Raw genomic sequence first — 52,501 nt, forward strand, 5'->3', positions numbered from 1 at the left:
TCTTAGAGTGACCACCCTCTATACCGGAGCTCCGCTGCTTCACGTCTCAGACACGCCCTTGACGAACCACCGAACCACCTAACTGAACGGCGTTGAGGCTAGAGCCCGGCGCGGGGCGGGCACGGGCCGGTCGGCCGTTTCGCGTCGCCGGCGCGAGGACGCCTGCAAAAGGCGCGTCGCCGGCGCGAGGACGTCCGTGAAGGGGAAAGGCATCGCACCTGGTCGGCGCAGATGGCTTGGATTCGCTCCCGGTCAGTGCCGGCAGCTTCGGGTGTCAGCGCGAGTGGGCTCCGCGCCAGTCGGGCTTCGGGTGCCAGCGTGAGCGGGGCGGCATCGAGAGCCTTGGGGCCTGCCGAGATCCAGGGCGGCGCGGTGCGGGACCTCCGGGGGTGAAACAGAGCGGGCGCCACGTCCCTGGGCCGCTGGTCGCGGTGCCGCTGCGGCCATCCGTGGTTGCCAACGCGGCTCCCGCGAAGGGGGCGAAAACGCTGCGCACTCGCGGCCAAATTTGCGGTGCCGGCGTGGCGATGTCCGTGGCGAGGGCGGGGGACGCCGTGTGCTCGCGCCGTTGGTCGCGGCGCCCGGGGCTAGGGCGGCTGTGAAGGGGAAAGACGTCGTGGCCGCTGTTGCGGTGCCGGGGTGAGGCGTCCGTGAAAGGGGCAAAACGTCGCGGGCCGTTGTTTGTGGTGCCGCGGTGGGGCGTCCGTGAAGGGGCAAGACGTCGCGGCCGCTGTTGCGGTGCCGGGGTGGGGGGTCCGTGACGACGGCGGAACGCCGCGTCCTCGAAGCCGCTGGTTACGGCGCTGGCGCTAGAGCGGCCGTGAAGAGGGCAACCCGGTCAGCGCGAGCGGGCCCCGGGAACAGCCAGGCTCCGGGAGAGGCGTCCTCCGGGGGTCAGCCGGGGCTTCAGGAGATCAGTCGGGCTGGGGGAAGATCGGTCGGTCTCCTGGAGGGGTCAGCGTGAGCGGGCGCCGGGGGTGAGGCGGACCAGGGCGTCGTCTGCGGACAGGACGCCCAGGGCTGATGCGTACGCCATCTCGCGGCCCCAGGAAGCGACGTCGGCCGGGGCCAGGTCGGCCACGCCCTCGACGGTTGTCAGGTGTTCGCGCAGGCCGAGCCAGCTCTCCGTCGCGGCCACGCCCTCGGGGGTGGTCTGGTCGGCCCAGTTGAAGTCGACCACGAAGTACTGCGCCAGGTAGACCGCGGCGGCGCCGATGATCGCGCCGGTGACCTGGTCGGGGACCTTGGCGCTGAGCTCGCTGTCCACCCACCACCAGGTGATGAACATCAGGAGCGCGGGCAGGATCGCGCCGAGGAGCAGGGCGCGGCGGGTCTTCGGGGCCAGGCGGGGGGTGCAGAGGCCGCGGGTGCGGGCCTCGGCGACCACGGCGCGGTAGAAGGTGCGGCGCCACCTGCGGGCCTCTGTCCAGCTGTCGAACGCCAGGCTGGTCAGGGTCGTCTCCCCGTTGACCGACAGGTGGTGGACCCGGTCGAGGATCTGCTGCTCGTACGGCGTCAGGCTCCGGCCGTCGCCCTTGCGCAGGCGGGCCGTCGTCTGCACCGGGTCGTCGCCGGTCTCGCGCAGCTCCAGGAAGCCCCGCGCGGCCAGGTCGAGCAGCGTGCTGTCGATCGCGTCCTCGTCGGAACGCCACCGGTTGACCATCAGGCTGACCACCGCCGGCGGCTCCTGTCCCGGCAGGTCGGTGCGCGCCGGCCCGGGCTCGGGCAGCCGGGGGCGGGAGCGCCAAAGGGTCACCGCCACCGCGGCGGCCCAGACGGCCAGCGCGGCGGGCACGCTGAACTCAAGGAACGGTGGCCAGTCCACGATGATCCTTCCCACGGGGGATGGGGAGATGCCATCACTCTAGCGGCTCAGCCACCACGACCTTGCCGACCATATGTCCGGATTCAACCATTTCGTGGGCACGTGTGAGCGACGCCGCGTTCAGGCCGTCCAGCCGGGTCGTCAGCGTGGAGCGGATGGTGCCGGCGTCGACGAGCGCGGCGACCCGGTCCAGCAGCTCGTGCTGGGCGATCATGTCCGGGGTCTGGAACAGCGGGCGGGTGAACATCAGCTCCCAGTGGAAGCTGATGCTCTTCGCCTTGAGCGGCAGCAGGTCCAGTCCCGCGGGCTCGTCGATCGCGGTGATCGCCCCGCCGGGCCGCAGGATCTCGGCGAAGCGCTCGATCAGGCCGGGCCGCCCCGTGCTCGGCGAGAAGATGTAGTCCACCTCCGTGGGGAGGTCGTCGTGGTGTACGACGTCGTGCGCGCCGAGCGAAAGCGCCCAGTCACGCGACTCGGCGCGGGACGCGGTGCCGATCACGGTCAGGCCGGTCAGGGCCCGCGCCAGCTGGATCATCATCGAGCCGACCCCGCCCGCGGCGCCGAGCACCAGCAGCGTGCCCGTCGACTGTTCCGAGAGGCGGAACCGGTCGAACAGCGTCTCCCACGCCGTGATCGTCGTCAGCGGCAGCGCGGCCGCCGACGCGAAGTCCAGCGAGCGCGGCTTGCGCCCCACGATCCGCTCGTCGACCAGGTGCAGCGCCGAGTTGGCGCCGGGGCGGTCGATGCTGCCCGCGTAGTACACCTCGTCGCCCGGCGTGAAGAGCGTCACCTCGCCGCCCACGGCCACGACCACCCCGGCCGCGTCCCAGCCGAGCACCCTGTCCCCGCCGCCCTTGCGGACCTTGTGGTCCACCGGGTTGACCGAGACCGCCTTCACCCGCACGAGCAGGTCCCGCGGGCCGGGTGCGGGCACCGGCAGTTCGACGTCCCTGAGGCCGTCCGCCGTGCTGATCACGGCCGGCATGTTCGTACTCATGCCGCCGACGCTATCCAAAGCGCCCTAGTTACCCGCAAGGGTGATGAGTTTCCATTGGGTACTGTTGGCCGCGTGCCCGACGACGTCTACGCGGCCTGCTGCCCGTGCCGAGACATGCTCGACCTGCTCGCCAACAAGTGGAGCGCGCTCGCCCTCGGCGCGCTGGAAGACGGGCCGCGGCGCTTCGGTAGCCTACGGACCCGACTGCAGGGCATCAGCCCGAAGGTCCTCACCGTCACCCTGCGCAAGTTGGAGGAGCACGGGTTGATCACCCGGAAGGTGTTCGCCGAGGTGCCGCTGCGGGTCGAATACGAGCTGACCCCGCTCGGCCGGGACGCGTGCGCGCCGCTCGCGCACCTGCGGACCTGGGTCGAGTCCAACATCCACCGCTTCCCGGCAGCGGCGGCATGATCCTTCCGCTGCTGCCCGAGCTCACCCTCGACCTTGCCGACGAGGACGCGGGCCTGTTCGACGCCACCGGGGGTTCGTACCGCAGCGATGAGCCCCCGCCGTTCTGGTCGTTCGCGTGGCCCGGCGGGATGGCGCTCGGTCGCTTCCTGCTGGATCAGCCGCTGTACGTGGCCGGCCGCAGCGTCATGGACCTGGGCGCCGGCTCGGGGCTGGTCGGCATCGCTGCGGCCCGCGCCGGCGCCTGCACGGTCACCGCGGTCGACACCGACCCGGCGGCCCTGGCGGCCTGCGCCCGCAACGCCCGGGCCAACGGCGTCGACATCGTCACCTCGTCCGTCCCGGTCGACGCCGAGGTCATCGTCGCCGGCGACGTCTTCTACAGCGGTCCCGTGGCCGAGCGGGTCCTCGGCTACCTGCGCCGCAGCGGCGCGGAGGTCCTGGTCGGCGACCCCGGCCGCGGCTACCTGCCCACCCGCCTGTTCGAGGCGCTCGCCACGTACGAGGTCCCGGTCCGCGTGAAACTCGAAGACCAGTGCGCGATGCGCACCACCATCTGGCGCCTCCGCTGACCGTCGCCGCATAGACACCGCGCGATCCACCCCCAGATGATCGGCCGGTGGATCGCGCAACGTCTATCTGCGAAGAGCCAGGCCCTCGACCGGCGCCCGCACCCGGCGGGTGAGCTCACAGCCAGCGCGGCGGTTCGAGACCCGCGTCGGGCGGTGTCTGGCCGAGATTGCCCGGGTTGGTCGGGGCGATGGCGGAGGATCGAGCGCCAGGTCGGCGGTCGGACGTGAGCGGAGCGCCGCCGGCGTCGATTTCCGCCGCGGCGGCGCGTGCGTCGATGGCATGCGCTCCAGCCGGCACGACCGCGCCGCCGGGCTGTCGCGGCGCCGGCACGCCGATCGACCGGCGGCGCCCGCCCGCGGCGGGCACCCGGCCTGCGGCGGGCACCCGGCCTGCGGCGGGCACCCGGCCTGCGGCGAGCACCCGGCACGCGGCGAGTGGCCGGAGTCGGTGAGTGGGTGCGGAACGGCCCGGGAGCAGGGAAATCACGCTCCCGGGCCGTCGCGGGGACTGCTACTTCTTGTTGAGGCCGTCGAGGCCCTTGTCGAGGCCCGCCCGGCGGAGTGCGTCGGCGAGGGCGCTGTTCTGCAGGCCGCCACCGTCGCGCTGGCGACCGCCACCGCCGCCGCGGGAGTCGCTGCCGCGGCCGCCCGAGCCACCACGCTGGCCGCCGGACCCGCCGGCGCCGCCCGAGCCGCCGCCGCGCTGGCCGCCGCCGGTGCCCGCACCGCCCGAGCCGCGGCCGCCGCCCGAGCTGCGGGGACCGCCGCCGCCCTGGCCGCCGCGGCCGCCAGGCGCTCCCGCGCCGCGCTGGCCGCCGGAAGGGCCGCCGCCGGGGGCGCCGGACTGCTGGGCCTCGTCGTCGAGGCGCAGGGTGAGGGAGATGCGCTTGCGGGGGATGTCGACGTCGAGGACCTTGACGCGCACGATGTCGCCGGGCTTGACGACCTCGCGGGGGTCCTTCACGAACGTGTAGGACAGCGCCGACACGTGGACCAGGCCGTCCTGGTGGACGCCGACGTCGACGAAGGCGCCGAACGCCGCCACGTTGGTGACCACGCCTTCCAGCAGCATGCCGGGGGTGAGGTCGGAGATCTTCTCGACGCCGTCGGCGAAGGTGGCGGTCTTGAAGGCGGGGCGGGGGTCGCGGCCCGGCTTCTCCAGCTCCTTGAGGATGTCGGTGACGGTCGGCAGGCCGAAGGTGTCGTCGACGAAGTCGGCCGGATTCAACCGGGCCAGGGCCGTGCCGTTGCCGATGAGGGCCTTCATGTCGGTGCCGGTCGCGGCCAGGATGCGGCGGACCACCGGATAGGCCTCGGGGTGGACGCTGGAGGAGTCCAAGGGGTCGTCGCCGTCGGGGATGCGCAGGAAGCCCGCGCACTGCTCGAACGCCTTCGGGCCGAGCCGGGCCACGTCCTTGAGGGACTTGCGCGAGCGGAAGGGCCCGTTCGCGTCGCGGTGCGCGACGATCGCGTCGGCCAGGCTGCCGCCGATGCCCGAGACGCGGGTCAGCAGGGGCGCGGAGGCCGTGTTGACGTCGACGCCGACGCCGTTGACGCAGTCCTCGACCACCGCGTCGAGGGAGCGCGACAGCTTCGACTCGGACAGGTCGTGCTGGTACTGCCCGACGCCGATGGACTTGGGGTCGATCTTCACCAGCTCGGCGAGGGGGTCCTGCAGGCGGCGGGCGATGGAGACGGCGCCGCGCAGCGACACGTCCATGCCGGGCAGCTCCTGCGCGGCGAAGGCCGAGGCCGAATACACCGACGCGCCGGCCTCGGAGACCATCACCTTGGTGACGTTGAGCTGCGGGAACTGCTTGATCAGGTCGGCGGCGAGCTTGTCGGTCTCACGGGAGGCGGTGCCGTTGCCGATCGAGATCAGCTGGACGTCGTGCTTCTGGCAGAGGGCGGCGAGGATCGCGAGCGACTCGTTCCACTTGTTCTGCGGCACGTGCGGGTAGATCGTGTGCGTGTCGACGACCTTGCCGGTGGCGTCGACGACGGCGACCTTCACGCCGGTGCGGAAGCCCGGGTCGAGGCCCATCGTGGCGCGGGTGCCGGCCGGCGCGGCGAGCAGCAGGTCGCGCAGGTTGGCGGCGAAGACCCGGACCGCCTCCTCCTCGGCCGCCTGCCACAGCCGCATCCGCAGGTCGATCCCGAGGTGGACGAGGATGCGGGTGCGCCAGGCCCAGCGGACCGTGTCGTTGAGCCACTTGTCGCCGGGCCGGCCCTCGTCGCGGATGCCGAACTTCGAGGCGATCGTCGGCTCGTACAGCGACGGGAGATCAGGATCCTGGGTGGGCTCCAGCACCAGGTCCAGCATCTCCTCCTTCTCGCCGCGGAACATGGCGAGGATGCGGTGCGAGGGCAGCTTGGTGAAGGGCTCGCTGAAGTCGAAGTAGTCGGAGAACTTCGCCCCGTCGGCCTCCTTGCCGTCGCGCATCTTCGACACGAGGCGGCCCTGCCCCCACATCGTCTCGCGCAGCGAGCCGATGAGGTCGGCGTCCTCGGAGAAGCGCTCGACCAGGATCGCCCGCGCCCCGTCGAGGGCCGCGGCGGCGTCGGCGACGCCCTTGTCGGGGTCGACGAAGACCGCGGCGGCGGCGAGCGGCTCGACGGTGGGGTCGGCGAGCAGCCCGTCGGCGAGCGGCTCCAGGCCGGCCTCGCGGGCGATCATCGCCTTGGTCCGCCGCTTCGGCTTGTACGGCAGGTAGATGTCCTCGAGCCGGGCCTTGGAGTCCGCGGCCATGATCTGCGCCAGCAGGGCGTCGTCGAGCTTGCCCTGGGTGCGGATCGACTCGATGATCGCCGTCCGGCGCTCCTCCATCTCCCGGAGGTAGCGCAGCCGCTCCTCCAGGGTGCGCAACTGGGTGTCGTCGAGCATCTCGGTCGCTTCTTTGCGATACCGGGCGATGAAGGGCACGGTCGCGCCGCCGTCGAGCAGCTCGACCGCGGCGGCCACCTGCCGCTCCCTGACACCGAGCTCTTCGGCGATCCGCGCCTGAATGGAGGTCGTCACGATCCTGCATTCTGCCCCACCCGCCACGCCCGTCGCGAAGGCAGCGCGCCGGTGAAGCCGAACGGGGACCGAACGTAGCGGGAAGGAAGCCCAACGTGACCTGGAAAAGTCGGAGAGAAAGCGTTATTGACCCTGAGCTGCTTCGTCTCCTGAATAGTTCGACAGGAGGATGCGGATGGGCACGGCCACGGTGATCGCGGCGCGGGACGGTGACCAGCGGGCGCTTGACGCCCTGGTCGCCGAGTACCTGCCGCTGATCTACAACATCGTCGGGCGGGCGTTGCAGGGGCACGCCGACGTCGACGACGTGGTGCAGGAGACCATGCTCCGGATCGTCGACGGGCTGCCGCGGCTGCGTGAGCCGGAGAGCTTCCGGTCGTGGGCCGTGGCCATCGCGATGCACCAGGTCAGGGACCGGCACCGCAGGCAGACCCAGGCGCCGCTGGTCGGTGACTGGGCCGACCCGACCGACACCGCGGACCCGGGCGCCGACTTCGCCGACCTCGCGATCACCAGGCTGCGCCTGTCGGGGCAGCGCCAGGAGGTCGCGGAGGCGACCCGGTGGCTCGACCACGACGACCGGGAGCTGCTGTCGCTGTGGTGGCTGGAGGCCGCCGGGCAGCTGGAGCGCGACGAGGTCGTCGAGGCACTGCACATCACCAGGCAGCACGCGGCGGTGCGGATCCAGCGGATGAAGGCGCAGCTCGACGCGGCCCGCGCGGTCGTGCGGGCACTCGCCGTGCGGCCCCGCTGCCCCGAGCTGCAGGCGATCGTGACCAGCTGGGACGGGCGGCCGAGCGCGCTGTGGCGCAAGCGGCTGGCCCGCCACACCCGCGAGTGCCAGCGGTGCGACCGGGCGTGGACCGACATGGTCGCCGCGGAGCGCCTCCTCGCCGGGATCTCGCTGGTGCCGGTCCCGTTCGTGTTCAGCGCGGCGGCGGCCAAGACCGGAGCGCTGACGCTGGGTGGGAGTGGCTTCAAAGCGCTCATCGCGGGCTGGTTCGGCGCCGCGAAGCCGGCCCTCGCGGGCGTCGCCGCGACCGTCGCGATCGCGGGGGCGGCCGGCGCCGTCTACGTGGCCACCAGCGGCGAGCAGAAGCCCGCGGTCGTGTCCCAGCCGGGGGAGTCGCCGTCCGCACAGCAGGGCCAGAGCGCGAGCCCCGCCGTACAAATTCCGAGCAGCGCTCCACCGTCGAGCGCGACCCCCTCGAAACAAGCGCTGCCGCCGGCTGTGAAGAGCCCGAAGAAGGGCATCAGCACCAACGGCAAGGTCAACTTCAATCAGGCGGCCGTCAAGGACATGAAGGCCGGCTGGTACTACAACTGGTCGCCGGCGCCGAGCTTCGGCGCGACCAGCGGCGTCGAGTTCGTGCCGATGGTGTGGGGCACCGCGAACGTCGACGCCGACGTCGCCAAGGCCAAGCAGAACGGCAAGGTGCTGCTCGGGTTCAACGAGCCCGACCTCAAAGAGCAGTCGAACATGAGCCCCGAGCAGGTCCTCGACCTGTGGCCGAAGCTGCAGGCGTCCGGCCTGCGGCTCGGCAGCCCGTCCGTCGCGTACGGCGGCGACACCCCCGGCGGCTGGCTCGACCGCTTCATGAGCGGGGCGAAGCAGCGCGGCTACCGGGTCGACTTCATCACGCTGCACTGGTACGGCGGCGACTTCGGACCGGACGCGCCGAACCAGCTCAAGCGCTACCTGCAGAACGTGTACAACCGGTACAAGCTGCCCATCTGGCTGACCGAGTACGCGCTGATGCGGTTCGAGAACGGCACCGTCTACCCGACCGTGGACCAGCAGGTCAGCTTCGTGAAGAGCTCCACGGCGATGCTCGAAGGACTGTCGTTCGTCGAACGGTATGCCTGGTTCATCCTGTACAGCTCGAAAACGGGCGACACCGGTCTCTACAGCAACGGCACCACCCCGACCGGGGTGGGCGCCGCCTATCGCGCAGCAGGAGGATGATCATGGACGCGAGGTCGGGTGGGGCCGCCACACTGCTCGGTGCGCTCAACGACGCCTGTGAGGATTTCCAGCGGTACGGGCAGCAGGTCGCCGCCACGCACGGCCCCATGCACTGGGAGCTGATCGGTCGCATCGGACCCGGTGAGGCGCCGTTCGCCCTGGTCGGCGTGGTGCTGCGGTACGACCGGACCACCGTCGACCTCGGCGTCGACCTATGGGTGCGGGAGGGCGCGTTCGAGGTCAGCGGCTACGGCACGGTCGACGGCCGGCGGCTGCTCATCGACCTGCCCGACGTGCTGACCGAGGACCTCGACGAGGCGATCGACGTGCTCCGCGAGTACACCCGGCGGCTGTGCTCCTACCGCAACGTGCTGGACGACGTCGCGTAACCGCCGCCGCTCACGCAACAGCGTGGCGAGCGCGAGCAGGCCCACCGCCGTGGTCGCCGCGCCGCAGGCGGCGAACGTGGCCGGTGCCCCGACGGCCTGCACCAGCGGGGCGCCCAGCAGCGTGCCGAGGGGCGTGGCCACGACGAGCACCGCCCCGCGGGCCGCCAGCACCGGCGGGAGCCGCCCGGCCGGCACCGTGCGCTGGACCAGGGACATGCTGGTCGTCGGGTACGGCGCCCACACGAGCCCGGCCAGCCCGAGCGCGATCATGTGTCCCCACAACGGGAGCGGGAGGCCGAGCGGCATGAGCAGCAGGCCGAAGGCGATCACCACGCCGATCATGACCGGCCACAGCGCCAGCCGCCGCAGGTGGCCGGTGACGACGGCGCCGATGACCGCGCCGACGCCGAACGCCATGTACACCAGCCCGATCTCGTCCACGGAGGACACGAACAGCGGCATCGCGACCGGCAGCGGGCCGAACAGCAGGAAGAACCAGAACGTCAGCACCATCGGCCCGCGCAGGCGGGGATCCCGGCGGATCGCCGCGAAGCCCTCGCTGCGTCCGTCCGCCGTCCCGCCGGCCGCCTCGGCGCCCGGCGTGTCGGCCTTGATCTGCAGGAACGACACGGCCAGGACGGCGAACGTGGCGGCGTCGACCGCGAGGACCGTGGGCGCGCCGAGGAAGGCGATCAGCAGCCCGGCGATCGCCGGCCCGGCCACCGTCGAGGCCTCCACGATGGCGGTGAGCAGCGCGTTCGCCGGCAGGTGCAGCGGGGCCGGCAGGACCTGCGCGATCACGGTGTACCGCCCGGCCGAGCCCCACGCCGACAGCAGCGCCGACAGGGCGAGCAGCGTCACGTACCGGCCGATCGACAGCCCGCCGCAGGTGGACAGCAGCGCGACGGTCCCCAGCAGCGCCGCCCGCAGGGCGCCGTCCCACGCGACGAGCAGCGCGGCGCCACGGTTGCGCAGCAGCGGCGCGAACACGACCGTGCCGACGGCGCCGGGCAGCGTGAACGCGGCGACGGCGAGCCCGACCCACAGTCCCCGCGCGTCCGCGGGCGCCAGCTGCAGCGCCAGCCACCCGACGGCGACCGCGCTCATGCCGTCACCCAGGGCTGAGAGCACCAGCCCCGGCAGGACCCGGTTGAGCACGGGGTGCCGGATCACCTGTAGATAGGGAGACATCGATTGATTCTCGCCCATGCGCTGGGCATTCTCCAAGAATGATGGTTAGGCGCGTAACGCTCGCCACACGGGGTATCCGGAAGCCATGGTCAACTTCGGTTACACACTGATGTGTGAGCAGACCGGGCCCAGCGAACTCGTCGACGACGCGGTGCGCGCGGAGGAGGCGGGGTACGACTTCGCGGCCGTCTCGGACCACTTCAACCCGTGGCTCGTCGAGCAGGGGCACTCGCCGTTCGCCTGGTCGGTGCTCGGCGCCGCGGCGTACGCCACCCAGAACCTCGAACTGATGACCATGGTGACCTGCCCGACCCGCCGCTACCACCCCGCGGTCGTGGCCCAGCAGGCGGCGACGGTCGGCGCGATGTCACAGGGCCGCTTCACGCTCGGCCTCGGCTCGGGGGAGAACCTCAACGAGCACGTCGCCGGCGCGTGGCCGCACCGCACCCAGCGCCACGAGATGCTCGCCGAGGCCATCGAGATCATCAGGCCGCTGCTGGCCGGCGAGACCGTGCACCACGGCGGCACCTACTTCGACGTGCCCGAGGCGCGGCTGTGGGACCGCCCCGACGAGGGCGTGCCGGTCGTCCTGGCCGTCTCCGGCGACGATTCGATGCACCTGGCGGAGCCGCTCGACGGCACCGTCGCCGTCACGCCCGACGCGTCGCTGCGGCTGCCGGGCCGGCCCGCCTACGGGCAGGTCGCGCTCTGCTATGGGCCCGACGAGTCGGAGTGCCGCAAGCGGGCCCTGGACCAGTGGCGCTGGTTCGGCCTGCAGTGGCCGGTCCTCGCCGAGCTGCCGGACCAGCGCGCGTTCGACGACGCCGCCGCGTTCGTGACGGAGGACGACGTCGCCGCGGCCGTGCCGTGCGGCCCCGACGTGGACCGGCACGTCGCGGCGGTCCGCAAGTACGTCGACGCCGGCTTCACCCACGTCGCGCTGGTCCAGATCGGCGGCGGCCACCAGGAGGAGTTCCTGACCTGGTCGCGCTCCGAGCTCCTCCCGGCGCTGCACGCGACGGCCGGCGCGTAACCGCCGGCCGCCTCTACACGCCGCCGGGGCGCAGCCGCGGGAGCCTGGAGTCGACGTCCGGCACCGAGTAGCCCAGCGCGCGCAGGCGGCTCGACACGTCCTCGATCGGCTTGCGGATCTTCTGCGCCGCGGCGAGGAGATGGTTGAGCGGCACCGGCTGGCTCGCGTCCAGCCACGGGCGGGAGCCGTCCAGGTCGGTGCTGGCGAGGAGGAGGTCGTTGGGCTTCACCGAGTCGACCTGGATGCTGCTGAGGTCGACGTCGACGTTGTAGCCCAGCGTCTCCAGCCGCGCCGCGATCTCGTGCACCGGCCGGCGCACCCGGCGGGCCGCCTGCAGCAGGTGCGGCAGCGGCACCTGCTCGTCGAGGTCCAGCCACGGCTGCGAGCCGTCCAGGTCCCGGCTGGTGATCAGCAGGTCGTCGGGCTCCACCTGGTCCAGCGACGGGCCCGCGCCGTGCAGGCTCACCGCGTAGCCGAGGAACGTCAGCCGGGCCGCGATGTCGTGCACGCTGCGCCGGGTCCGCTGCGCCGCCCGCAGGATGCGGATCGTCGGGACCGCCTTCATCGGGTCCAGCCACGGGTCCGAGCCGTCGAGGTCCTCGCTGGTGATCGTCAGGTCGTCGGGCTCCAGGTGGTCGATCAGGATCGCGTCCGGGTCGACGTCGACGCGGTACCCGACGGCGGCGAGCCTGGTGGCCACGTCGGCGACGTCACGGCCGGTCGCCTCCGTCGCGCGCAGCAGGTGGATCAGCGGCACCGGCCGCGCCGGGTCCAGCCACGGCTGCGAGCTGTCCAGGTCGCGGCTGGCCAGCTGCAGGTCCTCCGGCTCCAGCTTCACGGTCTCCAGGGCGTCGAGGTTGCCCCCGAGCGTGAACCCGAAGGCGCGCAGCCGCGCCACCACCTCCGCCACCGGCCGGCCGGTCCGCTCGGCGGCGCGCAGCACGTGCACCGGCGCCACCTCCTCGTGCAGGTCCAGCCACGGTGACGTGCTGTCCAGGTCGCGGGAGATGAGCACCAGGTCGTCGGGCTCGACGGTCAGCGCCTCCCAGCCGGGCTCCAGCGGGTAGCCGAGCAGCGCCAGCCGCGCCGCGGTCTCGTCGGCCGGCAGGTCGACCTTGTGCGCGGCGCGCAGTATGTGCAGCCGCGTCACCGGCTCCCGCGGGTCGAGCCACGGGTGCGAGCCGTCGAGGTCCCGGCTGGCGATCGTCAGGTCCTTCGGGCCGAACTGCTCGATCGGCAGCATGTCCACGTCGACGTCCACGTCGAAGCCCAGCTGCCGCAGCCTCGCGACGATCTCCTGGATGGGGCGGCCCGTCTTGTGTGCCGCCCGCAGCAGGTGTACGAGATGCACCGGCTGGTCCGGGTGCATCCAGGGACGGGTCCCGTCGACGTCGCGGCTGGTGAACACCAGGTCGTCGGGGTCGACGCCCACCTGCGCGGCGCCCACCGACGGCTCGTAGCCCAGCTGGTCGAGCCGGGCCGCGATCTCCGGCGCGCTCCGCCCGGTCTTGCGCGCCGCCCGCACCAGGTGCACCAGCGGCACGATGTCGACCGGGTCCAGCCAGGGGCCGGTGCCGTCGACGTCGACGCTGAGCAGCAGCGCGTCCGACGGCCGGGAGCGCAGCGCCCGCTTCCAGTCCGCGCCCGGCTTGAGCACCTTGCGGTAGCGCCCGCCGGCGGCGAGCGCGGTCAGCCGCCACTCGACCAGCTCGTCGGGGCCGCCGACCGGCCCGTCGTTGGCCACGAAGCAGCCGGTGACGGACGCGTCGACGGTCTCGCCGTCCATGTCCCACCTACCGTGGCCGCGCTCGATCGCCTGCTCGAAGATGAGGTCCGCGACCAGCGGCCGGATCGGCGCCAGGCGGCACAGCCACTCGTAGCCGAGCAGCGTCGTGCCCGGCGCGGTCAGGGCCGGCACCGCCTCCCACAGCAGCCGGTCGACGTCGTCCTCGCGGTACGCCAGGATCTTCGTCCGGTCGACCGACAGCCGCGGCGCGAGGTCCCGGTTCAGGTTGACCACCGCGCCGAAGATCTCCTTGCCGGCGTAGAGACCGTCGGCGAGCAGCGCGCCGGTGCCCTTGCACCACCACACCCGCGACCCCTCGGCCGCGACCACGCCGACGCCGACACCCTCCTCGTCCTCGTCCTCGTCGTCGAGGGCGGTCGCCGCCTCCGACAGCTCCCCGGGCGCCCACTGCTGGGTCTCGACGCCGTCGGTCGCGTCGGTGCCGAACTCGGCCACCCACAGCAGCTTGCGCAGCTCCTCCACCGACGCGACGGTCACGCCGTCGCGCAGGTGCAGCCGCACCGTGGTGCCCGAGTCGGTGCCAGGCCCCAGGTCCTGGATGCGGAACAGGCTGCCCGGCCCCGCGATCGACACCCGCAGCCGCTCGCCGGCCTGCCCGTCGCGGCCCATCCGGCAGGTCTCGACGGTCAGCTCGTCGGCGAGCATGAAGTAGCTGAGCACGCCGATGCCGAACCGGCTGTTGGGGAACAGCTGCACCGGCGGGTCGAGCCGGGCCCACTCGGCCTGCTCCTCGAGGAACTCCGGCAGGTCCGCCAGCCGCACGCCGGCCTGCGAGAACACCTCGCTCAGCTCGCGGACGCCCATGCCGATGCCGTTGTCCACGCAGTCCAGGAACGGCCGGCCGGACTCGTCGACGCCCTGCTCGAAGCGGATCCGGCCGCTCCACGCGTCGGGGGCCGCGGCGGTGGTGCGGGCCAGGAACTCGGTGCGCGCCTCCCGGTAGCGGCACGCGTCGAGGGCGTTCTGGTACAGCTCCCGGATCGCCAGGGCGGGGTCGCCGTAGAGCTGCTCGCCCATCAGCAGCTCCCGCACCCGGTCCTCGGCGAGCCGGAACCGCACGCCCGCGGACTGGTAGGCCGGGACACCGCCGACGACCGCCGGGCGCACCTCGTCGGTCGCGGCCCGGTTGGGCAGGTGCCGCAGCGCGGCCAGGGAGTCGTCCCGGGCCGCCGCCCGCTGGGCCTCGGCGAGCAGCTGGTTGAGCGTCTCGATGTGGACGCGCAGCGCCACCTCGATCGAGGGGTGGGCGCAGTCGGCGGCGAGCACCAGCGTCGCGCCGCGCAGGTCCCAGCGGGCCGCGTGCACCGTCTCGATCACCTGGCCCGGCGTGACCGGGTCGCCGATGCCGAGGTGCTCGCCGATGACCTCCGGCAGGACCGTCGCCTCGATCGCCAGCCAGCGGGCGATCGTCAGCAGGAACGCGACCAGCCGCTCCCGCGTGCCGTGCCGGTCCTGCGAGACCAGCGCCTCGGGCCGGTCGTGCCGGTTGAGGAACGCCGGGTCGGCGCGGATCGCCCGCAGCAGCTCCGCCAGGCGCTTCTGCGGCTCGTCGTCCAGCGCGCCCGCCAGGTCCTGCGTCTGGCCCTCCGGCCCCCTGATCAGCGCCTCGATCGTCGCCGGCTGATACGCGGCGGGGCGCCGGCCGATCCACCGGTGCAGCAGCCACCAGCCGAGCTCCGCGGCCGCCTCCCGCCGGCCCGCGCGGATCGCGACGAGGGCGCGGCGGTGCGGCTGCGCGTAGGTCTGGGAGAACCGCTCGAACGCGGCCCGGTCGCTGGACGCGTCCTGGGACGGCTCGAGGTCGCCGGGGTGCACCCCGCGCTCGGCGGCGGCGATGCCGGCCCACAGCGCGTCGTGCAGGAACGGGGTCGTCACCAGCAGTGCCGCCTCGGCGCCGGTGAGCCGCTCGCCCTCCGGCAGGAAGCCGACCAGGCTCTTCACCTGCTCCGACATGCGCAGCGCGAAGTCGCCGTCCTGCCACGGGTCGTCGGGCAGTGCGGCCGCGGACCGTCTGCGCGCCGCGGCGAGCTGGCGCACGAGCGTCACCGCGCGGTCACGGTGGGCCGCGCCGTCGGTCACCCGCCCCCACACCTCGTGCTGTGCAGCGAACGTTTCCCAGCCGTCAGGAGCCATGCGGGAAAACTTACCGGCCAATCGCAACGGACCGCTCCTGTTGGGGCCGAACGGCCGGTCGCGCGTTGTTGCTTTCGCAGGCTACGGTGCAGCGGGCAGTGATGGTCGTTGGAAGGAGCACGTCGGGTATGTCCGTCGCTGAAGACGGCAACGAGCAGGAACCGCGTGCGGACCGGGCGGCGCGGCATCGCGTCCCGCCGACGGCCTCCGCGACCGCGAAGGTCCCCCTCCTGCCGGAGCCGTTCAACCCGGCGAAGCCGACGTTCCCGGCCGGCGCGGCGATCCCCCGCCAGCGGCGCGGCGGCCCCACGGCGATCGCGACCGCTTCGATCCCGGTCACTCCCGTCGAGGACGACCGGCCGGACTTCGACGCCCTCTTCGCGGACGCCCTGGGCGACGAGCCCGAACCCGAGCCGGAACCCGCTCCGGCCCCGTCGTCCGAGGCGCCGTCCCTCGACACCGTCGCTCCTGACGCCGATGGTCCTGACGCGGCCGGTCCGGAGACCGATGATCCTGAACAGGGGGACGACCCGGCGACCGTCGGGACGCTCGCCGGTGAGCTCAGGGCGAGCGCCGCGGAGTCGCTGCCGCCGGTCGACGAAGAACCCGCCGAGCCCCTTGTGCCCGCTGTGCCCGTGGCGCTGGCCAAGCCCGCCGCCGAGGCCCCGGCGCTCGTGGACCCGGCCGCCTTCGATCCGGCCGGGCTCGACCCGGCCGCCGACGAGCCGGAGGATGCCGCTGTACCGGCGGCGCCGCCGGTCGGGGTGGCGCCGGTGCTGCTGGCCCCCGACGACTCGCCGACCGTGGCCGACTACGTGCCGCCGGCCATCGCGATCGTCACCGACGACCCCGCCGACACCGACGACGGCCCCGACTACCGCGGCGCCCGCCGCCGGAACGCCGCCTGGCGCCGGTACCCGGTCGGCGCGGTCGCCGTCGCCGTCCTCATCCTGCTGGTCACCGCCGCGGTCGTGCTGCAGCTGGTCAGCAGCGGCGACCACGGCACCCCGGTCTCCGCCGACGCCAGCCCGCAGCGCTACCCGGGCATCGGCGGCCTGCCGGAGCTGACCCGCGACGCCGGCGCGTCACCGTCCGCGACCCCGTCGGGCACCCGGTCGTCGGCGAGCCCGACGCCGAGCCGGTCGAAGTCCTCGGCACCCGCCGTCCCGCCGCCGAGCGCCTCGGCGTCCCCGTCGAAGCCGGCCAGCGCCGCCCCGCCGCCACCGCCGCAGGTGACGACGGGCCAGCTCGTCGGCGTCGGCTCGCGCATGTGCCTCGAGTACCGCTCCGGCCAGAACAACCAGGCCGTCATCGACGCCTGCGACCGCGCCGGCTCGCGCAACACCAACCAGCGCTGGACGATCCGGCCGGACGGCAGCATCCGCGCCGACGGCGGCTGCCTCGACGTCGCCAACGCCGGCAAGGGCAACGGCAACGCCGTCCAGCTCTACTCCTGCAACGGCACCGTCGCCCAGCAGTGGACCTTCCGGGGTGACGGCACGCTGGTCAACCCCAACTCGGGCCGCTGCCTCGACGTCGCCAACGGCGGCACCGGGGCCGGCACCCAGGTCATCATCTGGGACTGCACCGGCGCCGCCAACCAGCGGTGGACCCGCCAGCCCTTCTGACGCACCGTCGCGTCACCGGGACGGTCTGGGGATCAGGAGGCTCGCCGCGGTGGCCACGAGGGTGGCGACGGCGAGGGTCAGGTCGGTGGTCGCGGCCGCCGACGGGGACGGGACCAGGGACAGGTACACGCTGCCGAAGGTGGCGACACCCAGGACGGCGGCGAGCTGGGTGACGGTGGCGACGACACCGCTGGCGTCGCCGGCGAGCGCCGGCGGGACGTGGGTCAGGGCGACCCCGATCAACGGGCTGAAGGCGGCGCCCAGGCACAGGCCGTAGAGGGCGCTCACCGAGAGGTAGGCGACGCCCAGCGGGCGGCCGTCGCGGATGGTCCAGGCCATCCAGGCGTACGTGACGGTGACGACGACCAGGGCGACGGTGATCGCGGGGCGGTGCCAGGACGCCGGGAGACGGCGCCAGTTCAGGCTGCTGAGACCGAAGGCCAGGGCGGCGGGGACCAGGACCAGGCCGGCCTTCGCGGGCCCGTAGCCCAGGTCCGACTGGGTGTGCAGGCCGAGCGTGAAGAGGAAGCCGGCGTAGGAGGCCATCACGGCCAGGATCGCCAGGGCCGCCGGCACCAGGCCCGGTGAGCGCAGGACCACGCCCGAGATGAGCGGCGCCGGGCTGCGGCGCTGGACGAGCGCGAACGCGGCGAAGAGGGCGGCGCTCAGGGCGAGACCGGCCCAGGTCCACGGCGGCCAGCCGGACCCGTGGCCCAGGACGAGCGGCAGGACCAGGGTGAACACCGCGGCGGCGAGGGTCAGCACGCCGAGCGGGTCCAGGCGGCGGGTGTCGGTGCCGGGGTCGGACGGCAGATGGCGGCGGCCGAGCAGGAGCAGGATCACGCCGATCGGGACGTTGACCAGGAAGACGGGGCGCCAGGCGGTGCCGAAGAGGTCGGCGCCGGTGAGGAAGCCGCCGGCGGACTGGCCGACAACGGCCGCGCCGGCGAGGACGGCGCCATAGAGGCCGAGGGCGCGGGTGCGGGCGGGGCCGGCGAAGGTGCGCTGGATGATGCTGAACACCTGCGGCACCATCAGGGCGGCCGCGATCCCCTGCAGCAGGCGGCAGGCGATCAGCGTGCCGGTCGACGGGGCGAGGCCGCACAGCAGCGACGCGGCGGTGAAGCCGGCCAGGCCGGCCCGGAAGGTGCGGCCGTGGCCGTGGCGGCCACCGAGGCGGGCGCCGGTGACGAGCAGGACGGCGTAGGCGATGGCGTAGCCGGCGACGACCAGCTGCAGGCCGGCGCCGGAGGCGCCGAGGTCGGTGCGGATCGACGGCACCGCCACGTTGACGATCGAGACGTCGAGGACGGCCATGAACTGCCCGCCGAGGATGGTCGCCAGAAGCACGCCACCGGTCCGTGCGGTGGCCGGCGGGCTGTCGGTTAGAACGGTCATGGAGCCACCCTCCGGCGGCGCCGGTGCCGGTGAGGAGAGCCCGCTCATCCTGGTACCGGCAGCACCTGGCACCGGGATGGGCGCCGCCCGAAGATGGAGGCATGACGACGTCCCGCGCCGAGCTGGCCGCGTTCCTGCGCTCGCGACGGGCCAGGATCAGCCCCGCCGACGTGGGCCTGCCGCCGGGCTTCCGGCGCAGGACGCCGGGGCTGCGCCGGGAGGAGCTGGCGCAGCTCGCCGGGGTGGGCGTCACCTGGTATACGTGGCTGGAGCAGGGCCGCCCGATCAACGCGAGCGTGCAGGTCCTGGACGCGATCGCGCGCACGTTGCGGCTCGACGAGGCCGAGCGGGAGCACCTGTACCGGCTGGCCGACGTCCCCGCGTTCACCGCGCAGCCCGCCGGCTGCCCCCTCGAGCCGCAGGTGCAGCTGATCCTGGACAGCCTGACGCTGCCCGCCTGTGTCTACAACGGACGGTACGACCTGCTCGCCTGGAATCCCGTCTACGCCGGCCTTTTCCCGGATCTCGTGAGCCGGAAAGAAACCGAGCGGAATGCCTTATGGCATTTGTACATGACGCCGAATTGCTGCATGCCATTCGTGAATCTGGCCGATGAGCTGCCGTTGATGACGGCGACGATGCGGGCCAACTTCGCCCGGCATCTCGGCGAGCCGGCCTGGGAGAATCTCGTGCGCGACCTGTCCGCGGCCAGCCCGGCGTTCGCGGCGGCGTGGCAGTCGCACGACGTGGCCGTGCCCGGCAGCCGGTTGAAGATCTTCCGCCACGCGGACGTCGGTGACCTGCGGCTTTCCACCCAGAGCATGCTGCTCGCGGGGACGCCCGAGGCCCGGCTCATCGTCTACACCCCGGCCGACGAGGCGACCGCGGCCGGGCTGGCGGGGCTTCCCGGGCTGCGTCCGTTGACCGGCGCGTGTACCGGACATGGTGTGGCTCTATCCCGGGACGCCCTGCGCCGCTAGTTTGTTAGGTAACACAACGAACCACCGCACGGGCCGGTCGACTCCTCGGCGGGATGACCCCGGTCCCATTACGCACGGCGGTTTCGGCGAACCGCTTTGCGCAGCGACCTGTGTCCACCCCGCACAAGGAGCTCCGTGTTCACCCAACGCCGGCGCGCGGCACGCGCGCTATTCAGCCTTGCCTGTTTATCCCTGACCACGACCGCGGCCGTCGCACTCCCGGCTGTCGCATCCGCTGAAACCGTCCCCGTCCAGGCGCCCCAGGCGCCGCAGGCGCAGGCCGTCGAGCCGTTCGACGTGCTCGTCTTCTCCAAGACCGCCGGGTTCCGGCACGATGCCATCCCCGCCGGCATCACCGCCATCAAGCAGCTCGGTGCCGCCAACGGCTTCACCGTCGACACCACCGAGGACGCCGGCGCGTTCACCGACGCCAACCTCGCCAAGTACGAGGTCGTCGTCTGGCTGTCCACCACCGGCGACGTGCTCGACGCCACCCAGCAGGCCGCGTTCGAGCGCTACATCCGGGCCGGCGGTGGCTACGCCGGCGTCCACGCCGCGAGCGACACCGAGTACGACTGGCCCTGGTACGGCGAGCTCGTCGGCTCGTACTTCACCAGCCACCCGGCGCAGCAGCAGGCGACCATCAAGGTCGAGGACCCGGCGCACCCGTCCACAAAGGACCTGCCGGACCGCTGGAGCCGCTACGACGAGTGGTACAACTTCCGCGCCAACCCGCGCGGCAAGGTGCACGTCCTGGCCAGCCTCGACGAGACCAGCTACACGCCGGGGACCGGGGCCATGGGCGCGGACCACCCGTTCTCGTGGTGCCGCGACTACGACGGCGGGCGCTCCTGGTACACCGGCGCCGGCCACACGCAGGAGTCCTACAGCGACCCGCTGTTCCTCTCGCACCTGCTCGGCGGCATCGAGACCGCCGCGGGCGTGCTGAAGTCGGACTGCAGCGCCACGCTGACCAGCAGCTTCGAGAAGGTCACGCTGGACAGCAACACCAACAACCCGATGGAGCTCGCGATCGCCCCAGACGGCCGCGTGTTCTACATCGAGCGGGACGGCCGGGTGCAGATCGTCAAGCCCGACACCCACACCACCGTCACGGCCGCCACGATCCCGGTGTTCACCGGCAACGAGGACGGCCTGCTCGGCATCACCCTCGACCCGGGCTTCGCCCAGAACCACTGGGTCTACCTGTACTACGCGCCCAACGGCGGCGGCCCGCGCAACGTGCTGAGCCGCTTCACGGCCGTCGGTGACACGCTCGACCTGAGCAGCGAGAAGCAGCTGCTGCAGGTCGACACGCAGCGCAACACGTGCTGCCACGCCGGCGGGACCATGACGTTCGACAGCGCCGGCAACCTGTACCTCGCGACCGGTGACAACACGAACCCGTTCGAGTCCGACGGCTACGCCCCGATCGACGAGCGGGCCGGCCGGCAGGACTACGACGCGCAGCGCACCTCCGGCAACACCAACGACCTGCGCGGCAAGGTCATCCGGATCAAGCCGCAGGCCGACGGCACGTACACGGTCCCGCAGGGCAACCTGTTCCCGGCCGGCACGGCCAAGACCCGGCCCGAGATCTACGCGATGGGCTTCCGTAACCCGTTCCGTATCGGCGTCGACCCGAAGACCAACACGCTCTACGTCGGCGACTACGGCCCCGACGCCGGTCAGCCCAACCCGAACCGCGGCCCCGGTAACACCGTCGAGTGGAACATCGTCGGGCAGCCCGGCAACTACGGCTGGCCGTACTGCACCGGCGCGAACGTGCCCTACCGCGACTGGACGTTCCCGTCCGGCCCGGCCGGCCCCGCGTTCGACTGCGCCGCACCGGTCAACAACTCGCCCAACAACACCGGCCTGACGAACCTGCCGCCGGTCATCGCGGCGACCGTCGATTACGACTACGACGCCAACCCGCGCTTCCCCGAGATCGGTGGCGGCGGCGCACCGATGGGTGGCCCCGTCTACCGCTACAACGCCGACTCCACCTCCGAGACGAAGTGGCCGGCGTACTACGACGGCAAGGCCATCTTCGGCGAGTGGAACCAGAACAAGCTGTACACGATGCAGGTCAGCGCCGACGGTAAGTCCCTTGTGGACATCAACCAGCTGCTGGCCGGCATGAGCACGATCCGGCCGATGGACATGGAGTTCGGCTCCGACGGCTCGCTCTACCTCATCGAGTGGGGCACCGGCTTCGGCGGCAACAACGACGACTCCGGCGTCTACCGCATCGACTACATCGCCGGTGACCGGGCCCCGATCGCCCAGGCGGCGGCCAACCCGACCAGCGGCCCCGCGCCCCTGGCGGTGAACTTCTCCAGCGCCGGCTCCCGCGACCCCGACGGGCAGCAGATCACGTTCGCGTGGGCGTTCGGCGACGGCGGCACGTCCACCGAGCCCAACCCGACCCACACGTACACGAGCAACGGCAACTTCACCGCCCAGCTGACGGTCACCGACTCGGAGGGCCGCAGCGCCACCGCGAACGTGCCCGTCACCGTCGGCAACACCGCGCCGAAGGTCACCATCACGCTGCCGCCCAACGGCGGCTTCTACGAGTGGGGCGACCAGGTCGCGTTCACCGTCACCGTCACCGACCCGGAGGACGGCACGGTCGACTGCTCGAAGGTCCAGGTCCAGTACCTGCTGGGCCACGACGAGCACGCCCACCCGCTCAACCAGCTGACCGGTTGCAGCGGCACCATCCAGACGTCCCTGGCCAGCGGGCACGGCGCCGACGCGAACGTGTTCGCCGTCATCGAGGCGTCCTATGTGGACAAGGGTGGCGCCGGCGGTGCCGCTCCGCTCACCGGGCGGTCGCTGGTGCAGCTGCAGCCGAAGCGCAAGCAGGCCGAGTACTTCGCGGCCACCGGGCGGGTGCCGGGCTCGACCGCCGGCGGCGACCCGGGCGTGCGCACCGAGACGACCGGTGACCCGCAGGGCGGCTTCCAGAACATCGGCTTCGTCGAGGAGGGCGACTGGTTCTCCTTCGCCCCGGCCAACCTCACCGGCATCACCCAGCTGCGGATCCGCGCCGCGTCCAACAACGCCAGCGGCGGCACGATCCAGGTCCGCACCGGCGCGCTCGACGGTCCCGTGGTGGGCTCCGTCGCGGTGCCGGGCACGGGCGGCTGGCAGACCTATGTGGACCTGACCCTCGACGTCACCCCGAGCACCTCCAGTGGGCCGCTGTACTTCATCGCCACCGGATCGGGCGCGGGCTACAACGTGAACTGGGTCGACTTCATCGGCCGCGGCGTGACGGACAACGCGCCGCCGGTGGTCACCGCGACCGCCACCCCGCCGACCGGGACCGCGCCGTTCAACGTCGCGTTCACCGGCTCGGCCACCGACGCCGAGGGCGACACGCCGCTGACCTACGCGTGGGACTTCGGTGACGGCGGCTCGGCCACGACCGCGAACGCGAACCACACCTACACGGCACCCGGCACCTTCACCGCCACGCTGACGGTCACCGACGCGCGCGGAGCGAAGGGCTACAAGAGCGTCACCGTCAAGGCGGAGGCGCCGAACACGTCCTGCTTCGGCGCGAAGTCCGACGACTTCCTCGGGTCCACGCTGGACCGTGCGAAGTGGACGGTCGTCCGGGAGAACCAGACGTTCTCCGTCGCGGGCGGCTCGCTGATCCTGCCGACCGGCGCCGGCGACCTCTACGGCAGCCGCAACGACGCGACCAACCTGGTGCTGCAGCCGGCACCCGGCGGCGCGTGGCAGGCCACCACCAAGGTCACCCTGACCGCGGCGGAGAACTACCAGCAGGCGGGCCTGATCGTCTACGGCGACGACGACAACTACGCCAAGGTCGACCTGCTCTACAGCGGCTCCCGCCGGGTCGAGTTCATCCGGGAGAGCGCCGGCACGCCACGCAACGAGAGCGCCGACGCGATCAACGCCCAGGCCGGTGACACGTACTACGTGCGGATCGCCTCCGACGGCACCAACCTGACCGCGTCCTACTCCACCGACGGCACCACGTTCACCCCGGTCGGACGGTCCGCGGCGCTCGCCGGGATCGCCAACCCGAAGGTCGGCCTGTTCGCGCTCAACGGCGGCACCACCGCGGCGGTCGTGAACGCGAGCTTCGACTACTTCCAGCTGGTCCCGGACGAGCCGGCCGGCGCGGTCAACCCGAACGACGAGTTCACCGGGTCCACGCTGGACCACTGCCGGTGGAACGCCATCGTGCGGGAGGACTCCACGAAGTACCGGGTCGCGAACGGTGCACTGCAGATCGACGTCCCCAACGGCGACGTCTACGGTTCCGACAACTCCAACCCGTCCAACTTCATCCTGCAGAAGGCGCCCACGGGTGACTTCACGCTGGACACGAAGATCGACGGCTCGCTGTTCAACGAGCAGTACCAGCAGGGCGGCCTGATCGTCTACGGCGACGACGACAACTACGTCAAGTTCGACTTCGTCGCGGACAACCAGGCGGGTCAGACGGTCTCGCGGCGCATCGAGTTCCGCAGCGAGATCGCCGGGGCCGTGCAGAACCCGCAGCCCGGGGCGAACAACCTGACCGCCGCGGTCTGGTACCTGCGCCTGGCCAAGGTGGGTAACGTCTACACCGCCTCGTACTCGGCGGACGGCGTCACCTACACCGCGCTGGAGCCGCTCACCAACGCCGCGGTGGCGAACAGCGCCAAGGTGGGCCTGTACACCCTCGGCGCCGGGCAGAAGGCGTCGAAGCCGGCATCGTTCGACTACTTCCGGATCAGCACCGCCGTGGTGGACACGACGGCACCCGTCGCCACGTCCACTGTGGATGGTCCGCAGTCGAACGGCTGGTACACCGGGCCGGTCACCGTGACCCTCGCGGCGACCGACAACGCTGGCGGCTCGGGCGTCGACAAGATCGAGTACCAGGTCGACGCCGACAGCACCTGGACGGCCTACACCGCCCCGGTCGCCATCAGCGGTGACGGCACGCACAGCGTCAAGTTCCGCGCGTCCGACAAGGCCGGCAACGTCTCCGCCGTGCAGACGGCGACCGTGAAGATCGACGCGACCGCGCCGGTCACCACGGCGGCGTTCGCGCCGGCGTCCGACGCCGGCTGGCACAACGGGGCCACCCCGGTGACCCTCGCGGCCACCGACGCCGGCTCCGGCGTGACCAAGGTTGAGTGGTCCCTGGACGGCGGCCCCTGGACGCCGTACACGACGCCGGTCAACGTCACCGGCAACGGCCAGCACGAGCTGCTCTACAAGGCCACCGACGCGGCCGGCAACGCGGAGACGCTCAAGTCGGCGATCCTGAAGATCGACGGCACCGCGCCGACGGTCATCGTCGCCGGCCTCGCCGACGGCCAGCTCTACGGCGACAGCCAGGACGTCCGCGTCACCTGGCAGGCCATCGACCCGGTCTCCGGGATCAGGTCCGTCACCGGCTCGCTGGACGGCGGCGCCTACCAGACCGGCACCCTGCAGGCGATGTACGAGCTCGACCTCGGCCTGCACGAGCTGGTCGTCGTCGGCACCGACAACGCCGGCAACGCCACCACCAGCACCGTCCGGTTCTTCGTCACCACCTCGTTCCGGGACATGCAGAACCTGCTGGACCGGTTCAAGGCGACGAGCCGGCTGACCAGCAAGGCGTACACCCAGCTGTCGGACCAGCTCGCGAAGGTCCGCAAGTTCGAGGCGAACGGCAACGACACGAAGGCGCTGAAGGAACTGGCGACCTTCCGTGGCCTGCTGACCGCCAAGCTGGTGCCCGAGGCCGAGGTGCGCGACACGCTGATCCGCGACGCGGACGCGATGACGTTGCGGCTCGGCGGTACCCCGCCCAGCAACGCCGGCGTGAAGGCCAATGCCGGCAAGTCCCTGCAGGGCACGGGCCGGCTCGACGTGGACCCGAGCCGGGTGAAGAAGAACGGCAAGCTGTGAAGGTTGTGCTCGCGCTGCTGATGATGGCGGCGTTGACGTTCGCCCCCGGCGACCTCAGTCTCGAGGTCGCCGGGGACGGCGCCGAGGGGGTGACCGTCCGCGCGTTGAGTGCGGACGGCCGCCCCGCCGAGGGCGACATCCGTCTGGTGCTGACCGCCTCGGCGGACGGCGGCCGGACGGTGGGTCCGCTGCAGCTGAACGCTGCGGCGGAGGGGCGTGGCTTCTACACCTCGGGCCCGGTGCTCTCACCGGGCACGTGGACCGTCAAGGTCACGGGGCCGGGTGCGAACCCGGTCTCCGCCACGGCGGTGGTGACGTCGCGCCTCGCACAGTCGCCGCCACCCGCGTCCGGAGCGGCTGCCGCCGCTCCGGAACGGGAGTCCTCCCACCTCTGGTGGTGGGGGCTGGCGGCGGCCGTGGCGGCGGGGGCGTTCGCGGTGGCGGCCGTCGTGCGGCTGCGGCGCTCCAACTGACCACCGACCACCACCGACAGCAACAACAGTCCGGCACCAGCCGCTGACCAGCCCGTCAGCGGCTCGTGCAGGACCAGCACGCCGAGGGCGACCGCGGCGAGCGGCTCGACGAGGGCCACGACCGCCGCGGTCGTGGCCCTCACGACCGTCAGGCCCGCGAAGAACAGCGCGTAGGCGAGGGCGGTCGGCACCGCCCCGAGAAACGCCAGCAGCGCCACCGTCTCTCCGGTCCCGCCCCTGGTCGGCAGCAGGCCCTCCAGCAGCGCCAGGGGCAGCAGCACCACGGTGCCGACCGCGAAGCCGCCGAGCGCCGAGTCGAACGGGTCCTCCTTGCCCGCCCGGTTGAGCAGCGTGACGCCGGCGTAGCCGGCCGCGGACACGAACGCCACGGCGAGGCCCGCCGCGTCCACGGTGTCGACGCCCACCAGCAGCACGAGGCCGGTCACCGCGAGGGCGACGGTCGGGACGCTAGCGCGCTCCTTGAAGAGGATCCGGTCGCCGATCGCGACCAGCACCGGCCCCGATCCGAGCACGACGACCGTGGCGACGGCGACGCCGGTGAGGTCGATCGCCACGTAGTACGCCGTCTGGTAGAGCGCCATGCCCAGCCCGTTGAGGACCAACCGGCGCTTGTTAAGTGGTTTTTGTCCGTTTTTCTGGAATGGCCGAATGGCCGCGAGCAATGCGATGCCGCCGAGGTACCGCCAGAACGTGACCGCGATCGGGCCGAGTCCGCTGCGGTCGTACAGAACGGCGGCGACAAACCCGCCGACACCCCAGGCCAATCCCGCGAACGCGATGCAGAACAGTCCTCTGTTATGTCCCATTTATGTCTTACTCCCGAATTGTCGTGACGCTGCCAGAGCTGGGGATTCGGGCAGCCGTCACCGGCGTCGCGGCGCGAGGCCGTGACGCTTCTCCGGGTCCTTCGCCTGCCCGCTAGCGGATGGGCGGCGAAAGCACGACACGCAAGCACATGGCGGGCACGTTAGCGATCACCCGCCGGCGGGACACCCGATTTACCAGCCACGATCACGTTCTGGTGACAACTGACCGACTGCGCCGTGGTGATCATCACTGTCCGTCGCCGGGTTACCCCTGCTGACCGGCCCTTTTACGCGTGGGCGTGACAATTCGTGTCCGGGTTTTCATCGGATTGTCACCCTTCGATGGGTCGCTCTGCCTGGGTCATGACCTTTACGCTGTAGCGACACGCACAGCCGGAGGTCGCGCCGTGGCTCTTTCCGCACCCGCCACGCACGGGTCATCCTCGGGTCAGGGCCTGCCCTGGACCCTCGACGGCGGCAGGGGCATCCTCGGTCTCGACCCCGTCACCGGCGCCCTCGTGGTCTGGGCCGCGCTGATGGGCGTCATCGTGCTGTTCATCCTCTTCGCCGCGATCCTGTCCCGCTGGAGCCTGGCCCGCATCGACCGGGCCGAGCGCCGGGCCGAGGTCGCCGAGGCCGACGCCAGCCTCAGCCCCGCCGAGCGCGCCCGCCTCCGGGTCGAGGCCGGCGAGCTGATCCGTCAGGCCGCAGCGACCGCCGCCGCCGCGAAGCGCGCCCAGCTCGAGGTCGGCGAGGCCCAGGCCCGCGCCCTCGCCGCGCAGCAGGCCCGCGAGGTGGCCTGGACGACGTTCGACGTGGCGCAGAAGGCCTACGAGGAGGCCCTGAACGCGGCCGCCGCGGCCACCGCCGGCGACGCCGGTGACGAGGACGAGGAGAGCAAGCGCGAGGTGTCCCGCGCCGCCCTCGCCGCCTTCAAGCGCGGCGACATCACCGTCGACGCCCTGGAGTCCGTCTTCAAGGGCGCGTCCGGCTGGGACCCGCTGCACGAGCTGCAGGCCCGCGAGATCGAGCTGCGCCGCTCCGCCGAGAGCCGCGCCCGCCGCCTGTACGACGCGGCCGCCGCGGCCGAGCGCGCCGCCGTGAAGGCCGCGGACGTGGCGGTCGTCGCCGCCCAGGCCCTGGCCGAGGAGGCCGCGGGGGTCGCCGAGGAGGCGGCCGAGCTGCGCGACACGCTCGACGCCGCCCGCCAGTCCGCGATCACCGCCTCCACCGTCACCCGCAAGCAGCGCCGCGTCCCGCAGCAGCGCACGAAGAACGCCCGCGTCACCGACACCACCCGCGCGGGCACCGACCCCGCGGCCACCTCCGACCCCGACCGCACCCAGGACATCCGCGCCGTCCTCGAGGCCCGCAACGCCTCGCTGACCGAGGCCGCCTGAGACCGCCCGGCCCGCACCGGCGGATGCCCGCCTCCACCCGGCGCGATGCTCTCTCGTGCCTGGCGAGGGAGCGGCCGGGGACCGCGCGGTCGGCGCTGCGGCGGATGACGCGGTGGGGGAGAAGCCGCCCGGAGGCTTGTAGAACGAGCGTTCAGTGTCGCAGCATGGAGGACATGGGTGAGCTGGTTGCGCTGCCCAAGTCGGGCGACGTGTTTGAGGACGTGCGGGGAGACGACCGCACCATGCGGGTGACGTGTCATCCGATGCGCGGCACGGTGGTGGTGTCGCTGTGGGTGGACAAGATCTGCCGGGCGTCGTTTCAGCTGGCCGAGGGCGACCTGCCCAGGTTGCGGGCCGCCCTCGACGCCATGCAGTTCAACGCCGAGCCGATGGTGGTCAAGGAGGCGAGCGCCTGAGGCGGGCCTCAGCGCAGGTGCAGGACCATGCTCGGGGACGGGTGCTCCAGGACCGTCCGGCCGGGCTGCGGGACGCCGGTGGCCGGGTCCAGCTCCAGCAGCGTGACGGTGTCCGAGTGCTGGTTGGCCACGGCGAGCGCGCCGTCGAGCAGGGCGAAGTGACGCGGCCAGGTGCCGCCGGTGGAGACCTCGTCGAGCGGTGACAGGGCGTCGGCGGTCACGGCGAACGTGGTGATGGTGTCGTTGCCCCGGTTGGCGACGTAGAGGCGCGTGCCGTCGGCCGACAGCAGCAGCTCGCTGGGGAAGTTGTCGCCCGCGGGCGGGACCAGCACCGACGGCTGGACGTCGAGGACCTCGAACCCGCGGTCCAGCACGGCGACCGTCGAGGTGAGCTCGTTGGCGACGAAGACCCGGCCGTCGGGGTGCAGGACCAGGTGCCGTGGCCCGCTGCCCAGCGGGGTGACGGACGTGGCGCGCTGCCGCTCCAGGACGCCCGAGGGCGTCAGACGGTAGTGGACGATCTCGTCGAGGCCGAGGTCCACCACGTACACCATGGAGTCCCGCACGGTCACCTGATGGGCGTGCGGCGCGCTCTGCCGGTCCGGGTGCACGCTGCTGCCGGTGTGCTGCACGAGATCGGTGCGCGAGGCCAGGCCGCCGCCGGCGTCGAGGGCGAAGACGGAGACGCTGCCGCCCTGGTAGTTCGCGGACAGGACGAACCCGCCGGCGACCGCGAGGTGGCACGGGGAGGCGCCGCCCGTCGGCAGCGAGCCCAGCGGGGTGCCGTCGAGGCGGAACGCGGCGACGTGGCCCTCGTCCAGCTCGGCCACCGTGTAGATGACACCGCCGTCGGCGGAGGCGGCCAGGTATGAGGGCGACGACGCGCGGATCGGCGGGGCCGACGGCTTGAAGTCGTCGTCGAAGAACGAGATCTGGTCGGCGTAGGAGCCGATGAGCACTGGCACCTTTCCAACCCTAACGGGGGCTGAGGGTAGGGGCAGCACCACCACAAACAGCGGGGCTGCCCGGCTCGTTCCGGAGGCCCGCGATCGCGAGGCTGGACGCATGACGCTGCTGGCCGACCGCACCTCAGACTTCACGACACTGTCCCGCCACATCCGTGCGGCCGGTCTGCTCGACCGCCGCCCCGGCTATTACGCCCTGCGGTTCACCCTGGTGGGTGCCCTCTACGCCGGCGGGTGGGCCGCCCTCGCCCTCATCGGCTCGTCCTGGTGGGCGCTGCTGGCCGCCGCGGTGCTCGCCGTCGCGTTCGCCCAGGTGGCCCTGGTCGCCCACGACCTGGCGCACAAGCAGGTGTTCCGCACGTCCCGGATCTCGGAGATCCTCGGCATGCTGGTGGGCAACCTCGGCATCGGGATGAGCTACGGCTGGTGGATGAACAAGCACACCCGCCACCACGCCAACCCCAACCACGAGGAGCACGACCCCGACGTCGCGCCCGACATCCTGGTCTGGTCGACCCGCCAGGCGAGCGAGGCGAAGGGCCTGGCCCGGCTCATCGGCGGCTGGCAGGCGGTGCTGTTCTTCCCGCTGCTCCTGCTGGAAGGGTTCAACCTGCACGTGTCCAGCGCCCGCGCGATCGGCAGGATCAAGCGCTCCAAGCTCGAGGGTTTCCTGCTGTACGGCCACTTCGTCGCCTACCTGGTGGCCGTCTTCGCGCTGCTGTCACCCGGGATCGCGGTCGCGTTCATCGCGGTCCACCAGGGGCTGTTCGGCCTGTACCTGGGGCTGACCTTCGCGCCGAACCACAAGGGCATGCCGACCCTGACCGGCGACGACGAGCTGGACTTCCTGCGCAAGCAGGTGCTCACCTCCCGCAACGTGCGCGGCGGGGTCCTGGTCGACGTGCTGCTCGGCGGCCTGAACTACCAGATCGAGCACCACCTGTTCCCCAACATGCCGACCCCGAACCTGCGCAAGGCGCAGCCGATCGTGGAGCGGTACTGCGCGGAGATCGGCGTGCCGTACCTGTCGGCGACGTTCGTCGACTCCTACTCGCAGGCGCTGCGCCACCTGCACGACGCCGGGGCGCCGCTACGGAAGTGAGAAAGGGCCGGCGGATGACCGCCGGCCCTTCTCATGTGGATGGTCGGCGGGTGACCGCCGGCCTTGCTGTGTGGACGGTCGGCGACCGCCGGCCGTTCCTTGTGCGACGACGGTCAGCGGCCGCCGAGCAGCCCGCCGACCAGCGGGAGGTCGCCGCCGGCGATGCCGTTGAGCAGCGGCAGCCCGCCGACCACCGGCAGCGCCTCCTCCGAAGCGCCCGCCGAGGCCGCGGCGGAAGGGCCGGCGGAGTGCCGCGGGGTGTACGCCGAGGCGTGCCGCGGCGCGTAGGTCTTCTCGGTGACGAGCGGCAGCTGGCTCGCGGCCTGCGGCAGCGCGCCGGTCGTGGGCACGAGACGGTTCGCGACCGCGGTCGTGCTGACGCCCGGGGTCGGGCCGACGCCGCCGATCACCGGGACGCCGGTGATCGAGTCGTTCTTCAGCACGTCGCTGCCGCCGAGCGGGAGCTCGCCGATGGGCAGGCCCGAGTCCGCCTCCGTGCCCGAGATCCGCTGGACCCGCTGGTTGCCCGAGCGCTTGCCGCCGGTGCCGACGGGGACGGCGAGGTCGTCGACGGGCTTGAGCGTGCCCTGCACCGGCAGCCCGCCGACCAGCGGGAGGCCGCCCGTGCCGCCGCCGAGTCCGCCGACCAGCGGCAGCCCGCCGCCGGCGGTGTTGCCCAGCGGGAGGCTCGTCGCCTCGCCCGGGACGCCGGGGAACGCGGTGCGGGTGTCGGCGATCGACGTGCCGTGCAGCGTGTCACCGGCGGCGACCGGTACACCGGAAACCCCCGGCAGACCGAACTGCTGCAGCGAACCGACCAGCGGCAGCGCCGCCCCCGAGTCCTCGGCCGGCAGCTGGTTCGGCACCGACTGCAGGTTGGAGACCTTACTCGACGTCGCGCGGGGCAGCCCCAGCATCTCGGTCGGGATCATGTCCAGCACGCTGGGCAGTTGCCGGGAGCTGCCGGAAGGGCGTGACAGCTGGGGGCTGCTCAGCCGCGTCGAGGTGGTGCGGCGGCCCGCCTGCGTGCTGCTGTCCGCGCTCGTGTCGATGCGGGAGCCGTGCGCCTCGAGCTGCAGCGACTGGTTGTTGGGGCCGCCGGCGGGCGACAAGAGATCGTCCAGCTGGCCGGGCATCAGGGCGTCATCGGCGTGTGCGGCACCGGCACCGAGCAGCAAAATGCCGCCGGCCACACCGACGGTGCCGACCGCCCGGCGAAACCACGTGTTCATCCTCGTAAACCAATCTGGTCGACAAATCCGATCGCCTGTTCAACGACCAACCCGGACAAAGTGACGCGGCAGTTGTCGATCGAGCGGGACCCCGGGCGTTGGTGATCTTCGTTAGGATCGCCCCGTGGAGTCCGAATCGTGGTTGATGCGCCGGCTCCGCAGCGGCCTTCCCCACGCTCAGGCGATCACCCGTCCGTGGTGGGTCGAGCCCTTCTCGGATCCGCGCCGGCCCCCTCGGCTCGCGGCCACGAAACACATCGTCGTCTGCGGTGACGACCCCCTCGCGCATCGCCTGATCGAGGAGCTGATCCACCAGTACGGGGTGCGCGTCACCGCGATCCTGCCGAGCGTCGACCGGCGGCACGGGCCCGACATCGCCCGCCTGCTGCGCGAGCGCGGCGGCCGGATCATCGAGGCCGCGAACCCCGACCGGGAGGCGTTCGAGCTCGCGGGGCTGGCGACCGCCGACGCGCTCGCGCTGGTCAAGCAGGACGACATCGGCAACCTCGACGCGGCGCTGCAGGCCCAGGAGGTCAACCCCGGGCTGCGGTTCGTCATCCGGATGTTCAACCTGCGCCTCGGGCAGAGCGTCCGGCGCAACTTCGCGGACCTCCGCGTCCTGTCCGACGCGCAGATGGCGGCGCCCGCGTTCGTGTCGGAGGCGCTCGGCGAGGTCGCCCCGGTGCACGTCCGCGTCGCGCGCCGCACCCTCTTCGTCGCGCGCCGCCCGGAGGTGCGGGCGGAGGACGTGATCTGCGGGCTGGCGGTGACCGAGGGCGACGGCGAGCCGGTGCTGCTCCCCGCCGACCAGAGCGCCGCGGACCTCGTGCTGGCCGTCGCGACCGGCGAGCCCGTCAGCACCGTCGTCGCCCGTGAGGACGACATCCGCCAGGTGCACCGGCGGCGCCGCTGGCGGTGGCTGCGCAACCCGTTCCGCGCGTACCAGGGACTCGTCGGCCGCCGGCTCTGGACGACCTCACTGATCATGGCCGGCCTGCTCGCCGCGGGCACCGCGATCATCGCGAGCTTCAGGGACGTCCCGTGGTGGGACGCGGCCTACGTGACGCTGCTGTCCGAGCTCGTCGGCGCCGGCCCCGACCTGGAGGCGCGCTGGCCCGAGAAGCTCGTCACGGTCCTGCTGAGCCTGGTCAGCATCGCGCTGGTGCCGGTCATCACCGCGGCGGTCGTCGAGACGATCGTCAACGCGAAGCTCGCCATCGCGCTCGGCCGGCTGCGGGAGCCGCTGTCTGACCACGTCGTGCTCGTCGGGCTCGGCAACGTCGGCACCCGCGTCATGCACGCGTTCGTCGACCTGGGCGTCCCCGTCGTCGTCATCGACCGCAACGAGAACGCCCGGGGCGCGCAGTCCGCCCGCGACCGCGGCGTGCCGTTCATCGTCGGCGACGCCAGCCGCGTCGCGACGCTGCGCGCCGCCTCGGTGGACACCAGCCGGGCGCTGGTCGTGGTCTCCACCGACGACCAGGCCAACCTGGAGGCGGCCCTGGAGAGCCGCGAGCTCAAGCCCGACCTGCGGGTCGTGCTGCGGCTCTTCGACGGCGCGTTCGCGCACCGGGTGCAGCAGGCGTTCGGCATCACCGCCTCGCGGAGCGTGTCGTTCCTCGCGGCCCCGGCCTTCGCGGCGGCGCTGCTGGAGCGCGAGGTGATCGGCACCATCCCCGTCGACCGCAAGGTGCTGCTGCTGGCCGAGGTGCCGGTGGTCGCCGCCTCCGACCTCGACGGCGGGCCGGTCGGCTCCGCGGAGGACGTCGGCGAGGTCCGGGTGCTGGCGGTCACCACCGACGACGGGCGGCAGACCGTCTGGAGCCCGCCGCCGAACTACGTGCTGTGCGCCGGTGACCTGCTCATCGTGGTGGCGACCCGGGTGGGGCTGGGCAACCTTTTGGCTCAGACCGGCGGGACGGTCGACCCAACTCCCTGACTTCCCGCCTCCTCCGCACCGGATCCGTCGTTGAATGAGGCGGATCGCCCGATTTACCCCTAACAGTCCGGGCGGTTCCTTCATGCGGACCATCGGGAGGATCGCGCTCATGCGCCGTAGGGTTTTGCTGGTGACCGGGGTGTGCGCCGTCGTGGCGCTCGCCGGGGCGGGCGTCGCGGCCGCGACCTCGTTCGCCCCCGCACGACAGCCGGCGACGGCGTCCGCGTTCGCGGCGCCCGCGCACGACAGTCCCGCCGCCACGGTGTCGGGCGTCATCGAGCCGATCACCGGCGACGCGTCGACGTTCCGCTACCCCGGCGCCGACTACGTGAAGGTCCACTTCTCCCGGCTGCAGCTCAAGCCCGGCGACACGGTCAAGGTCAGCGACGCGACCGGTGACGAGGTCCACCGGTACAGCGCGGCCCAGCTGCGCGACACGGACAACTGGACGATGTCCGTCTCGGGCGAGTCGGCCACGGTCAGCGTCGAGCGGGCCGGCGACCCGCTGGGCATCAAGTCGAAGCTCGCCGGCCTCGGCCTGAGCGTGGACAAGATCGCCCGCGGCCAGACCCCCGCCGAGCAGGCCGCCGCCGAGCGGCTGGCCGCCGCGGCGCCGCACACGGAGAGCATCTGCGACAGCGACGAGAAGGAGAACGCCGCCTGCTACAAGTCGGCCGACCCCGTCGCGTACGCCAACTCCAAGCCGGTCGCGCGCATCCTCATCCAGGGCGTCGAGCTGTGCACCGCGTGGCGCGTCGGCACGAAGAACCGCATGATGACCAACGCGCACTGCTTCACCACCACCCGCGAGGCCCGCAACACCGAGGTGTGGTTCAACTACGAGTGCGCGCAGTGCGGCGGCGGCCCCACCCTGCGCCCGGTCAAGGTCATGGCCGACCAGGTCCTCGCCACCGACGACGTCCTGGACTACACCCTCTTCACGGTCCGCAACTTCGACGCGATCGCGCGCTTCGGCTACCTCCAGATGGACGACCGCGCCCCCGTCCGCGGCGAGGAGCTCTACATCCCGCAGCACCCGCGCGGCATGCCGACCGTGATCACCACGTACGACAGCAGCGAGCGCTCCGGCAACTGCGCCGTCGCCAACCCCGCGTACAACGGCTACGACGTCGACACCGACATGTCGTACTACTGCGACACCGACGGCGGCTCGTCCGGCTCGCCCGTCATCTCCCGCCGCACCAACAAGGTCATCGCCCTGCACCACTTCGGCGGCTGCCCCAACTCCGGCGTCCGCATGGACCGCATCGCGGCGGACATCAGGAACCTCGTGTAGAGGTCCTGTGCAGGGTTTGTCCGGGGCCGGGTCCGTTTCGCTTCGTCGGGTAGCGTTTTCCGACATGCGGAACGTGCGCCCGGCCCTGTGGTTCGACCTGGTGCTTCTGGCACTCTTCGCCGCGATCACCGTCGCGCTCGCGCTCCGGACGCCGCTGCTGTCACTCGACCTCGCCGTCCGCGACCTCGTCGACGCGCACCGCCCCTCGTGGGCCTACTGGACCGCCCGCGTCTTCAACTACCTCGGCCAGGGCGGCCAGGTCCTCACCCCCCTGGCCGTGCTGACCGCGCTGGTCATCGGCTGGCGCACCCACTCCGTGCGCCCCGCGCTGCCGGTCATCGGCGGCTTCGTCATCACGTACCTGACGATCGGCCCGCTGAAGGTGTGGACCGACCGGACCGCCGCGAGCGACCACAAGGTCGTGCACCCGGAGTACCTCTTCCACGTGCCGACCGGCATGTCGTATCCGTCCGGGCACGTGGTCAACGCCATCGTCTGGTACGGCGTGCTCGCCATCCTCCTCGGCGGCCTGCTCCGCCCCGGCCAGCTGCGCGCCATCCGCTACGGCGCCCCGGCGATCGTGCTCTTCACCACGACGTACCTGAGCTTCCACTGGGTCACCGACGGCCTCGCCGCCATCTGCCTCGGCCTCGTCCTCGACCGCATCCTGCAACGGGTCCCGTGGGACACGATCCCGCTGCCGCGCCGGCTCGCCGGCTGGTCAGGCCCGGTTCAGGACACCCAGGCGCCGGAGCGCATGACGCGGGTGACGTGAAGGGCGTCGTCCAGGAGGACGAGGTCGGCGCGCCGGCCGGGGCGCAGGGTGCCCAGGTCGTCGGCGAGGCCGATGGCGGCGGCGGGGGTGGCCGAGGCCATCCGGGAGGCGTCGACGAGGGACAGGCCGGCGCCCACGGCGCGGCGGAAGGCGGCGTCCATCGTCAGCGTGCTGCCGGCGATCGAGCCGTCGCGGGTGAGGCGGGCCACGCCGTCGGCGACGGCGACGCTCTGGCCGCCGAGCTCGTATTCGCCGTCGGGCATGCCGGCGGCGGCCATCGCGTCGGTGATGAGGGCGGCGCGGGCGGGGCCGGTGATGGAGGCGGCGAACGCGAGGGTGCCGTCGTGCAGGTGTACGCCGTCCGCCACGAACTCGCACGTGACCGGCGCGGCGCCGAGGAGGGCGAAGACCGGGCCGGGCTGGCGGTGGTGCGGCGGGCGCATGCCGTTGAAGACGTGGGTGCCGACCGTCGCGCCGGCGTCGACGCCCGCGAGGGTCTCCTCCCAGGTGGCGTCGGTGTGGCCGAGGGCGGCGACGACGCCGCGGGAGACGAGGAGCTTGATGGCGTCCAAGGCGCCGGGCAGCTCGGGGGCGACGGTGACCATGCGCACGGCGCCCTCGCCGGCGTCGATGAGCGAGTTGAGCTCGTCCAGTGACGGGTGGCGCAGGTGCGCCGGGTTCTGCGCGCCGCACCGCGCCTGCGACAGGTACGGGCCCTCGAAGTGCACGCCGGCCAGGACGCCCTCGCCGACCAGCGGCGCGAACGCCTTCGTGGCGGACAGCATCAGGTCGGGGGGCGAGGTGACGAGGCTCGCCAGCATCGTCGTGGTGCCGTGGCTCAGGTGGTACGCGGCGGCGACGCGGGCCGCTTCGGGGTCGCCGGTGGTGAACGTGGCGCCGCCGCCGCCGTGGACGTGGATGTCGACGAACCCGGGCACCACCGTGCCGGCCGTCGCGTCGACCGCGCCGGTGAAGGCCTGCCCGACCTCGGCGATGCGGTCGCCCTCGACCCGGACGAAGCCGTTGTCGATGACGCGGTCGCCCGCGATCACCCGTACGCCGGACACCACCGTCATGCCGTTCCTCCTGTGCTGTCGTTGCGCTGGTCTTGCAGTGCGTCCAGGGCGAGCAGGGCGGCGCCGAGGCAGCCGGCCTCGTCGCCGAGCGCGGCGCGGGTGATCTCCGGCTCGCGGTGGAACGTGACGCGGGCGTGGACCCCCGCCCGCAGCGGGGCGAGCAGTGCCTCGCCCGCCTCGGCGAGGCCGCCGCCGAGGACGATGACCGCCGGGTCGAACAGGGCGATGCCCGTCATCAGGCCGTCCGCCAGGGCGTCGATGGTCTCCTGCCACACCGCGACGGCGGCCGGCTCGCCCTCCGCGGCCAGCCGGGCCACGTCCTCAGCGGTGGCGGGACGGCCGGCGTGCTCGCCGTACCGGCGACCGACGGCCGACGCGGAGGCGATCGACTCCAGGCAGCCGCGCTGCCCGCACCCGCACATCGGCCCGCCGGGGCGCACCACGATGTGGCCGATCTCGCCCGCGGCGCCGTGCGCGCCCGTGTAGACCTGCCCGTGCACGACGTTCGCCGCGGCGATGCCGGTGCCGATGGGGATGACCAGCACATATGAGTGGCCGCGCCCGGCGCCCAGCCGCGCCTCGGCGAGCCCGCCGGCGCGCACGTCGTGGCCCAGCGCGGCGGGCAGGCCCAGCCGCTCCTCCAGCAGCGCCTTCAGCGGCACGTCGCGGAAGCCGAGGTTGGCGGCCCAGACGGCGATCCCGTTGCGCTCGTCGATCACGCCCGGGACGGCCAGGCCGGCGGCCCGCGGGTCGAGGCCCTTCGCGCGCGCGGTGGCGGCGAGGCCCTCGGCGATGTCGAGGATCGTCGCGATGACCGCCTCGGCCCCCCGCTCGCGGCCGGTGGCGTGCCGCTCGGCGTGCAGGACCTGGTGTGTCGCCTCGCCTTCGGCGCCGACCAGCGCACACTTGATCCCGGTGCCCCCGACATCGAGGGCGATCACGGTCTGCGTCATGTGTAGCTCGTCCTCGCGCTGATCGATGTGGCATGAAGCCGGGCGGGTTCGCGCATCATTGCGCACTGTCGGGCAGGCTGGCAACCGTACCCCTCGGGTTAGTTTGAGCAGTTGCCTTTGCGTTTACCCGTAGTTTCGCGCATTATTGTGCACACATCTCGCACCGTACGCGCAGGGAGGGGCTCGTGGACCGCTACGCGCGCTGGAATGCGCTCCTCGAGATCCTCACCGACAGCGGGCGCATCAGCGTGGAGGACGCGGCCGAGCGCCTCGACGTCTCGCAGGCCACGATCCGCCGCGACTTCGACCAGCTGGCGCAGCAGCAGATGATCACCCGCACCCGCGGCGGGGCGGTCGCCAACGGCGTCTCCTACGACCTGCCGCTGCGGTACAAGACGGCGAAGCACGCACCCGAGAAGCAGCGCATCGGCGCGGCCGCGGCCGCCCTGGTCTCGCCCGGCATGGTCGTCGCCCTCAACGGCGGCACGACGACCACCGAGGTCGCCCGCGCGCTCGCGGTGCGCCCCGAGCTCACCGGCGGTGTCGACGACGCTCAGCTCACCGTGGTCACCAACGCGCTCAACATCGCCAACGAGCTGCTCGTGCGCTCCCGCATGAAGATCGTCGTGACCGGCGGCGTGGTCCGCCCGCAGTCCTTCGAGCTCGTCGGCCCGCTCGGCGGCAACATCCTGCGCGACGTCACCCTCGACATCGCCCTGCTCGGCGTCGACGCGCTCGACGTCACCCTCGGCGCCGCCGCCCACCACGAGGGCGAGGCCGCGATGAACAGCCTCATGGTCGCCCGCGCCCGCCGCGTCGTGATCATCGCCGACAGCTCGAAGCTCGGCGGTCACGCGTTCGCCCGGATCTGCCCGATCGACCGCATCGACACCCTGGTCACCGACTTCAACGCCACCCCGGAGACCCTGGCCGCGTTCGCCGCCGCCGGCGTCAAGATCGTGACCGCCTGACCCGTCCCGCCGGTACTGTGGGGCGATGCAGCGCGACGACCTCACCGCCGCCCGGGTCCCAGCGCAGCCCCCGACCCAGGACCCCGACGACTTCGTCGACACCGACGTCGCGGACCCAGACGCGGACCCTGACGCGGGCCCCGATCTCGCGACGGCCGAGGAGCCCCCGGAGCTCGACGACCGGAGCAAGGCCATCCTCGCCTTCGAGCGCCGGTGGTGGCGCCAGGCGGGCGCCAAGGAGCAGGCCGTCCACGACACCTTCAACCTGTCGGCGACCCGCTACTACCAGCTGCTGAACACGCTCCTCGACGACCCGCTGGCCCTGGCCCACGACCCGGTCGTCGTCCAGCGCCTCCGCCGCCTCCGCGCCTCCCGCTCCCGCCGCCGCTGAGCGCCGCAGCGGCGTTCGGCGGCGTTCGGCAGCGGGCACGCTCAGCGGGCCTGTTGCTGCTCGGCGTAGGCGGCGAGCCAGGCGACCTGGACCGGGTCCAGGGAGGGGCGGACGCGGTCGCGGGCGAGGGCCACGTGGGCGGCGGTGACCTCGGTGGCCTCCAGCGACTCGCGCATGGCGGCCAGGGCGGACTCGCGGATGAGGGCGGCGCAGTCGGCGGCCGAGAAGCGGTCCAGCGACGCGGCCAGGGCGGCCAGGTCGACGTCGGCGGCGAGGGGCACGGACTTCGCGGCGGCGCGGAGGATCTCGGTGCGGGCGTCGGCGTCCGGGGGCGGCACGAAGACGAGGCGCTCGAGGCGGCCGGGGCGCAGCAGCGCCGGGTCGACCAGGTCGGGGCGGTTCGTGGCGCCGATGACGACGACGTTGCGCAGGGACTCGACGCCGTCGAGCTCGGTGAGGAGGGCGGCGACGACCCGGTCGGTGGTGCCGCCGTCGGTGGCCTGGCCGCGGGTCGGGGCGAGGGCGTCGACCTCGTCGAGGAAGACGAGGGTGGGAGCCGCCTCTCGGGCGCGGCGGAAGAGCTCCCGGACCGCGCGCTCGCTCTCGCCGACCCACTTCGACAGCAGCTCGGCGCCCTTCACCGACAGGACGTTGGCCTTGCCGGTGCCGGCGATCGCCTTGACCAGGTACGTCTTGCCGCAGCCCGGCGGGCCGTAGAGCAGGACGCCGCGGGGCGGCTCGATGCCGAGGCGGGAGAACGCGTCCGGGTAGGACAGCGGCCACAGCACGGACTCGGTCAGGGTCTGCTTGACCTCGACCATGTCGCCGACGTCGTCCAGGGTGACCTTGGCGAGCTCCAGCGACGACTCGGCCATCGACGTGGGGCGCACGACCTCGAGGGCGGCCTCGAAGTCCGCCATCAGCACGCCGGTGCCGTCCCCGTCGCGGCGGTGCCGCAGCGCGGCTCGTACACCGGCCTCACGCGACAACGCGGCGAGGTCCGCCGCCACGAAGCCGGGGGTGCGGCCCGCGATGTCGTCGAGCCGGACGTCGTCGTCGAGCGGCATGCCGCGGGTGAGGACGGCGAGCTGCTCGCGGCGCAGGGCCGCGTCGGGGAGCGGGACGGCGATGCCGTGGGCGAGCAGGCCGGGGGAGTGCAGGGACGGGTCGACGGCCTCGGGGCGGCTGGTCGTGCAGACGACGGCCTCGCCCTCGCGGACGAGCTCGCCGATCAGCTGGCGGAAGACCGTCGACAGCGGGCCCGGCTGGTCGCGCGGCGCGAGGGCCTCCACGTCGGCGACGAGCAGGATCGCCGGGCGGGCGGCCCGCACCTCGCCGGCGGCCTCCCGCAGCCGGGTGGCGGCGGCGTTGTTGGTGAGCGCCGCCAGCTCCGGCGCCCACAGGGGGACGACCCGCGCCCCGACGCTCGCCGCGACGGCGTGCACCAGGGCGGACTTGCCGGAGCCGGCGGGGCCGGTGATCAGCACCCCCAGCGCCACCGTCGTGCCGAGCCTCGCCAGGACCTCGCCGTGGTGGAAGCCGAGGTCCAGCAGCTCGCCCAGCTGCTCGGCCTGCGCCCTGAGCCCGGGCAGGTCGTCGAGCGCGACCGCTTCCGGCGCGGCGGCCGGCGGCGCGACAGGCACGGGGCCGCCGGGCGCGTGGGTGGCGTGGCCATGGTGCCAGCCGACGGCGGTGTCCATGGTGACCAGCGCGCCCGCGCCGGGGCCGGCGGCGACGACGGTGAGCAGGGCGCTGGTCCAGCCGTAGCCGACGGTGTTCTTCAGGCTGCGCCGCGCCGCCTCGAACACGCCGGGGTCCAGCGAGGTCAGCGACACGTCCTGCGGCAGCAGCGAGACGTTGTCGCCGACGGTGACGACCTTGCCCAGCAGCGCGAGCCGCAGCATCTCCGGCGACACGACCCCAACGATCTCCGGCGGCCCGGACAGGGTCACCGACGCCGCGGCCCGCAGCGGCGCCGCCGTGACCGTCACCTGGCCGCCGTCGCGCAGGCCCAGGTTGCCCAGCAGGAGGTCGTCGGCGTAGAGGAGGGCGCGGCTGGCGCTGGCCTCGGCGACCGCGGCGATCCCGGCGGACTCGCGGCGGCCGGTGAGGGCGATCGGGTCGCCGGCGCGCAGGCCCAGTGCGGCCAGGACCTCGGGGTGGAGCCGGACCACGCCGCGGCGGGCGTCCAGGGCCGCGGGGCGCAGGCTGGCGGTGAGCGTCAAGGTCGCGGCCACGCACCGAGCGTATAACTCGCCCGCTTGCTGTGAACCTGCTGAGGAATTCGACATCGCGCAACATGCGTTGCGTACGTTTGGCCGATGCGTCTCTTACCGCGTCTCAACCGGCGCAGGGTCATCGCCGGCTCGGTGGCCGCCCTGCTGCTGGTCGGCCTGGTCGGCTGGGCGGTCATCCCCTCGCCCGCCACGTTCACCACCCAGGAGCAGCGCATCACCGTGCGCACCGGCCCCGACGACGCGACCGAGGTGACCCTCGACACGACGCTGTACCTGCCGAAGAAGAGCGGCAAGAAGCCCGCCATCCTGCTCGCGCACGGGTTCGGCGGCACCAAGCGGAGCGTGAAGTCCGACGCCGAGGACTTCGCCGGCCTCGGCTACGCCGTGCTCACCTGGACCGCCCAGGGTTTCGGCAACTCCACCGGCGAGATCCACCTCGACAGCCCCGACTGGGAGGTCAAGGACGCCCAACGGCTGCTGGACTGGCTCGCCGCCCGGCCCGACATCCAGACCGACGCGTCCGGCGACCCTCGGGTGGCGGCGGTCGGCGGCTCGTACGGTGGAGCCCTCGCCCTCCTGCTCGCCGCGCACGACAAGCGGGTCGACGCGATCGTGCCCATGATCACGTGGAACGACCTGTCGCGGGCCTTCCTGCCCGAGGCCACCGGCAAGGACCCGTCCGGCGGCGTGTTCAAGAAGCAGTGGGCCGGGCTGTTCTTCGGCTCCGGCAACGCGCTGACCGACAGCTCGGCGCTGACGAGCCCGGCCGCCCCGCAGCGGACCTCGACCGGCGACGCCCAGTGCGGACGGTTCGCGAAGGACGTCTGCGAGGCGTACCTCGACATCGCCACCACCGGGGAGGCCGACAAGGACGCGATCGCGCTGCTGCGCCGGTCCAGCCCGGCGTCCGTGCTCGACCAGATCAAGGCGCCCACGCTGCTCGTACAGGGGCAGGTCGACACCCTGTTCCCGCTCAGCGAGAGCGACGCCAACGCCCGCGGCATCGCCGCCACCGGCACCCCCGTGCGGGTCGCGTGGTTCACCGGCGGGCACGACGGCGGCACCGGGCCGCAGTCCGAGGTCGACCGGCTGCGGTACCTGACCGCGCAGTGGCTCGACCACTACGTCAAGGGCAACGGCGAGGCGCCGCCGACCAGCTTCACCTATTCGCGCGTGTCGGGCCTCAACGCCCGGGGCCGCGGGCTCGTCACGACCGCGTCGTCGACGTCGACCTACCCGGGCACCGGCGGCACCTCCACCGCGAGCGTCGCCCTGATCGGCGTCCCGACGAGCATCGCCAACCCGCCCAACGGCACCCCGTCCGGGATCTCCTCGCTGCCGATCGCCAACATCGCGAGCCTGCTCGGCAGCGGCGTGTCCGCCGAGATCCCCGGCCAGCACGCTGATTACACCTCCGCGCCGCTGCCCGACACCCTCGACGTGGCCGGCGCGCCCACGGTCCGCATCCGGGCCGCGTCGCCGACCGGCGAGGCCGTGCTCTTCGTCAAGCTCTACGACGTGCCCGCCAAGGGCGCCCCGTCGATCCCGGACGGGCTCATCGCGCCGGTGCGCCTCACCGGGCTGCCGAAGGACATCGCCGACGCGCAGCCGGTCACCGTGACGCTGCCCGCGGTCGTGCACCGGTTCGAGGCCGGCAGCCGGGTCCGGGTCACCGTCGCCGCCGCCGACAGCGCGTACTGGTCGCCGCCGGACCCGCTCGTCTACCAGGTCGACGTCGAGGGCGCGCTGACCCTGCCCGACGTGGCCGGCACGCCGATCGCCAACCCGGACGTCATCTGGCGCTACGTCCTCGCCGCGCTCGTCGCCCTCATCGTGGTCGGGCTCGCCGTCGCGATCCTGGTCGCCCGCGCCCGCGCCCGGCGGATCGAGCGCCGCGTCGATCCCGACCACGTGGACACGCCGCTCGTCGTGCGGGGGCTGCGCAAGACGTACGGTGACTTCGTCGCCGTCGCGAAGGTCGACTTCACCGTCCAGCGCGGGCAGGTGGTCGGCCTCCTCGGCCCCAACGGCGCCGGCAAGACCACGTCGCTGCGGGTCCTGATGGGGCTGACCCGGCCGAGCCAGGGTGAGATCCTCGTCTTCGGCCACCAGCTCCTGCCGGGCGCGCCGGTGCTGTCCCGGGTCGGCGCACTGGTGGAGGGGCCCGGCTTCCTGCCGCACCTCACCGGTCTGCAGAATCTCCACCTGTACTGGGCGGCGACCGGCCGGCCGCTCGACGACGCCCACTTCGACGAGGCGTTCGACATCGCCGGTCTCGGCACCGCCGTCAACCGGCGGGTCAAGACCTACAGCCACGGGATGCGCCAGCGCCTCGCCATCGCGCAGGCCATGCTCGGCCTCCCCGAGCTGCTCGTCCTCGACGAACCCACCGACGGGCTCGACCCGCCGCAGATCGCCGAGATGCGCAAGGTCCTGCGCCGGTACGCGACCGGCGGCCGCGCCGTCCTGGTCTCCAGCCACCTCCTCGCCGAGGTCGAGCAGACCTGCACCGACGTCGTCGTCATGCACCGGGGCGAGGTCGTGGCCACCGGCAAGGTCGACGACATCGTCGGCGACTCGCCGACCGTCCAGATCGACGTGTCCGACGTGGACGCCGCCACGAAGGTCCTCGACGAGCTCGACGGCGTCCGCACGGTCATCCCGGCCGGCAGCAACGGCGGCCTGGTCGTCGACATCGACGGCGTGCCGCGCTCGGAGGTCGTCGCCGCGCTGGTCCGGGCCGGCGTCGGCATCGACCGGGTGACGCCGCGGCGGCGGCTCGAAGACGCGTTCCTGTCGCTCGTCGGCGGCGACACCAAGGCCAGTGGGGAGCGGTCATGAGCACTTCTTCGTCAGGTGTCGACGTGGTCGGCGGTGCGCCGGGGTACCGGCCGGGGGCGACTCTCTCGCTGTGGACGGAGATCCGCCGCCAGGCGGCCCGCCGCCGCACGCAGATGGCGCTCGGCTTCATGGTCCTGCTGCCGCTGATCATCCTGGTCGCCTTCCAGCTCGACAGCGGCGGCGACGACGAGGGCGGCAACAACGGCGAGTTCTCCCGCCTCGCCGACCTCGCGACCGGCGGCGGGGCCAACTTCACCCTCTTCACCCTGCTCGTCTCGTCCGGCTTCCTGCTGGTCGTCGTCGTGGCCCTCTTCTGCGGCGACACGGTGGCGAGCGAGGCGTCGTGGGGGAGCCTGCGGTACCTGCTGGCGATGCCCGTCCCGCGGGCCCGGCTGCTCGGCGTCAAGGTGACCGCGGCGCTGCTCTACTGCCTCCTCGCGGTCCTGGTCCTGGTCGGCACCGCGATGCTGGCGGGCACCCTGCGCTACGGCTGGGCCCCGCTCAACGCCCCCATCGGCGGGGAGATCGCCGCCGGCACGAGCGTCGTCCGCCTGCTGGAGATCGTCGGCTACCTGTGCGTGTCGCTGCTGGTCGTCGCCTCGCTCGCGTTCCTGCTCTCCGTCTCCACCGACGCCCCGCTCGGCGCCGTCGGCGGCGCGGTGCTGCTGCAGATCCTGTCCAGCATCCTGGACCAGATCACCGCCCTCGGAAACCTCCGCAACTTCCTGCCCACCCACTACAACGACGCCTGGCTCGGCCTGCTCTCCACCCCGCTGCAGACCGACGACATCGTGAAGGGCTGTATCGCCTCCCTCGCCTACGCCACCGTCTTCTTCTCCCTCGCGTGGTGGCGCTTTCTGCGAAAAGACGTGGTGAGCTGAATGCGTCTCGCGTACTGACCGGTAGGGTGCCGGTCCATGCGAACCTCGGCGCTCCGCGGTGCCTGGCTCCTCGTCCTCGGCCTCGCGGCGCTCTCCGGCACCCTCTACTACGACCAGGCCAACCTGGCGGCCTGGACCTCATACGTCGCCTCCTCCAACGCGATGAGCGGCCCCGCCGAGGCCTTCACCGCCCAGATCTTCACCCTCATCGGCGCCCTGGCCTCGGCGTCGGCGGCGTCGCTGGTCGCCGTCTGCGCCCTGCTCTTCGCCACCGGCCGCACCTTCGGCCACTGGGCCCTGCGCCTGACCGTGGTGCTGACCCTGGTCCTGCTGTCGCTGGTCGCGGTGGTCGTCGTGGTCGCCACCCTGACGGGCGACCCGCCGGCCGCGGTCATCGACACCCCGGTCTGGCTCCTGGCCGCCGAATGGCTCGCCGTCCTGACCGCCCTGGCCGGCGCCGCCATCACCACCTCGACGCTGTGGGGCTTCACCCCCGCCACCGACCCCCTCTGACCGCTTTTTCTGGCGGGAGCGACTGACCTTGCGCGTGACGTACAGGAGCGAAAACGGCTAGGCGAGCGGCTGCCGGTAACCCGGGATCGTGGTCATCGGGGGGCGGTCCGGGTGGGCGACCGGGTGGTCGGCGGGGGTGACCGTGCCGGTGCGCCTGACGAACTGGGTGAGCGTCGGCCAGACCGGGGCACCGGGGGTGATCCGGGCGTGGATGGTGTGCAGGATCGTGGCGGCCATGCGGCCCAGGGCCGCGGTGTCCTGGTGACCGTGGGTGCGCTGGCCGAGGTCGACCTGCGCGACCGCGTCCAGGCCGGCGGTGCGGTAGGTGTCGATGAGCAGGCCGGTCTCGACGCCGTAGCCCGCGGCGAAGGGCAGGGACTCCAGCAGGGAGCGGCGGGCCGCGTACTCGCCGGCGAGGGGCTGCACGACGCCGGCCAGAGCGGGGAAGTAGGCGTTGAGCAGCGGGCGGGCGGCGAGCTCCGTGACCCGCCCGCCGCCGCCGGCCGAGACGTCCAGGAGGGGGCGGTCGTAGAAGGCCTTCACCATCTGGGTGGCCGGGTCGTCCAGCAGCGGGCCGAGGAGGCCGGTGACGAAGTGCGGCCGGAAGTCGGTGAGGTCGGCGTCGACGTACACCAGGATGTCGCCGGTCGCGACGGCCAGGGCCTTCCAGAGCACCTCACCCTTCCCGGGTCGGGAGCCGGTCCCGGGGAGGATGTCGTCGCGGTGGTGGACGGTGGCGCCGGCCTGGCGGGCGACCTCGGCGGTCCGGTCGACGGAGCCCGAGTCGACCACGATGACCTCGTCGACGAGGGGCATGAGGGTGCGCGCGCCGGTGACGATCTCGGCGACGGTCGGCTCCTCGTCCAGCGCCGGCAGCACGACGCTGATCCGGGTGTCGCCCTTGCGGTCGTAGAGGTCGGCGAGGGGCCAGTCGCGCCATGTCGAGGTGCGCTTGGCGAACCAGTCCGCCGCGTCGGGATGCATGAGTGAAACCGTAGTCAGGTCCATCTCGTGAGATGACTCATACAGCGGCACCCGTGTCGGCCCTTACACTCGAATACGAACCACGCGAACAGCACGTCACAACTGAATACCTCATCCAGAGGGGCAGAGGGATACGGCCCGATGAAGCCCCGGCAACCCCTGCGACACGTCTCGACGCTGAGGCCGGTCGCGGTAGGTGCCAAATCCGTCCCGGTGCGCAAGGCCATGCACCTGGGAAAGATGAGAGGAAGGCCTCCATGACCTCGACGCTCGGCGTCTTCACCGACTCTCCCGCCCGCCACCTGGTCTGCCGTGGCTGCGGCGCCCAGTTCCCGCTCGCCGCGCAGCACGCCTGTTACGAGTGTTTCGGCCCGCTCGAGGTGGGCTACGACGCCGAGGCGCTCGGCCGGGTCACCCGCGAGCAGATCGAAGCCGGCCCCCAGAACATCTGGCGCTATGCGCCGCTGCTGCCGGTCGGCACCGACCCCGCCGGCCGCGTGACCCTCGACCCGGGGCTGACCCCGCTGGTCAAGGCGGATCTGCTGGCCAAGGAGCTCGGCATCACCGGCGCGCTGTGGGTGAAGGACGACTCGGCCAACCCGACCCACTCGTTCAAGGACCGGGTCGTCTCGGTGGCGCTGACGGCGGCGAAGGCGCTGGGGTTCACCCGCTACTCGTGCGCCTCCACCGGCAACCTGGCCAACTCGGTCGCCGCGCACGCGGCGCGGGCCGGGGTGCCGTCGACGGTGTTCATCCCGTCTGACCTGGAGCCCGGCAAGGTCGTCATGAGCGCTGTGTACGGCGGTGACGTCGTGGCGATCGAGGGGTCCTACGACGACGTCAACCGGCTGTGCTCGGAGCTGACCGAGACCGACGAGTTCGAGGACACGGCGTTCGTCAACGTCAACGTGCGGCCGTTCTACGCCGAGGGGTCCAAGACGCTCGGGTATGAGGTCGCGGAGCAGCTCGGCTGGCGGATCCCGGCGCAGGTCGTGATCCCGATGGCCAGCGGCGAGCTGCTGACGAAGATCGACAAGGCGTTCAGCGAGCTGGTGGAGATCGGGCTCGTGCCCGACACGGAGTGGACGGTGTTCGGCGCGCAGTCCGCGGGCTGCAACCCGATCGCGGTGGCGCTGCACAAGGGCACCGACGAGATCGTGCCGGTGAAGCCGACGGGCATCGCCAAGTCGCTCAACATCGGCGACCCGGCGGCCGGCGTCTACGCGCTGGAGTCGGTGCGGCGCACCGGCGGCTGGATGGAGTACGTCGACGACGACGAGATCCGCGCCGGCATCGAGCTGCTCGCCCGCACGACCGGCGTGTTCGCCGAGACCGCCGGCGGGGTCACCACCGCGGTGCTGAAGAAGCTGGTCGAGACCGGCAGGCTCGACCCGTCGAAGGAGACGGTCGTCTTCAACACCGGCGACGGGCTGAAGACCCTCGATGCGGTCGCCGGCACGGTCGGCCCGACGCACCGGGTCAAGCCCTCGCTGAAGTCCGTCCGCGAGGCCGGGCTGGTGAGCTGAGGTCCGGGCCATTTCGGCTGAGGGCTGATTTTTTCGCGCAACCCGCCGACGCCGTGACGGACGGTGTCGGCGCGGGTGCGGCTGAGAGAGCGCTTTCACTCCTTGGACGAGGGGCGACTCAGCCGATCGACGGAGCCGGTCGCGACGCAGTGTGACCGCGCTCAAGCCGTGCGTCTCGAAGCCACCCGGCGAGGGACTTGACGACCTCAGGACCGCGCGCCAGGATGCTCGGTGCGGGAGGACGTGTCGCCGCGAGGCCCGGACCCTGGTCCAGGCCCGCGACCACAACACCGGAGGTGTTGGCGAGCGTCCTCTCGACCATTTCCACCGGTCCCCATATATCTGTTGTCCGTCGATGCGTCTCTGCGCCACGCTGGCGGGCATGAGCCAGGACCTCAGCATCGTCGAGCTGGACGCCGATGACCCGGCGGCGGTCGACGCGGCCTTCACCATCGGTAACGAGGCGATCCTCGCCGACCTGCCGGACTTCCCCCCGAGCTGCCGGGCCGAGCACGAGGTCCGGGTCCGCCTGCCGATGCCGGGCACGGACCGGCACACGTTCCTGGCGTATCGCGACGGTCTCGCGGTCGGGCTCGTACAGGCGGATCTCCCGATATTCGACAATCTGAACAAATCGTTCCTCGACGTGCTGGTCCTGAAGGAGCACCGGCGGCGGGGCGTCGGGCGGGCGCTGTTCCGGCACGCGGTCGGCTTCGGCCTGGCCCGTGGCCGCACCTCGGTGATGGGCTTCAGCGTGATCACCGACGCCGGTGGCGCGCCGACCGGCTCCTCGGCGCCGTTCGCCGCGGCGCTCGGCCTGGACAACAAGCTCATGGACGTGCGCCGCCGGCTCGACCTGTCGACCGCCGACGATGCCGAGCTGGCGAGGATGCTCGCCACGAGCTGGCCGAAGGCGGCCGGCTACAGCACCGTCCAGTGGGGCAACACGCCGCCCGAGGAACTGATCGAGGACATGGCGCTGCTGGACAGCTCCTTCCTCGACGAGGCGCCGAAGGGTGACCTCGACCTGGAGGCGGAGAAGGTCGACGCCGATCGTCTGCGGCGGGTGTACGAGACGCGCGCCCGCTACGGTGCGCGCCCATACGAGACCGGCGTCATCCACGACGCGACCGGCCGGCTCGTCGCGTTGAGCGCGCTGCGGTTGAGCAAGACCGTCGACTGGCACGCGTGGCAGCAGATCACCCTGGTGCACCCGGCCCACCGGGGGCACCGGCTCGGCCTGATCTCCAAGCTGGTCAACCTGCAGGCCATGCGCGCGCAGGAGCCGGCGGTCCGGATCGTCGACACGTTCAACGCCGAGGTCAACTCGCACATGATCGCGATCAACGAGGCGATGGGGTTCCGCGCGCTCGACCGGTGGGCCAACTGGCAGACATCAGTCGCGTGAGCGGTCCTCGTACATCGCCAGGAAGATCGAATACGCCTGGCCGTGGGTCTGGTCGTTGTGGGCGTACTCGTCCAGCAACGCCTCGAACCTGTCCTGCAGCTCCTGCCACTGCTGCGGGGTGAGCCGCAGGCCGAGCCGCGCGAAGTTGGCCGATCCCGCCTGGTCCTGCAGCAGCGCCAGCTCCTGGTGGAACGCCTCCAGCATCGCCTCGTTGCTACCGCTGCCGCTGAGCTGCCACGACTTGCGGGTGGACAGGTAAGGCACCTCGCGGGAGCCGCGCGGCCCGCGGCGCTCCTCCTGGGGCACCAGGAACCCCGTCGCGACCAGCGTCCGGACGTGGTGCAGCACGGTCGCCGGGTTGGCGTCGAGCCGCTCGGCGATCTCCTTGTTGGTGAGCGCACGGTCCAGGCAGAGCCGGATGATGCGCAGGCGGACGCCGGAGGCGAGTGCCTTGGCCTCCGCGTCGGTCGCTGGTCGCCGCATCGTCCGAGTCTACCGATTGACTTTTCCCAATCGGTCATCGACAGTGGGTCCGTGAGACTGGGCCTGCTCCGCGATCACGACTTCCGGCTGCTCTTCACCGCCGACACCATCAGCCAGGTCGGCACCCAGGTGACCCTGCTCGCGCTGCCGCTCGTCGCCGTGCTCACGCTCGACGCGACCGCGCTGGAGGTCGGGGTCCTGGCGGCCTGCGAGACCGCCGCCTTCCTGCTGGTCGGACTGCCCGCCGGGGCCCTCGTGGACCGGCTCCGGCGGCGCGAGACGATGATCGTCGCCGACCTCCTGCGGGCGGTCCTGCTCGCCTCCGTGCCGCTGGCGTGGTGGAGCGACACGTTGCGGATGCCGCAGCTGTACGTGGTGGGCCTGCTCTGCGGGGTGTGCACGGTCTTCTTCGACGTGGGGTACCAGAGCTACCTGCCGTTCCTGGTCGGCAAGGACCGCCTGGTCGAGGGCAACGCGATCCTGGAGATGGTGCGCTCCACCTCCCAGATCGGCGGCCCCAGCGTCGCCGGCGGCCTGGTCAAGGTGCTCGGCGGCCCGCTCGCCCTCGCCACCGACGCGGCCAGCTACGTGCTGTCGGCACTGTTCCTGTGGCGTATCCGCAAGATCGAGGAGCGCCCGGCCCGCAAGCCCGACGCGCACCTCGGCCGGGAGATCCTGGAGGGCCTCCGGTTCGTCGTGGGCAACCGGCTGCTGCGGGCGATCTCCATGTGCACGGGCACCGGCAACTTCTTCGGCTCCATGTACGGCGCGATGCTGATCGTCTACTTCGCCCGGGATCTCGCCCTGTCGCCGGTGGTCATCGGCCTGTGGTTCAGCGTCACCGGGCTCGGCGCGCTGGCCGGCGCGTTCCTGGTCGGGCCGTTCGTGCGCTGGTTCGGGCAGGGGCCGGCGATGTGGATCTCGATGCTCGCGGCGTCCCTCGGCGAGCTGCTGGTGCCGTTCGCGCGCGACGACTGGCGGCTGTGGCTCGCGGCGGCGGGCAGCATCGTCTTCGGCGTCGGCGTCGTGGTCTACAACGTGACCCAGGTCAGCTTCCGGCAGACGATCACGCCCGACGACCTGCTCGGCCGGATGAACGCCACGATGCGGTTCATCGTCTGGGGCACGATGCCGATCGGCGGGCTCGTCGGCGGCGTGCTCGGCACCGCCATCGGCGTGCACGAGACCATCTGGGTGGCATGCGCCGGAATGCTGGTATCGGTGGTGCCGCTCGTTCTGTCACCCTTGCGGAAGCTCCGCGAGTTGACGTCCGCACCTTCCGCGGGCACGGAAGCAGTGCGGAAGTAGGCCGATCTTGCGGTGGTGACGGGTTGCGTGGTTCCAGTCGCGGCTTCCGGTCACCATCGCAAGGTCGGCGCTTCCTCGGTTCCCCGCAGTTTGGTCTGACGTTTTACAATTCCATGAACCGGACTATTCGACGTATGCCGATGTACTAGCCCTTTGTCGGACCGTCCAAGAAAGGTCCCATCGGAAACCTTTTGCGTGCGCATGAACCGTGACCTTGCTGTCCGATTTGGGGCTGTCGGGTCTCGGGTTATCTCGTGTACCGTCCGTTTCGGTCGTCGATCCTCGCGCCGGTGCCACGCTCATGGCCCGGCGTGCCGGCCGAGGACCTCAAGGCTGGTCCCCACAGCCAGCCGGAGTACGAAGAGGGACCGAAGCAGAGGAAGTGCACCGTGGCACAGGGCACCGTCAAGTGGTTCAACAGCGAAAAGGGCTATGGCTTCATCGCGGTCGACGGGGGGCAGGACGTCTTCGTCCACTTCTCCGCGATCGAGATGGATGGCTACAAATCGCTGGAAGACGGACAGCGCGTCGAGTTCGAGATCGCGCAGGGTCAGAAGGGCCCGCAGGCAGAGAAGGTTCGTCACCTCGCCTGACAGATCGTTCGTCCACCCCCGCCGGGGCACCGTCCTCATTGATGAGGAACGGTGCCCTGCGTCTTTTCCGCCATTGTTCGTGCCATTCATGCCTGATTTGTAGGCGTTTGCGCGCTTCGACCACCCTGGCCGTCACCTCGGGTTTGCTTGCACTCGACGGGCCAGAGTGCTAAACAGGAGTTGGCACTCGCAACAGGTGAGTGCCAACGGTCGGGGCGGTGCAGCGCCTGGGCGCGGGAGCGTCGAGGGGCTGGTCGTCGCGGGCTCATCCGGCCCGACCATTGAGGATCCCGCTGGGTCCTTGAAGGTGCGAAAGCAGGCGGTGAGCCGCCGGCCCCACGTGGGTCGCGAGGCGTAGCCGGAGTGTCCAGGAGGACAACGCCGAATGGCCAAGATTATCGCGTTCGACGAGGAAGCGCGCCGCGGCCTCGAGCGGGGCATGAACACCCTCGCCGACGCCGTCAAGGTGACGCTGGGCCCCAAGGGCCGCAACGTCGTCCTCGAGAAGAAGTGGGGCGCGCCCACCATCACCAACGATGGTGTGAGCATCGCCAAGGAGATCGAGCTCGAGGACCCCTACGAGAAGATCGGCGCCGAGCTGGTCAAGGAGGTCGCGAAGAAGACGGACGA

Annotated in this window: 37 protein-coding genes and 1 riboswitch; of the genes, 23 read left to right on the forward strand and 14 right to left on the reverse strand. The window is 72.2% G+C overall.

All coding sequences use genetic code 11. The annotated features are described in order from the left end of the window. Positions 1 to 955: 955 nt before the first annotated feature. Both AB0I21_RS46870 and AB0I21_RS46875 read right to left on the reverse strand, forming a co-directional pair. Positions 956 to 1,825 (reverse strand): hypothetical protein, encoded by an 870-nt coding sequence (locus tag AB0I21_RS46870; protein WP_360570852.1) that lies wholly within the window; start codon positions 1,823 to 1,825, stop codon positions 956 to 958. A 34-nt stretch (positions 1,826 to 1,859) separates the two neighbouring features. Then, a complete protein-coding gene (locus tag AB0I21_RS46875) occupies positions 1,860 to 2,822 on the reverse strand; it encodes a zinc-binding alcohol dehydrogenase family protein (RefSeq protein WP_360570854.1) in 963 nt (320 codons plus the stop codon). 72 nt (positions 2,823 to 2,894) lie between these two features. Here AB0I21_RS46875 and AB0I21_RS46880 point away from each other — a divergent pair, with 72 nt between their 5' ends. Together AB0I21_RS46880 and AB0I21_RS46885 are read left to right on the forward strand one after the other, a co-directional pair. Continuing rightward, a complete protein-coding gene (locus tag AB0I21_RS46880) occupies positions 2,895 to 3,233 on the forward strand; it encodes a helix-turn-helix domain-containing protein (RefSeq protein ID WP_344515169.1) in 339 nt (112 codons plus the stop codon). Next, positions 3,230 to 3,802 carry a 50S ribosomal protein L11 methyltransferase gene (locus AB0I21_RS46885; protein ID WP_360570856.1) on the forward strand — a complete coding sequence of 191 codons (573 nt, stop codon included), beginning with the start codon at positions 3,230 to 3,232 and terminating at the stop codon, positions 3,800 to 3,802. Before AB0I21_RS46880 ends, AB0I21_RS46885 begins: the two co-directional genes overlap by 4 nt. Positions 3,803 to 4,313: 511 nt before the next feature. On the opposite strand, the gene AB0I21_RS46890 is transcribed toward AB0I21_RS46885, so the two are convergent. Further along, positions 4,314 to 6,821, reverse strand: a complete 2,508-nt coding sequence (locus AB0I21_RS46890) for a Tex family protein (protein ID WP_360570858.1) — start codon at positions 6,819 to 6,821, stop codon at positions 4,314 to 4,316. A gap of 175 nt (positions 6,822 to 6,996) precedes the next feature. Between AB0I21_RS46890 and AB0I21_RS46895 the strand changes: the two genes are divergently transcribed. Beyond that, entirely contained in the window at positions 6,997 to 8,787 is a 1,791-nt protein-coding gene (locus AB0I21_RS46895; RefSeq protein WP_360570861.1) for a sigma-70 family RNA polymerase sigma factor, read from the forward strand. Positions 8,788 to 8,999: 212 nt separating this feature from the next. On the opposite strand, the gene AB0I21_RS46900 is transcribed toward AB0I21_RS46895, so the two are convergent. After that, the gene (locus AB0I21_RS46900; protein WP_360570863.1) at positions 9,000 to 10,367 is read right to left on the reverse strand and encodes an MFS transporter; all 1,368 of its coding nucleotides are present in this window, start codon (positions 10,365 to 10,367) and stop codon (positions 9,000 to 9,002) included. Positions 10,368 to 10,452: 85 nt separating this feature from the next. On the opposite strand from AB0I21_RS46900, the gene AB0I21_RS46905 reads away from it, so the two are divergent. Then, on the forward strand, positions 10,453 to 11,400 hold the full coding sequence (locus AB0I21_RS46905; protein ID WP_360570865.1) for a TIGR03557 family F420-dependent LLM class oxidoreductase: 948 nt from the start codon (positions 10,453 to 10,455) through the stop codon (positions 11,398 to 11,400). Positions 11,401 to 11,413: 13 nt separating this feature from the next. Here the strand turns inward: AB0I21_RS46905 and AB0I21_RS46910 are convergent, their stop codons facing one another. Then, positions 11,414 to 15,340 (reverse strand): hypothetical protein, encoded by a 3,927-nt coding sequence (locus AB0I21_RS46910; RefSeq protein WP_360570867.1) that lies wholly within the window; start codon positions 15,338 to 15,340, stop codon positions 11,414 to 11,416. A 128-nt stretch (positions 15,341 to 15,468) separates the two neighbouring features. On the opposite strand from AB0I21_RS46910, the gene AB0I21_RS46915 reads away from it, so the two are divergent. After that, positions 15,469 to 16,968, forward strand: coding sequence for an RICIN domain-containing protein (locus AB0I21_RS46915; RefSeq protein ID WP_360570869.1), 1,500 nt, complete (start codon positions 15,469 to 15,471; stop codon positions 16,966 to 16,968). 12 nt (positions 16,969 to 16,980) lie between these two features. Here AB0I21_RS46915 and AB0I21_RS46920 read toward each other — a convergent pair whose 3' ends face one another. Continuing rightward, entirely contained in the window at positions 16,981 to 18,366 is a 1,386-nt protein-coding gene (locus AB0I21_RS46920) for an MFS transporter (RefSeq protein ID WP_360570871.1), read from the reverse strand. Positions 18,367 to 18,467: 101 nt separating this feature from the next. Here AB0I21_RS46920 and AB0I21_RS46925 point away from each other — a divergent pair, with 101 nt between their 5' ends. Together AB0I21_RS46925 and AB0I21_RS46930 are read left to right on the forward strand one after the other, a co-directional pair. Next, on the forward strand, positions 18,468 to 19,346 hold the full coding sequence (locus AB0I21_RS46925; RefSeq protein WP_360570873.1) for a helix-turn-helix transcriptional regulator: 879 nt from the start codon (positions 18,468 to 18,470) through the stop codon (positions 19,344 to 19,346). A 135-nt stretch (positions 19,347 to 19,481) separates the two neighbouring features. Further along, on the forward strand, positions 19,482 to 25,280 hold the full coding sequence (locus AB0I21_RS46930) for a ThuA domain-containing protein (RefSeq protein WP_360570874.1): 5,799 nt from the start codon (positions 19,482 to 19,484) through the stop codon (positions 25,278 to 25,280). Between the two features lie 223 nt (positions 25,281 to 25,503). Here AB0I21_RS46930 and AB0I21_RS46935 read toward each other — a convergent pair whose 3' ends face one another. Then, positions 25,504 to 26,580: an EamA family transporter gene (locus tag AB0I21_RS46935; RefSeq protein WP_360570876.1), complete on the reverse strand. Its 1,077-nt coding sequence runs from the start codon at positions 26,578 to 26,580 to the stop codon at positions 25,504 to 25,506. 407 nt (positions 26,581 to 26,987) lie between these two features. Between AB0I21_RS46935 and AB0I21_RS46940 the strand changes: the two genes are divergently transcribed. Then, on the forward strand, positions 26,988 to 27,980 hold the full coding sequence (locus AB0I21_RS46940) for a hypothetical protein (protein WP_360570878.1): 993 nt from the start codon (positions 26,988 to 26,990) through the stop codon (positions 27,978 to 27,980). 173 nt (positions 27,981 to 28,153) lie between these two features. Next, a complete protein-coding gene (locus AB0I21_RS46945) occupies positions 28,154 to 28,396 on the forward strand; it encodes a hypothetical protein (protein WP_360570880.1) in 243 nt (80 codons plus the stop codon). A gap of 8 nt (positions 28,397 to 28,404) precedes the next feature. Here the strand turns inward: AB0I21_RS46945 and AB0I21_RS46950 are convergent, their stop codons facing one another. Continuing rightward, a complete protein-coding gene (locus AB0I21_RS46950) occupies positions 28,405 to 29,361 on the reverse strand; it encodes a lactonase family protein (protein ID WP_360570882.1) in 957 nt (318 codons plus the stop codon). 100 nt (positions 29,362 to 29,461) lie between these two features. Between AB0I21_RS46950 and AB0I21_RS46955 the strand changes: the two genes are divergently transcribed. After that, positions 29,462 to 30,463, forward strand: a complete 1,002-nt coding sequence (locus AB0I21_RS46955) for an acyl-CoA desaturase (RefSeq protein WP_360570884.1) — start codon at positions 29,462 to 29,464, stop codon at positions 30,461 to 30,463. Between the two features lie 113 nt (positions 30,464 to 30,576). On the opposite strand, the gene AB0I21_RS46960 is transcribed toward AB0I21_RS46955, so the two are convergent. Then, the gene (locus AB0I21_RS46960; RefSeq protein WP_360570886.1) at positions 30,577 to 31,695 is read right to left on the reverse strand and encodes a hypothetical protein; all 1,119 of its coding nucleotides are present in this window, start codon (positions 31,693 to 31,695) and stop codon (positions 30,577 to 30,579) included. A 124-nt stretch (positions 31,696 to 31,819) separates the two neighbouring features. Between AB0I21_RS46960 and AB0I21_RS46965 the strand changes: the two genes are divergently transcribed. The 3 genes from AB0I21_RS46965 to AB0I21_RS46975 all read left to right on the forward strand — a co-directional run bounded on the left by AB0I21_RS46965 (position 31,820) and on the right by AB0I21_RS46975 (position 35,706). Beyond that, the gene (locus tag AB0I21_RS46965; protein ID WP_360570888.1) at positions 31,820 to 33,634 is read left to right on the forward strand and encodes an NAD-binding protein; all 1,815 of its coding nucleotides are present in this window, start codon (positions 31,820 to 31,822) and stop codon (positions 33,632 to 33,634) included. Positions 33,635 to 33,743: 109 nt separating this feature from the next. Beyond that, on the forward strand, positions 33,744 to 34,931 hold the full coding sequence (locus AB0I21_RS46970) for a serine protease (RefSeq protein WP_360570890.1): 1,188 nt from the start codon (positions 33,744 to 33,746) through the stop codon (positions 34,929 to 34,931). Between the two features lie 64 nt (positions 34,932 to 34,995). Beyond that, a complete protein-coding gene (locus tag AB0I21_RS46975; protein WP_360570892.1) occupies positions 34,996 to 35,706 on the forward strand; it encodes a phosphatase PAP2 family protein in 711 nt (236 codons plus the stop codon). On the opposite strand, the gene nagA is transcribed toward AB0I21_RS46975, so the two are convergent. Together nagA and AB0I21_RS46985 are read right to left on the reverse strand one after the other, a co-directional pair. Next, the gene (nagA, locus tag AB0I21_RS46980; RefSeq protein WP_360570894.1) at positions 35,664 to 36,782 is read right to left on the reverse strand and encodes an N-acetylglucosamine-6-phosphate deacetylase; all 1,119 of its coding nucleotides are present in this window, start codon (positions 36,780 to 36,782) and stop codon (positions 35,664 to 35,666) included. The two genes, AB0I21_RS46975 and nagA, sit on opposite strands and share 43 nt — an antisense overlap. After that, positions 36,779 to 37,735 (reverse strand): ROK family protein, encoded by a 957-nt coding sequence (locus AB0I21_RS46985; protein ID WP_360570896.1) that lies wholly within the window; start codon positions 37,733 to 37,735, stop codon positions 36,779 to 36,781. Before AB0I21_RS46985 ends, nagA begins: the two co-directional genes overlap by 4 nt. Positions 37,736 to 37,920: 185 nt before the next feature. Here AB0I21_RS46985 and AB0I21_RS46990 point away from each other — a divergent pair, with 185 nt between their 5' ends. Both AB0I21_RS46990 and AB0I21_RS46995 read left to right on the forward strand, forming a co-directional pair. Further along, positions 37,921 to 38,706 (forward strand): DeoR/GlpR family DNA-binding transcription regulator, encoded by a 786-nt coding sequence (locus tag AB0I21_RS46990; RefSeq protein ID WP_344514276.1) that lies wholly within the window; start codon positions 37,921 to 37,923, stop codon positions 38,704 to 38,706. A gap of 25 nt (positions 38,707 to 38,731) precedes the next feature. Continuing rightward, positions 38,732 to 39,097 (forward strand): DUF3263 domain-containing protein, encoded by a 366-nt coding sequence (locus tag AB0I21_RS46995; RefSeq protein WP_360570898.1) that lies wholly within the window; start codon positions 38,732 to 38,734, stop codon positions 39,095 to 39,097. A gap of 41 nt (positions 39,098 to 39,138) precedes the next feature. On the opposite strand, the gene AB0I21_RS47000 is transcribed toward AB0I21_RS46995, so the two are convergent. Further along, the gene (locus AB0I21_RS47000; RefSeq protein WP_360570900.1) at positions 39,139 to 41,334 is read right to left on the reverse strand and encodes an AAA family ATPase; all 2,196 of its coding nucleotides are present in this window, start codon (positions 41,332 to 41,334) and stop codon (positions 39,139 to 39,141) included. A gap of 84 nt (positions 41,335 to 41,418) precedes the next feature. Between AB0I21_RS47000 and AB0I21_RS47005 the strand changes: the two genes are divergently transcribed. From AB0I21_RS47005 to AB0I21_RS47015, 3 genes are read left to right on the forward strand one after another with little or no spacing between them, the layout of a single operon-like run. Next, entirely contained in the window at positions 41,419 to 44,175 is a 2,757-nt protein-coding gene (locus AB0I21_RS47005; RefSeq protein WP_360570902.1) for an alpha/beta fold hydrolase, read from the forward strand. Continuing rightward, the gene (locus AB0I21_RS47010) at positions 44,172 to 45,056 is read left to right on the forward strand and encodes an ABC transporter permease (RefSeq protein WP_360570904.1); all 885 of its coding nucleotides are present in this window, start codon (positions 44,172 to 44,174) and stop codon (positions 45,054 to 45,056) included. The genes AB0I21_RS47005 and AB0I21_RS47010 overlap by 4 nt, the downstream gene beginning before the upstream one ends. A gap of 36 nt (positions 45,057 to 45,092) precedes the next feature. Continuing rightward, positions 45,093 to 45,569, forward strand: coding sequence for a hypothetical protein (locus AB0I21_RS47015; RefSeq protein ID WP_344514266.1), 477 nt, complete (start codon positions 45,093 to 45,095; stop codon positions 45,567 to 45,569). Positions 45,570 to 45,626: 57 nt separating this feature from the next. Here AB0I21_RS47015 and AB0I21_RS47020 read toward each other — a convergent pair whose 3' ends face one another. Further along, positions 45,627 to 46,553, reverse strand: coding sequence for a glucosyl-3-phosphoglycerate synthase (locus AB0I21_RS47020; RefSeq protein WP_360570906.1), 927 nt, complete (start codon positions 46,551 to 46,553; stop codon positions 45,627 to 45,629). A gap of 108 nt (positions 46,554 to 46,661) precedes the next feature. Then, positions 46,662 to 46,800: riboswitch (SAM riboswitch) on the forward strand. A gap of 10 nt (positions 46,801 to 46,810) precedes the next feature. Between AB0I21_RS47020 and thrC the strand changes: the two genes are divergently transcribed. Further along, a complete protein-coding gene (thrC, locus tag AB0I21_RS47025; RefSeq protein ID WP_360570908.1) occupies positions 46,811 to 48,079 on the forward strand; it encodes a threonine synthase in 1,269 nt (422 codons plus the stop codon). Positions 48,080 to 48,461: 382 nt separating this feature from the next. Further along, positions 48,462 to 49,487 (forward strand): GNAT family N-acetyltransferase, encoded by a 1,026-nt coding sequence (locus AB0I21_RS47030; protein ID WP_360570910.1) that lies wholly within the window; start codon positions 48,462 to 48,464, stop codon positions 49,485 to 49,487. On the opposite strand, the gene AB0I21_RS47035 is transcribed toward AB0I21_RS47030, so the two are convergent. Beyond that, the gene (locus tag AB0I21_RS47035) at positions 49,476 to 49,970 is read right to left on the reverse strand and encodes a helix-turn-helix domain-containing protein (protein ID WP_360570912.1); all 495 of its coding nucleotides are present in this window, start codon (positions 49,968 to 49,970) and stop codon (positions 49,476 to 49,478) included. The genes AB0I21_RS47030 and AB0I21_RS47035 overlap by 12 nt on opposite strands. A gap of 51 nt (positions 49,971 to 50,021) precedes the next feature. On the opposite strand from AB0I21_RS47035, the gene AB0I21_RS47040 reads away from it, so the two are divergent. From AB0I21_RS47040 to AB0I21_RS47050, 3 genes are all read left to right on the forward strand, one after another. Next, the gene (locus tag AB0I21_RS47040; RefSeq protein WP_360570914.1) at positions 50,022 to 51,278 is read left to right on the forward strand and encodes an MFS transporter; all 1,257 of its coding nucleotides are present in this window, start codon (positions 50,022 to 50,024) and stop codon (positions 51,276 to 51,278) included. A 389-nt stretch (positions 51,279 to 51,667) separates the two neighbouring features. Continuing rightward, positions 51,668 to 51,871, forward strand: a complete 204-nt coding sequence (locus AB0I21_RS47045) for a cold-shock protein (protein ID WP_203848689.1) — start codon at positions 51,668 to 51,670, stop codon at positions 51,869 to 51,871. Positions 51,872 to 52,256: 385 nt separating this feature from the next. Then, positions 52,257 to 52,501, forward strand: a 245-nt coding sequence (locus AB0I21_RS47050; RefSeq protein WP_360570916.1) for a TCP-1/cpn60 chaperonin family protein, incomplete at its 3' end; no start/stop codon positions are given.

Source organism: Dactylosporangium sp. NPDC050588 (genome assembly GCF_040654975.1).
Classification (GTDB): domain Bacteria; phylum Actinomycetota; class Actinomycetes; order Mycobacteriales; family Micromonosporaceae; genus Dactylosporangium; species Dactylosporangium maewongense.

What these genes read in the sequence shown, in the direction of transcription:
- AB0I21_RS46875 (WP_360570854.1), bottom strand. Translation starts at nt 2,822, where the DNA reads ATGAGTACGAACATGCCGGCCGTGATCAGCACGGCGGACGGCCTCAGG.
- AB0I21_RS46885 (WP_360570856.1), top strand. Translation starts at nt 3,230, where the DNA reads ATGATCCTTCCGCTGCTGCCCGAGCTCACCCTCGACCTTGCCGACGAG.
- AB0I21_RS46895 (WP_360570861.1), top strand. Translation starts at nt 6,997, where the DNA reads ATGGGCACGGCCACGGTGATCGCGGCGCGGGACGGTGACCAGCGGGCG.
- AB0I21_RS46900 (WP_360570863.1), bottom strand. Translation starts at nt 10,367, where the DNA reads ATGTCTCCCTATCTACAGGTGATCCGGCACCCCGTGCTCAACCGGGTC.
- AB0I21_RS46905 (WP_360570865.1), top strand. Translation starts at nt 10,453, where the DNA reads ATGGTCAACTTCGGTTACACACTGATGTGTGAGCAGACCGGGCCCAGC.
- AB0I21_RS46910 (WP_360570867.1), bottom strand. Translation starts at nt 15,340, where the DNA reads ATGGCTCCTGACGGCTGGGAAACGTTCGCTGCACAGCACGAGGTGTGG.
- AB0I21_RS46915 (WP_360570869.1), top strand. Translation starts at nt 15,469, where the DNA reads ATGTCCGTCGCTGAAGACGGCAACGAGCAGGAACCGCGTGCGGACCGG.
- AB0I21_RS46920 (WP_360570871.1), bottom strand. Translation starts at nt 18,366, where the DNA reads ATGACCGTTCTAACCGACAGCCCGCCGGCCACCGCACGGACCGGTGGC.
- AB0I21_RS46925 (WP_360570873.1), top strand. Translation starts at nt 18,468, where the DNA reads ATGACGACGTCCCGCGCCGAGCTGGCCGCGTTCCTGCGCTCGCGACGG.
- AB0I21_RS46935 (WP_360570876.1), bottom strand. Translation starts at nt 26,580, where the DNA reads ATGGGACATAACAGAGGACTGTTCTGCATCGCGTTCGCGGGATTGGCC.
- AB0I21_RS46945 (WP_360570880.1), top strand. Translation starts at nt 28,154, where the DNA reads ATGGGTGAGCTGGTTGCGCTGCCCAAGTCGGGCGACGTGTTTGAGGAC.
- AB0I21_RS46955 (WP_360570884.1), top strand. Translation starts at nt 29,462, where the DNA reads ATGACGCTGCTGGCCGACCGCACCTCAGACTTCACGACACTGTCCCGC.
- AB0I21_RS46960 (WP_360570886.1), bottom strand. Translation starts at nt 31,695, where the DNA reads ATGAACACGTGGTTTCGCCGGGCGGTCGGCACCGTCGGTGTGGCCGGC.
- AB0I21_RS46970 (WP_360570890.1), top strand. Translation starts at nt 33,744, where the DNA reads ATGCGCCGTAGGGTTTTGCTGGTGACCGGGGTGTGCGCCGTCGTGGCG.
- AB0I21_RS46975 (WP_360570892.1), top strand. Translation starts at nt 34,996, where the DNA reads ATGCGGAACGTGCGCCCGGCCCTGTGGTTCGACCTGGTGCTTCTGGCA.
- nagA (WP_360570894.1), bottom strand. Translation starts at nt 36,782, where the DNA reads ATGACGGTGGTGTCCGGCGTACGGGTGATCGCGGGCGACCGCGTCATC.
- AB0I21_RS46985 (WP_360570896.1), bottom strand. Translation starts at nt 37,735, where the DNA reads ATGACGCAGACCGTGATCGCCCTCGATGTCGGGGGCACCGGGATCAAG.
- AB0I21_RS46995 (WP_360570898.1), top strand. Translation starts at nt 38,732, where the DNA reads ATGCAGCGCGACGACCTCACCGCCGCCCGGGTCCCAGCGCAGCCCCCG.
- AB0I21_RS47005 (WP_360570902.1), top strand. Translation starts at nt 41,419, where the DNA reads ATGCGTCTCTTACCGCGTCTCAACCGGCGCAGGGTCATCGCCGGCTCG.
- AB0I21_RS47010 (WP_360570904.1), top strand. Translation starts at nt 44,172, where the DNA reads ATGAGCACTTCTTCGTCAGGTGTCGACGTGGTCGGCGGTGCGCCGGGG.
- AB0I21_RS47015 (WP_344514266.1), top strand. Translation starts at nt 45,093, where the DNA reads ATGCGAACCTCGGCGCTCCGCGGTGCCTGGCTCCTCGTCCTCGGCCTC.
- AB0I21_RS47020 (WP_360570906.1), bottom strand. Translation starts at nt 46,553, where the DNA reads ATGCATCCCGACGCGGCGGACTGGTTCGCCAAGCGCACCTCGACATGG.
- thrC (WP_360570908.1), top strand. Translation starts at nt 46,811, where the DNA reads ATGACCTCGACGCTCGGCGTCTTCACCGACTCTCCCGCCCGCCACCTG.
- AB0I21_RS47030 (WP_360570910.1), top strand. Translation starts at nt 48,462, where the DNA reads ATGAGCCAGGACCTCAGCATCGTCGAGCTGGACGCCGATGACCCGGCG.
- AB0I21_RS47035 (WP_360570912.1), bottom strand. Translation starts at nt 49,970, where the DNA reads ATGCGGCGACCAGCGACCGACGCGGAGGCCAAGGCACTCGCCTCCGGC.